The following is a 56,139-nucleotide window of genomic DNA, read 5'->3' as shown; positions in this document are numbered from 1 at the left end:
GCTTCGAGTCGTTCGACGAAGTGCTGCGGCGCACCGAAATGCCGACCGTGCTGCTGTCTCCTCACGGTGTCGTGTTTGCGTCCACACGGCCCGAATGGCTGTTCGCCGTGGCGCCGCCGCTCACCCAGGCGCGCATTGACGCGATCCGCGCCTCGCGCCAGTTCGGCAATCATTTCGACAAGGGCCTGGCGTCCGCCCTGCCTTTTGCGCCGGATGCGGGCGAGGTCGTCCTCGACGGAATGACCTATGCGGTGGAGCGCCGCCGCGTTGACTGGGGCGACCCGGGCGGCCAGTGGCAGCTGGCGATGCTGGACGATGTGAGCGCGCTCATGCCCGCCACCGAGCGCCTGCAGGTGGGGGGCGGGGCGTTCGTGCTGCTGTGCCTGCTGGGCCTGCTGCTGCTGGATCTGCTGCGCAGCCGCGCGCGGATGGCCGCCGCGCTCGAGCGTTTCAGCGTGCTGGGGGCCGCGCTCGAAAGCAGCCCCGCCTCGGTGGTGATCACGGACGGGGATGGCCGCATCGACTGGGTCAACCCGCAGTACGAGCGCAACACCGGGTACACGCTGGAAGAGGTCCGGGGCAAGAAGCCATCGATGGTCGCCAGCGGCCAGACCCCCGCACGGACCTACCAGGACATGTGGTCCACGTTGCTGTCGGGCCGTTCCTGGCGGGGCCAGTTCGTGAATCGCCGCAAGGACGGAACCATCTACCACGACGAGGCCACGCTGTCTCCGGTGTTCGATGAACGCGGCAAGCGCATCGCCATCGTCGGCCTGCACGCCGATGTGTCCGAGCGCATCCAGGCCCAGCAGGAGCTGGAGCGGCGCGAGCGCCTGCTCAATGAGCTGCTGGAGCAGCAGACCGCGATCTTCGACAACGCGCCTCCCATCGTCTTGCTGTGCGATGGGCAGGTCCGCCAGTTCAACCCGGCGTTCATGGAGCTGATGGGGGGTACCGCGTCCCAGTTGCTGGGGCAGGGCGTGTCGGCGCTGTTCGGCGGCGCGGCCGGCTCGGACCGGTTCAACGCGCGCGTGGGGGGGGACCTGGCGGCTGGCGAGGCCGTGCGCGAGACCACGTCCCTGTGCCGCCTGGACGGCAGCCGGTTCGAGGCGCGGCTGGCGGGCCGAAGCCTGCAGATGGACGGCTGCAGGACCGCCTCCATCTGGGTGATCGAGGATGTCAGCGAACAGCGGCGCGCCGAGATCGCGATGCAGCAGGCCAAGGAGCGGCTGGAACTGGCGCAGGAGGCCGGCAAGATCGGTGTGTTCGACATCGACCTGGCCACCGGCCAGGTGTTGTGGAGCGAAAAGCTCCTGGCCATGTTCGGCCTGCCGCCCGGCACCGGGGAGCGTACGCAGCAGGACTGGATGGAGCGCCTGCACCCCGAGGACCGCGACCGGGCCGCCGCCGCGTTTGCCGGTGCGCTGGCGGGGGGCGAGATGCATCTGCGTGATTCGTGGCGCATCGTGCGGCCGCAGGGCGAGGAGCGCTGGTTCCTGTCGGCCGCCCGCATCTTTCGCGACGGCAGGGGCAAGGCGGTGCGCGTGGTGGGCGTCAACGTGGACGTCCACGACCAGAAGCTGCTCGAGGCCCGCGTGGCCGAGCAGCTGGACTTTCAGCAGGCGCTGATCGACGCCATTCCCGTGCCCCTGTTCTACAAGGGAGCGGATGGCCGCTACATCGGCTTCAACCGCGCCTACGAGCAGGCCTTTGGCGTGCAGCGCGAGGCGCTGATCGGCAAGACGGTGCTGGACCTGGCCTTCCTGCCCGAGGCCGAGCGGGAGCGCTTCGACGCGGATGCCGAGGAAGCCCTGAACGGGGTCCAGTCGGTGCACAAGGAGGTGGACCTGCCGTATGCCGACGGAATGGTCCACCACACCCTGTTCTGGCTGCACGGATTCTCGCGGCCCGACGGCTCGCCCGGGGGCGCCATCGGCACGTTTGTGGACATCACCGACCGGCAGCGCGCCGAGCAGGACCTGCGCCGCGCCAAGGAGCTGGCCGAGGAGTCCACCGCGCTCAAGTCGAACTTCCTGGCCAACATGAGCCACGAGATCCGCACGCCCATGAACGCGATCATCGGCATGTCGCACCTGGCGCTCAAGTCGGGCCTTTCGACGCGCCAGCACGACTACGTGAGCAAGATCCAGCAGGCGGGCCAGCACCTGCTGGGCGTGATCAACGACATCCTCGATTTTTCCAAGATCGAGGCGGGCAAGCTCACGGTCGAGAAGCAGCCCTTCGTGCTCGACCGCATGCTGGAGAGCGTGTCCGACGTGGTGGGCTACAAGGCCGGTGCCAAGGGGCTGGAGCTGGTCTGCGACGTGGGGGCCGACGTGCCCCCGAACCTGGTGGGGGACTCGCTGCGGCTGGGGCAGATCCTCATCAACTTCGCCAACAACGCCATCAAGTTCACCGACACCGGCGAGATCAGCATTGCCGTGCGGCTGGTGGAGGAGGCGGGCAACCGCGTGCTGCTGCGCTTCGAGGTGCGCGACACGGGCATCGGGCTCACCGTGGACCAGATGGGGCGGCTGTTCCAGAGCTTCCAGCAGGCGGACACGTCCACCACGCGCCGCTACGGCGGCACGGGGCTGGGGCTGGCCATCTGCAAGAGCCTGGCGGAACTGATGGGCGGCGAGGTCGGCGTGCAGAGCATCCATGGCCAAGGCTCCACCTTCTGGGTCGCCGTGCCGCTCGAGCGCGGGGCACCCGCGCGGATGCTGCTGCCGCCGCCGGACCTGCGGGGGCGCAGGGTGCTGGTGGTGGACGACAACCACACGGCGGCCACGGTGCTCTCCGACATGCTGCACGCCATGGGCTTCGAGGTGGAACAGGCCTATTCCGGGCTGGAAGCGCTCGACAGGCTGCGCGAATCCATGGCGCGGCACCAGCCTTTCGGCCTGCTGCTGCTCGACTGGCACATGCCGGGCATGGATGGCATCCAGCTGGCGGGCCACATCCGGGGGCTCGGGATGGCGCAGGTGCCCAAGATGCTCATGGTCACGGCCTACGGGCGAGAGGATGTGATGCGCGCCGCGCGCGCGCAGGGCATCGACACGGTGCTGATCAAGCCCGTCAACGCGTCGCTGCTGTTCGACACGCTGATGCAGCCGCTGGAACACTCCACCTACAGCCCGCGCCGCGTGGTCACCCCGGCGCCTGCGGCGGACGAGCTGCCGCTCGCGATCCGGGGCGCGTCCGTGCTGCTGGTGGAAGACAACGAACTCAACCAGATGGTGGCGGTCGAGCTGTTGCGGGAAGCCGGTTTTTCCGTCGATGTGGCCGAAAACGGCCAGATTGCGATCGAGCGCATCGAGCGCAAGCCCTATGACGTGGTGCTGATGGACATGCAGATGCCCGTCATGGACGGAGAAACCGCCACGCGGCGGCTGCGCGGCGACCCGCGGTATGCCCAGCTGCCCATCGTGGCCATGACGGCCAACGCGATGGAGGCCGACCGCCAGCGCTGCTTTGCCGCGGGCATGAACGACCATGTGGCCAAGCCCATCGAGCCCGCGGCGCTCTGGAGCGCCTTGGGCCGCTGGATCCGGCCCCGGCCAGGCCTGGGCAAGCCGCCCGCGCCGGGCCTGCCCGCCACGGCTCCGCCGGATGGCGAGGCGGCGCCCGGCCTGTCCTTGCCCACGGTGGCGGGGCTGGACACGGCCCTGGGCCTGCAGCGCGCGCTGGGCAAGCCGGCCCTGTACGCCGAGATGCTGCGCCGGTTCGTGCAGGGACAGTCACGGGTGCTTGCCGACATGGAGCAGGCCAGCGCCGGCGGCGACACGGTGCTCGCAGAGCGCCTGGCGCACACGCTGCGTTCCGTGGCGGCCAACATCGGGGCCGAGGAGGTGTCCTCCCATGCCCAGGCGCTGGAGCACGCCCTGCGCAGCGGGCAGGAGGCGGGTGCCGCCGCGGCCCTTCTGGGGGCCGTGGACTCTGCGCTGCAGCCCCTCCTGGACGGCCTGCAGGCGTGGATGCAGCGGCACCGGCCGGCGGCGCCGGACAGCGTGGCTGGCGCGGGTGCGGGCCACGAGGGGCTGGACGGCGCAGGTGCCCTGCAGCACCTGCGCGGCCTGCTGGAGCAGGACGATCCTGCAGCGCCGGAGTTTTTCCAACACAATGCCCCTGTGCTGAAGCCCGTGCTGGGGAGCGCCTTCACGGTGGTCGAGATGCACACCCTGAATTTTGATTTCGAGCAGGCCCTGGGGGCCATGGCCGATGCGCCAGGCTCCGAACACCCTGCCGCCCACACCCCCTGAGCGGCACAACACGCAGGAAATTCCATGGACAACGCGCCCTTTGCCTCCCCGCAGGCCGTTCTCGTTGAAAAACCGATCGCCACGGTGCTGGTGGTGGATGACACGCCCGACAACCTCACCCTGATGGGCAGCCTGCTGCGCGAGCATTTCCTGGTGAAAGTGGCCAACCATGGGGAAAAGGCCCTGAAGATCGCGCAGTCGGGCACGCCGCCCGACCTGATCCTGCTGGACATCATGATGCCCGAGATGGACGGCTACGAGGTCTGCCGGCGCCTGAAGGCCGCGTCCGCCACGCGCGACATCCCGGTGATCTTCCTCACCGCGCGCTCCGACCCCGATGACGAACGCATGGGCCTGGCGCTGGGCGCGGTGGACTACATCACCAAGCCCATCAGTCCGCCCATCCTGCTCGCGCGCGTGAACACCCATCTGGCGCTCAAGGCCACGGCGGATTTCCTGCGCGACAAGAGCTCCTACCTGGAGCGCGAGGTCGCCATGCGCACGCTGGAGGTGCAGGCCATCCAGGACGTGACCATCATGGCCATGACCTCGCTGGCCGAGACGCGCGACAACGAAACCGGCAACCACATCCGCCGCACCCAGCTGTACGTGAAGACGCTGGCCGAGCGGCTGCGCCACCACCCGCGGTTCGAGCCGGTGCTCAACGACCGGATGATCGAGCTGCTCTACAAGTCGGCGCCGCTGCACGACATCGGCAAGATCGGCATCCCCGACAGCATCCTCCTGAAGCCGGGCAAGCTCACCGTGGAAGAGTTCGAGATCATGAAGACCCACACCACGCTGGGCCGCAACGCGATTGAGGAGGCCGAGCGGCGCCTGGGCATGCGGGTGGCTTTTCTGAGCGTGTCCAAGGAGATCGCCTACTGCCACCAGGAAAAGTGGGATGGCTCGGGCTACCCGCAGGGGCTGGCGGGGGATGCCATTCCGGTGTCGGCGCGCCTCATGGCCGTGGCCGACGTGTACGACGCGCTCATCAGCAAACGGGTCTACAAGCCCGCGTTCTCGCACGACCAGGCGTGCAACACCATCGTGCGGGGCAAGGGCACGCATTTCGACCCCGACATGGTGGATGCGTTCGTGGACATTGCGGAAGATTTCCGCAGCATTGCCCAGAAATACCCCGACCCGAACTGAGCACAGTCCCGATAGGGGACGGTGCTCAGGCATACATCAGAACGGCGCGTCTTCGCTCTTGGGGGCGTCGGCCTGTGGGGCGGTACCCGCGGTGTCGGACTCCACATCGGCTGCAGTCTCGGCTTCAGCGCTGGCGGGTGCGTCTGCCGCAGCCGCCTGGCGCACGGCCGCCTTGTCGCCCGCGCTCGCAAACTTGCTGTACTTGCCCAGGATGGGCACCAGCTGGCCGTAGATGCGGGGGTTGCCGGCCAGGCATTCGCGTTGCTCCAGGAAGTCGGCTTCGCCCGTGAAGTTGCCCACCAGGCCGCCGGCCTCGGTCACCAGCAGCGAGCCGGCGGCCACGTCCCAGATCGACAGGCCGGTCTCGAAGAAGCCATCCGTGAAGCCCGCGGCCACGTAGGCCAGGTCCAGGGCGGCGGCGCCGGGGCGGCGCAGGCCGGCGGTGCGCTGCATCACGTCGGCCATCATGTTCAGGTAGCTCTTGAAGTTGTCGCCCGGGCGGAAGGGGAAGCCCGTGGAGATCAGGCAGTCCTTGAGCTGGGTGCGCTTGGAGACGCGGATGCGGCGCTCGTTCAGGTAGGCGCCGCGGCCCTTGGTGGCCGTGAACAGGTCGTTGCGCGAGGGGTCGTAGATGACCGCCTGCTCGACCTTGCCGCGCACAGCCAGCGCGATGCTGACGCAGTACACGGGAAAGCCGTGGATGAAGTTGGTGGTGCCGTCCAGCGGGTCGATGATCCAGACGAATTCCGAATCCTTGGCGCCGTATTCGCTGCCCGACTCTTCGGCCAGGATGCCGTGACCGGGGTAGGCCGTGAGCAGCGTCTCGATGATGATCTTCTCGGACGCATGGTCCACTTCGGTCACGAAGTCGTTGATCTGCTTTTGCGAGATCCGCACCGATTCCACGTCCAGGGCCGCGCGGTTGATGATGGCGCCGGCGGCGCGTGCGGCCTTGATGGCCACGTTGAGCATGGGGTGCAGATTGGACGACATAGATTGTGGTGGTGGGCAGGGCGCCCGCCGAAGGGGCAACCTGCGAATCAGGAGCGGTGCGATCCGTCCCGGCGATGCGGGCGGCGACAATGAGGGCGGGATTTTACCCGCAGTGCCATTTTTTGCCTAACCCGCGGGCCTTTGTCCGCACCGCTTCCACGCTTCGCCTGTCCTGTTCGTGCCCCGCACACCCTCCTTTTCCGCTGCCATGAAGACCCGTTTTGTCCTGATCAACACCAGCCACGCCGGCAATGTGGGCGCCGCCGCCCGCGCCATGAAAACCATGGGTTTTGACGACCTGGTGCTGGTGGCCCCGCGCTGGGCCAACGTGCTGCGGCGCGAGGAGACCATACAGCGCGCCAGCGGCGCCCTGGACGTGCTGGAGAACGCCCGCATCGTCGCCACGCTGGACGAGGCCCTGGACGGCATGAGCCACCTGTGCGCCACGGCCATGACCCCGCGCGACTTCGGGCCGCCCACGGCAGCACCCCGTGCGCATTTCGATTTGCTATTAAAAAATGAGCTATCAGCGCTTGAAGGACAGGCGCTGGAGGCCAAAAACACCCACAACATTGAGGAATCGGCACCCACCGCATCGGTGGCGGGCCGCCAGGCAGGCGTGGCCTTTCTGTTTGGCTCCGAGCGTTTTGGCATGGCCAACGAAGACGTCTACCGCTGCCACGTGGCGCTGTCCATCCCCACCAATCCCGGCTTTGGCTCGCTCAATCTGGGCGCGGCCATTCAGGTGATTGCCTACGAATGGCGCATGGCGCTGGGCGGGTTCCCGGTGCAGGATGCCACGCCCGCCCGCGCCCTGGCCGACGCCACCCAGGTGGCGGGCATGCTGGGCCATTGGGAGCAGGCGCTCACCACCATCGGCTTCCTGGACCCCGCCGCGCCCAAGAAGCTCATGCCCCGCCTTAACCAGCTTTTCAACCGCGCGCAGCTCAGCCCCGAGGAAATCCACATCCTGCGAGGTGTCGCCAAGGCCATGATCGAGGCGAGCCAGTCAAAACGATAGACTGTGCAGCCCATAAACACATAACGAAAAGAACCGATGCTCGCCCGCCTGCGCTCCGATATCCAGTGCATCCTCGACCGCGATCCTGCCGCGCGCAGCACGTGGGAGGTGATCACCTGTTATCCGGGCCTGCACGCGATCTGGCTGCACCGGCCGGCGCACTGGTGCTGGCACCACGGCCTGAAATGGTTCGGGCGCTTCATCTCGCACTTCGCGCGCTGGTTCACCGGCATCGAGATCCACCCCGGGGCCAGGATCGGCGAGCGCGTGTTCTTCGACCACGCCATGGGCGTGGTGGTGGGCGAGACCGCCGAGATCGGCGACGGCTGCACCATCTACCAGGGCGTCACGCTGGGCGGCACCTCGCTCTACAAGGGCGCCAAGCGCCATCCCACGCTGGGCAAGGACGTGGTGGTGAGCGCGGGGGCCAAGGTGCTCGGCGGCTTCGAGGTGGGTGACGGCGCCAAGATCGGCAGCAACGCCGTGGTCATCAAGCCGGTGCCCCCGGGCGCCACGGCGGTGGGCATCCCGGCGCGCATCATTCCGTCCAAGGCGGGCGAAAGCGCCGACGTGACCGAACCCCAGCAGGCCCGCAAGTTCACGGCCTATGGCATCACGCAGGAGGACGACCCCCTCTCGCAGGCCATGCGCGGGTTGATCGACAACGCCTCGTCGCAGGAGCACCAGATCGCGCTGCTGTGGCAGGCCATCGAGAAACTGTCCGCCAACCCGCAGAACAAGGACTGCGTGCCGTGTGATGCGGCGCTCAAGGAGCAGTTCGAGGCGGGCAAGCTCAACGAGCTGGTGGGCAAGTAGCGGCTTGCCTGCGCTGCATGCAAGAATCAGAATGCTATAAAAATTATAGCTGCCAGCGCTTGTTGGATAAGCGCTGGCAGCTATTTTTGCTTTGAGCCGTGAGAAATCAGGCCGGGCGAGGCGCTCGCACCGCGTTCTTGGGCCGGAACGCCTTGCAGACTTCGTCGCGCGTTTCCAGATACGGGCCGCCAATCAGGTCCACGCAGTACGGCACGGCGGCAAAGATGCCGGGCACGATCTGCTTGCCGTCGGCGTCCTTCAGGCCTTCCAGCGTCTCGGCAATCGCCTTGGGCTGGCCGGGCAGGTTGATGATGAGGCTCTGGTCGCGCACCACGGCCACCTGGCGCGACAGGATGGCGGTGGGCACGAACTTCAGGCTGATCTGGCGCATCTGCTCGCCAAAGCCCGGCATCTCCTTGTGCGCCACGGCCAGCGTGGCCTCGGGCGTCACGTCGCGCGGGGCGGGGCCGGTGCCGCCGGTGGTCAGCACCAGGCAACAGCCTGCGTTGACCAGCTCGATCAGCGCGGCGCTGATGCCGTCCTGCTCGTCGGGGATCAGGCGCGATTCAAAGGCGATGGGGTTGAGCAGGGCGCGCGCGAGCCAGTCCTGCAGCGCGGGCAGGCCCTTGTCTTCATAGACCCCGGAGCTGGCGCGGTCGCTGATGGAGACGATGCCGACCTTCACCGGGTCGTGTCGGGCCTCACTCATCGCCGTCGTCCTCGTCGATGCCGCTGGCATCATCCGTGCCCGTGCCGCCCAGGTGCTCGCGCACCAGCTGGAACAGTTCGCGGTAGGCGCGGCCCTTGCGTGGGGCCAGGCCTTGCGACACGGCGGCCTTGTCGGCGGGGGGCGCATCCTTGCGCGCCTGGCGGATCAGCGCGCGCAGCTGCTGGGTGTCGGTGCCGGGGTGTTCGGCCATCCAGGGGGCCAGCGCCTCGTCGTCGGCGATCAGGCGGTCGCGCCAGTGTTCGGCCAGGTGCAGCTGCATCTTTTCGGTGGCCGAGCCCTTGTGCTGCTCCTGCAGCGCCTGGCGGGCCGCCTGCACCAGCTCGGGTTCGAGCTTGCGCATGATCTTGCCCACGTACTGCATCTGGCGGCGCTTGCCCTCGAAATTGGTGATGCGCTTGGCCTCGGCCAGTGCGTCCACCAGCTTGTCGGGCAGGCCCACGGCGTCGAACAGGTCGGCGCGCAGCGTCAGCAGTTCCTTGCCCAGCTCCTGCAGTTCGTCGCTTTCGCGCTTGAGGTCGGTGCGGCTGGCATCGGGCGTGCCTTTGAGTTCGGCCTTGAGCTGAATGTCCATTTCGCTGCCTTCGGCAACGAACTGGCCTCGCACAAAGTAGCCTTTTTTGGGTTTGCGTGACATGGGTGGGGGCAAAAAGAGAAGCGGCGCAGAGCGCGCCACAGCGGCAAGTATCATAGCTTCCGCTATGAATAAACCCTCCACCCGCGCCGCGCGCCTCCAAAGCGCCCCGCCCGCCGCGCAAGCCCCTGCCACTTCCCGCGCCACCCCCGACAGCGGTTTCAGCTACAGCCGCCCCTTCTTCGAGGAACTGGTCGACCGCGCCCTGGCCCATGCCAAAAAGCTCGGCGCCACCGACGCGGGCGCCGAGGCGTCCGAGGGCTGCGGCCTGTCGGTCAGCGTGCGCAAGGGCGAACTGGAGAACGTGGAGCGCAACCGCGATAAATCCCTGGGCGTGACCGTGTACCTTGGCAACCGCCGCGGCAACGCCAGCACATCCGATTTCTCCAGCAGGGCGATCGAGCAGACCGTGCAGGCCGCGTATGACATCGCCCGCTTCACGGCCGAAGACCCCGTGGCGGGTTTGCCCGATGCCGACGACATCGCCCCCGCGGACACACACCGCGACCTGGACCTGTTCCACCCCTGGGCCCTCACGAGCGAAGAGGCCGCTGAAATCGCCAAGGCCTGCGAGGCCGCCGCGCTCAAGACCCACCGCCGCATCACCAACAGCGAAGGCGCGGGCGTGTCGGCGCAGCAAAGCCATTTCTTCAGCGCCCACACACGCGGCTTTCGCGGCGGCTATGCCAGCTCGCGCCACAGCTTCTCGGTGGCGCCCATCGCCTCGCTGCCCGGCCGCAACGCAGAGATGCAGCGCGACGCCTGGTACAGCTCCATGCGCGACGCCACCGAACTGGCCTCGCCCGAGGCCGTGGGCCGGTACGCCGCGCAGCGCGCGTTGAGCCGTCTCGGGTCACGCAAGATCCCCACCACCCAATGCCCCGTGCTGTTCGAATCCACCCTGGCCGCCGGCCTGCTGGGCGGCTTCGTGCAGGCCGTGAGCGGCGGCTCGCTGTACCGCAAGAGCAGCTTCCTGCTCGACTCGCTGGGCAAGATGGTGTTTCCCAAGCACATCGACATTCTGGAAGATCCCTTCATCCTGCGCGGCAAGGGCAGCTCGCCGTTCGACGAGGAGGGCGTGCGCGTGGCGCCGCGCAAGGTGGTGCAGGGCGGGCGCGTGCAGGGCTATTTCCTGTCCAGCTACTCGGCGCGCAAGCTGGGCATGAAGACCACGGGCAACGCGGGCGGCTCGCACAACCTGGTGATGACATCGCGCCTCACCCAGGCCAGCGACAACCTGGACGCCATGCTGCAGAAGCTGGGCACGGGCCTCTTCGTGGTCGAGCTCATGGGCCAGGGCGTGAACTACGTGACGGGCGACTACTCGCGCGGTGCGAGCGGTTTCTGGGTCGAGAACGGCAAGATTGCCTACCCCGTGCACGAGATCACCATCGCGGGCAACCTCAAGGACATGCTCAAGGGCATCGAGGCCGTGGGCGCCGATGCCTACAACTATGGCGCCAAGACCGTGGGCTCCATCCTCGTGAACCGCATGAAGGTCGCAGGCAGCTGAGCGGACGGCGGACGGGCCCGTTCAGGGCAACTTCCGGCAAACAAGGGCCCTCGCCATGGCGAGGGCCTTTTTGCATTCGGCCCCTGAACACCGGGCCGCACCGGGCCGCGCGGCCGTGCGCCTCCATCGACGGGACACACGCCGGCATCATTGCATGTTGACATGATACAGACCTGTATGTAGTATTAAGAACATACAGGTCTGTATCTATCTTTTGAAAGGTCACCATGCATTCCCCTCTCCAGTCCATCGCCGTCTATGGCGCCACGGGCCACACCGGCCAGTTTGTCGTTCGCGAGGCCCGGCTGCGCGGCCTGCCCGTGGTGGCGGTGGGGCGCAGTGCCGCCCGGCTTGGCGCGTTGTTTCCCTCCGGCGTCGCCTGCCGCGTGGCGGGCCTGGACGACCCCGGCGCGCTCGGGCAGGCCTTCGCGGGCTGCGCGGTGGTCATCAACTGCGCGGGTCCTTTCCTCGACACCGCGCCCCCGGTGGCGCGGGCCGCGCTGCGGGCCGGCTGCCACTACATCGACGTCACGGCGGAGCAGCCCAGCGCGCAGACGAGCTTTGCCGACCTGGATGCGCCAGCGCGGGCCGCCGGGCGGGTGGTGATGCCGGCCGCCGGCTTCTATGGAGGGCTGGCCGATCTGCTGGCCAGCGCGCTGGCCTCGGCGGGGCGCATTGACGAGATCACGGTGGCCATGGGGCTGGACCGCTGGTGGCCCACCGCGGGCACCCGCGAGACGGGCGAGCGCAACAAGGCGCCGCGCCAGGTGGTCCAGGGCGGTGCCCTGGTGCCCCTGGTCCCGTCGTCCGATGTGCCGGACTGGACCTTCGCACCGCCGCTCGGGACGTATCCGATGGTGGAGCTGCCGTTCAGCGAAACGATCACGCTCGCGCACCATCTGCGGGCCGACACGATCCGTTCGTTCCTGAACCGCTCGGCGCTCGCGGACATCCGCGATGCGGCGACGCCGCCGCCCACGGCGGTGGACGGCAGCGGCCGGTCGGCGCAGCGCTTCGAGCTGGCGGTGCGGCTTGTGCAGAACGGGCAGGCCCGCACGGCGGGCGTGCGCGGGCAGGACATCTATGCCGTGACGGCGCCCCTGGTGATCGAGGCGGCGCAGCGCCTGATGGCACCGTCGTTCCAGCGCAGTGGGGCACTGGCCCTGGGGCAGGCCGTGGACCCTGCGGACACGCTGCGCTCGCTGCACGGCCGGGCCCTGGAGGTCTTCGGCGACGCGCTGCCGCGCTGAGGCGAAGACAGGCCGGGCTCAATAGGCGGCGGGCTCAATAGGCGGCCGCCGCGCCGCCGCCGGGCGGCGCCTTCGGCCCGCTGCCGCCGAAGTGGGCCCGCAGCCTGCGTGCCGCGTTGGCGAACATCAGCACATCCACGCCCACGGCCACGAAGGTGCAGCCCAGGTCGAGGTAGCGCTGCGCCAGCGTGGGGTCGGAGGTGAGGGTGCCCGCGGCCTTGCCGCTGGCGATGATGGTCCGCATGGCGCCTTCGATGGCCGCCTGCACCTCGGGGTGGCCGGGGTTGCCCCGGTGGCCCATGGAGGCGGCGAGGTCGGCCGGGCCGATGAACACGCCATGCACGCCGTCCACGGCGCAGATGGCGCCGAGGTTGGCCAGCGCCGTGGTGGTCTCGGCCTGCACCAGCAGGCACACCTCGTCGTCCGCGATGTTCAGGTAGTCGGTGCGGGCGCTCCACTGCGACGCGCGGCCCACGGCGCTGCCCACGCCCCGGATGCCCAGCGGCGGGTAGCGCGTGGCCGCCACGATGCTCCGTGCCTGTTCGGCGGTGTCCACCATGGGCACGAGCAGGGTCGTGGCGCCGATGTCCAGCATCTGCTTGATCAGGGCCGTGCTGCCTTCCACCACGCGCACCACCGGCTGCGACGCGTGGGCGGCCACCGACTGCAGCGCGGCCAGGGTGCTGCGCACGTCATTGGGCGCGTGCTCGCCGTCGATCAAGAGCCAGTCGTAGCCACAGGTGGCGGCGGTTTCCGCCAGGTACGGGTCGGCCATGGAAAGCCACAGGCCGATTTGCGGGCGGCGGCCGGCGAGCGCGGCCTTGAAGGGGTTGTGTGCGGGCATGGGATTCCTTGTGGGAGGGGAGCTGGGCGCCGCATGCGGCGCCGCGCGAAAGCTGCGGGTCAATCGAGCCCGCCCTGGCAGACGTACTTGGTGTGCAGGTAGTCGTCGAGGCCGTGCGTGGAGCCCTCGCGGCCGTAGCCCGACTCCTTCACGCCGCCAAACGGCGCGGCCTCCGCCGCCAGCGCCCCTTCGTTGACGCCCACGATGCCCGTCTCCAGCGCATCGGCCACGCGCCAGATGCGGCGCACGTCCTGGCTGTAGAAGTACGCGGCCAGCCCGAAGGGCGTGTCGTTGGCGGCGGCGATCACTTCCTCTTCGGTGTCGAACACGGTCAGCGGCGCCACGGGGCCGAAGGTCTCTTCGCAGGCGCAGGCCATGGTGGCGTCGGCGCCGGCGAGCACGGTGGGCGCGTAGTAGGTGGCGCCCAGCTCGGCCAGGCGCCTGCCGCCCGTGAGCACCTTCGCCCCCTTGGCCACCGCGTCATTCACGTGGCGCTCGATCTTCTGCACGGCGCGGCCGTTGATCATGGGGCCGATCTGCGAGGCCGGGTCGCTGGCCGGGCCGACCTGCAGCGCCGCCACGCGCGCCGCGAGCTGGTGGGCGAACGCCTCGAACACGCGGCGCTGCACGAACACGCGGTTGGGGCACACGCAGGTCTGGCCGCCGTTCCTGAACTTGGCGGCCATGAAGCCGTCCACGGCGGCGCCGACGTCGGCGTCCTCGAACACGATGAAGGGCGCGTTGCCGCCGAGTTCGAGAGAGAGTTTCTTGAGCGTCTCCGCGCTGCGCCGCGCCAGGTGCTTGCCCACGGGGGTGGAGCCCGTGAAGGTGATCTTGCGCACGCGGCTGTCGTCGAGCCACACGTCCACCACCTCGGGCGTCTTCTCGCGCGAGGCGGTGACGATGTTGAGCACCCCCGGCGGCACGCCGGCCTCGTGCGCGAGCAGCACCAGGGCCAGAGAGGTCAGCGGCGTGTCCTCGGCGGGCTTGCAGACCACGGTGCAGCCGGCGGCCAGGGCCGGGGCGATCTTGCGCGCGATCATCGCGGCCGGGAAGTTCCACGGCGTGATGGCGGCCACCACGCCCACGGGCTCGCGCAGGGCGAACATGCGCCGGCCCGGCACAGGCGCGGGGATGACCTCGCCGTTCATGCGCGTGGCCTCTTCGGCGAACCATTCGATGTAGCTGGCGGCGTAGGCCACTTCGCCCTTGCCCTCGGCCAGGGGCTTGCCCTGCTCGCGCGAGATGAGCTTGCCCAGGTCGTCCTGGTGGGCCAGCACGAGGTCGTTCCAGCGCTTGATGATGGCGGCGCGCTGCTTGGCGGGCACCTTGCGCCAGGCGGGAAATGCGGCGTGGGCCGCGTCCAGGGCCGCCAGCGCATCGCCAGCGCCGGAGTCCGGCACGCAAGCGATGGTGTCGCCGGTGGCGGGGTCGGTCACGTCAAGCCGGGCGCCGGTGGCCACGGTCCATTCGCCACCGATGAAGTTGGCGCTGCGGATCAGCGCGGGGCGGGTGAGGGTCAGGGGCATGGTTTTCAATGAAATAGGCCGAAAGCGCTTGTTCAACAAGCGCAGGATGCTATGTTTTTGGGAGCAAATTCTCAGGACACGATTCCCAGGTGCCAGGGCACGAACTCGTGGTCGCCCAGGCCCAGGGCCTCGCTCTTGGTGGCCTCGCCGCTCGCGTGGCGCAGGATCTGCTCGAAGATCTTCCGGCCCATCTCGGGCACGCTGCATTCGCCGTCCACGATCACGCCGCAGTTGATGTCCATGTCCTCTTCGAGGCGCTGGTACATGGGCGTGTTGCTGGCCAGCTTGATGGTGGGCGCGGGCTTGCTGCCGAACATGGAGCCGCGCCCCGTGGTGAAGCAGATGAGCTGCGCGCCGCTGGCGATCTGGCCGGTGGAGGCCACGGGGTCGTAGCCGGGCGAGTCCATGAACACGAAGCCATGCTCGGTGATGGGTTCGGCGTATTCGTACACCGCGCGCAGCGGCGTGGTGCCGCCCTTCATGGCCGAGCCCAGCGACTTCTCGAAGATGTTGGCCAGGCCGCCGGCCTGGTTGCCATGGCCCACCACGCCGTTGAACTGGGCGTTCTGGCCCGCGGTGTAGCGTTCCCACCAGGCCAGGCGGTCCAGCAGCTTCTGGCCCACGGCGGGGCTGATGGCGCGGCGCGTGAGCATGAACTCCACGCCGTGGATCTCGGGCGTTTCCGACAGGATGGCCGTGCCGCCGTGGCGCACCAGGATGTCCATGGCCGCGCCCAGCGCGGGGTTGGCGGTGATGCCCGAGAAACCGTCCGAGCCGCCGCATTCCAGTCCGATCTTGAGGTGGCTCGCGCTCACGGTGCTGCGCCGCGCCTGGTTGGCGATGGGCAGCATCTCCTCGATGGCGGCGATGCCCGCCGCGATGGTGGCGCGCGTTCCGCCCACGTCCTGCATCACCAGCGTGCGCATGAGCTTGCCTTCCTGCAGCCCTTGCGACTCCACCAGGGAGGCGACCTGGTTGCGCTCGCAGCCCAGGCCCACGATGAGCACGCCCGCCAGGTTGGGGTGGCGCGCATAGCCCGCCAGCGTGCGGCGCAGCACGTCGAAGTGCTCGCTGGGCGAGGACATGCCGCAGCCGCTGGTCTGCGCGAAGGCGGCCACGCCGTCCACGTGTGGAAAGTCGGCCAGGCGCTCGGGCGTGAAGTGCGCGGCGATGTTCTTGATCACGGTGGCCGAGCAGTTCACCGACGACAGGATGCCGATGAAGTTGCGCGTTCCCACGCCGCCGTCCGCGCGCACGAAGCCCTGGAAGGTGGCGCGCTCGCCCTCGGGCACGTACGCCACGGGCCGCACGTCGGCGCCAAACGCCGGGTCGCGGTAGTGCTCCACCAGCCGCAGGTTGTGGCTGTGCACGTAGTCGCCGGGCTCCAGGTCGCGCGTGGCGACGCCGATCACGGTGTCGTACTTCTTGACCTGCTCGCCCTCGGCGATGCGGCGCGCGGCGATCTTGTGGCCCGCGGGCACCTGGGCGCGCGTGCGCACGCCGAGTTCGGGAATTTCCTGCCCCAGCGCCAGCGCCGTCTTGGCGACGAGCACGTTGTCGTGGGGGTGCAAGTGCAGCAGCGGGCTGGCGAGCAGGCCGGGGGCCGTGGGGGCGTTCATCGTGGGCCTTGTGGTGGGGGTGTGATTCTGGTGGCTGCGGGGCTCAACTGCGCATCAGCTCTCGCAGCTTGAGTTTTTCGATGAGCACGGTCTCCTTGGCGTAGACCGTGTTCACGTACTTTTCGTAGTCAGGGCCGTCCAGGTACAGCAGCGGCGCGTCGAGCTTGTCGGCCACGGCCTTGAATTCGGGGCTGGCCACGGCCTGCTTGAAGGCTTCACGCAGCCGGGCGGCGATGGCGGGGTCCAGGCCCCGGGGCGCGCCGATGCCGTTGGGAGCGTCCACCACCACGTCATAGCCGGATTCGCGCAGCGTCGGGACCTCCTTGAAGCGGGCCGTGCGCTGCTCGCCCCAGGTGGCCAGCAGGCGCAGCTTGCCGGCCTCCACATGCGGCGCCCACGAGCTGGAGTCGGCGAGCGCGTCCACGTGGCCGCCCAGCACGCCCTGCAGCGCCTCGGCGCCGCCCTTGTAGGGCACGTGGTTGAGCTGGATGCCCGCGGCGCCCGCGAACTCCTCCATGCCCACATGCGTGGCGCCGCCCACGCCGGCATGGGCATAGGTCACCTTGCCGGGGTGGGCCTTGGCGTGCTGCACGAAGTCCTTGAGCGTCTTGAACGGCGAGCTGGCGGGCACGGCGATGCCGAAGGTCTGGCCCGAGGTGCGCGCGAGGTAGGTGAAGTCCTTGCGCGGGTCGGCCTGCAGCGTGCCCAGCTGCGAGAAGCGCGTGACCGAGATCGGGATCTGGCCGACGGTGTAGCCGTCGGGCCTGGCCGAGGCCAGCGCCTTGGCGCCGATCATGCCGGACGCGCCCACCTTGTTTTCCACCGCGATGCTCTGGCCCAGCACCCGGCCCGCCACCGCGCACAGCGCGCGCATCGACTGGTCGGCCGTGCCGCCCGCGGGCCAGGGGCAGATGAAGGTGAGGGGGCGCTCGGGCCAGGCCTGGGCGAAGAGGCTGCCGGACGGGGTGGCCGTCAGTGCGCTGGCGCTCAATGCGCCCAGCACGAACTGGCGCCTTGCGATGCGGGGGGTGTTGTGCATGCCTGTCTCCTGTTGTTTGTGGGGTCGGGAGCCGCCATTGTTCAGAACCGGTGCATAACAATCCAATGAAGATATGGACTGGCTTCATTGCCTTGAAGTAATGTATCGAGCCCGCCAGAAAGAAGACCACGATGGCCAAGATCGACCGCGTACTGCGCTCCAACCTCAAGCTGCGCCACCTGCAGATGCTCGTGGCGCTCGACCAGTTCCGCCACCTGGGCCGCGCGGCGGAGTTCCTGTCGGTCACGCAGCCGGCGGTCTCCAAGACGCTGGCCGAGATCGAGCGCATGTTCGGCCTGCCGCTGTTCGAGCGCTCCACGCGCGGCACCGAGCCCACGGCCGCGGGCGCGAGCGTGGTGCGCTTCGCCCGTTCGGTGCTGGCGGGGTATGACCGCACGCGCGACGAAATCGCCGCCGAGGCCAGTGGTGCCGTGGGCCGCACCAGCGTGGGGGCCATGGTGGCGGCCACGCCGGTGCTGCTGGCGCAGGCGGTGGAGCTGCTCAAGGCGCGGTCCCGCCGCACCACGGTGCTGATCGACGAAGGGGACCTCACGCGCCTGCTGCCCAAGCTGCGCCTGGGCGAGCTGGACCTGTTCGTGGGCCGCCTGGAGCCCGGCTATGCCTCGCCCGACCTGGAGACCGAGGCCCTGTATGGCGACCCCATGGTGGCCGTGGCGCACCCCACGCACCCCCTGGCCCGCAAGCGCAAGGTCGGGTGGGCCGAGGTGGCCGCGCAGCCGTGCGTGCTGCCCCCGCCCTGGGCGTCGCTGCGGGTGAAGCTGGAACAGCAGTTCTTCGCGCACGGCCTGCACCCGCCGCAGGACATCATCGAATCGGCGTCCTTCCTGTCGCAGATCAGCTTCGTCCAGCAGCGCGGCGCCGTGGCCTTCATGGCGCGCACGGTGGGCCGGCATTACGCCGCGCAGGGGCTGGTGGCCGTGCTTGCGCTGCCCGTGCCGGTGGACCTGCCTCCCGTGGGGCTGATCACGCTGCGCGGGCAAAGGCCCACACCCACCACGGGATTGCTGGTGGAATGCTTGCGGGAGGTGGCCGCGGGCATCCAGGGAAAGGGAACGCGGCGGCCGCGGTGAAGGCGATATGCTGTCCTCATGCCGCCCGTGACTCCGGATCTCATTCCCCCGCGCGAAGACCCCGCCGACCTGCCGTCCAGGCCGGACGGGACCGGCGCGCAGCAGGACCCGGCCCTGCTGCGCCGCCTGCTGCGGGCGAAGGACCACATGGACGCCGCCTCGCACGAAGCGTGGCCGGTGAAGCGGCTGGCCCGGGTCAGCGGCGTCTCCGACGCCCATTTCGCGCGCTCGTTCCGGCAGGCCTTCGGCATTCCGCCGCACCGCTATTTGCTCACCCGGCGCATCGAGCAGGCGACCACGCTGCTGCGGGACACGGACCTTCCCATCACCGAGATCGCCTATGCCACCGGCTGGGAAAGCCTGGGCACTTTCGGCCGCACGTTCCGGGACGTCACCGGAAAAAGCCCGAGCACCCTGCGCATCGACGCCCGGCGCGAGGCGCAGCAGCTGGGCAGCGTGCCCGCCTGTTTTCTGAAGGCCGCGCAGCGCCCGGACCTTGCCACCGCAGTTTCGGAGAAGCGCCGCCGCCTGGCGGAGGGTACAAACCGGCCCTCAACCAAGGAGATGTGATGAGCCAAGGTATCGGTGTGGTGGGTGTGTATGTCAACGACCAGGACGAAGCCCTGGCGTTCTATGTCGACAAGCTCGGATTCCGCGTCCACACGGACGTGCGCAATGGTGCCTACCGGTGGCTGACGGTGCAGCACCCCGAGCAGCCGGCGTTTCAGCTCGGGCTGTTCACGCCGGGGCCGCCGATGCACGACGAGGCCACGGCCCAGGCGTTGCGCGCCATGGTGGCCAAGGGGGCGATGCCGCCGCTGGTCCTGCATGTGCGCGACTGCCGCGCCGCATACGCGCACATGCGCGCCCAGGGCGTGGAGTTCACCCAGGAGCCGGTGGACCGGTTCGGCCAGGTGGATGCGGGGTTCCGCGACCCGGCGGGCAACGGCTGGAAGATGATCCAGGCCGCGGGAGGCCCGCAATGAGCCGGGGCCAGGGCGTGCGGCGGTTTCACCGCTGGGTGTCGATGGCCTTCACGCTGGCCGTCGTCGCGAATTTCGCGGCGATGGCCCTGCGGGAGGGCAGCCCGCCGCCCTGGGTGACCTATGCGCCGCTGCCCCCTCTGGGCCTGCTGCTGCTGACAGGGCTGTACCTGCTGGCGCAGCCCGGCCTCCAGCGGTTCGGGGCGTGGTGGTCTTCTTCTGCAGGGGCACGGCAGGCTCCGCCGCCCGTGTGAACCCACGCCGGCACTGCGCGCGGCCCGGCGCAAATGCCGTGCGAGGGCACGCGCCCCGGGGGCGCGGGGCGAGGGCCTACCCCTTGGAAACCAGCGCCGCGATGGCCGCGCCCACCTGCGTGGTGTCGGCCGAGCCGCCCAGGTCCGGCGTGCGCGGCCCGCTGCGCAGGACCTCCTCGATGGCCGCCACGATCGCATCGTGCGCCTGCCGCCCCGCGCCCTGGCCCTGGGTGAGGAAGTCCAGCATCAGCGCGCCCGACCAGATCATCGCGATGGGGTTGGCGATGTTCTTGCCGTAGATGTCCGGCGCCGAGCCGTGCACGGGCTCGAACAGGCTGGGGAACGTGCGCTCGGGGTTCAGGTTGGCCGAGGGCGCCAGGCCGATGGTGCCCGTGGTGGCGGGGCCCAGGTCGGAGAGGATGTCGCCGAACAGGTTGGTGGCGGCCACCACGTCGAAGCGCCCGGGCTGCAGCACGAAGCGCGCGGTGAGGATGTCGATGTGCTGCTTGTCCAGCGTGATCTCGGGGTAGGCCTTGGCGACTTCCTCGGCGCGCTGGTCCCACCAGGGCATGCTGATGGCGATGCCGTTGCTCTTGGTGGCCAGGGTCACGTGCTTGCGCGGGCGGCTCTGGGCCAGGTCGAACGCGAACTTCAGCAGGCGGTTGGCGCCATGGCGCGAGTAGACCGATTCCTGGATCACGATCTCGCGGTCGGTGCCTTCGTACATGATGCCGCCGAGCGAGGTGTACTCGCCCTCGGTGTTCTCGCGCACCACGTAGTAGTCGATGTCGCCGGGCTTCCTGCCCGCCAGCGGGCACGGCACGCCCTCGAACAGGCGCACGGGGCGCAGGTTGATGTACTGGTCGAATTCGCGGCGGAACTTGAGCAGCGACCCCCACAGCGAGACGTGGTCGGGCACGGTGGCGGGCCAGCCGACGGCGCCGAAGAAGATGGCGTCCATGCCCGAGAGCTGGGCTTTCCAGTCGTCGGGCATCATTTTTCCGTGGGCGGCGTAGTAGTCGCAGCTGGCCCAGTCGATGGTGGTGGTCTCCAGCGGGATGCCGAAGCGCTGGGCGGCGGCCTGCACCGCGCGCAGGCCTTCGGGCATGACTTCCTTGCCAATGCCGTCGCCGGGGATGACGGCGATCTTGTAGGGGGTGTTGGTGCTCATTCGGGGTCCTTGGTGCCTGGGGAAGAGAAAGAAGGGAAAAGAAAGCCAGGGGGAATCAGCACGGATTGTTTGGCAGTGCGGCAAAAAATACAATCCGGCAACTGTGCTCATATTCTTCACACATCGTGCATAAAAATCCGGCCACCGACGACCTGCGCGTGTTCACCGTGGTGGTGCGCAAATCGAGTTTTGGCGACGCGGCGGCGGAGCTGGGCACCTCGCCCGCGTACGTGAGCAAGCGCATCCGCCTGCTGGAGCAGGAACTGGCCGTGAAGCTCCTGCACCGCACCACGCGGCGCGTGGCCGTGACGGAGGAGGGCGAGCGTGTCTTCCACTGGGCGCAGCGCATCCTGGACGACATGGATCAGTTGCTGCAGGAGGTGGCCATCACCCGGCGCGAGCCGCGTGGTCAGCTGCGGGTGAGCAGCAGCTTTGGCTTTGGCCGCCAGATCGTGGCGCCCGCGCTGTCGCGGCTGGTGGAGCAGCACCCCGGCCTGCAGGTGCGGCTGGAAGTGTTCGACCGGCTGGTGGACGTGGCCGGCGAAGGGTTCGACCTGGACGTGCGCGTGGGCGACGAGATCGCTCCGCACCTGATCGCCCGCCGTCTGGCGGACAACCACCGCGTGCTGTGCGCGGCGCCCGCCTACCTGGCGAGCCACGGCACGCCGCGCGCGCTGGCGGAGCTGTCCAGCCACGACTGCCTGGTGATCAAGGAGCGCGACCACCCGTTCGGCGTGTGGCGGCTGCGCAGCGGCGCGGTGGACGAGACGGTGAAGGTGCGCGGCCCGCTGTCGGCCAACAACGGCGAGATGGCGGTGCAGTGGGCGGTGGACGGGCGCGGCATCGTGCTGCGTTCGCTGTGGGACGTGGGGGCGCACCTGCGTGCGGGAAGGCTGGTGCAGGTGCTGCCCGACTGGCGGCAGGAGGCCAACGTCTGGGCCGTGTACCCCACGCGGCTGGACCGCTCGGCCAAGGTGCGGGTGTGCGTGGAGTTCCTGGAGGTGTACTTCCGCCAGGAAGCGGGGCGCCTGCAGGGCATGCCCGGGACGGCCTGAGGCCGGCCGGGGCTGCCATGGGCCGGCGCGGCGCGGGCGCCGCTGCCGGTGCCGCCCCACGGCGGCCCGCGCCCGCCGTTCAGCGGGTCCCGAGCAGCGCGGGCAGCTGCGCGGCCAGCGCGTCGATGACGACGCGCGTGCGCCGTGGCAGGGCGCGCGCCTGGGGCCAGACGGCGTGCAGCTCGTAGCCGAAGGGGCGCGCCTCGTCGAACACCTTCACCAGCGTGCCGGCCGCCACCGGCTCGGCCGCCAGCCACTTGGGCAGCCGCGCGATGCCCAGCCCCGCCGCCGCCGTGGCGGCCACCACTTCCAGGCTGTCGCAGCGCACGCGCGCGGGCACCGCGAACGTGCGCGGCTCGCCCGTGGCGTCATCGCGGTAGTGCCAGGGCTTGAGCCCGTCGTCGCGTCCGTAGCTGGCGAAGGCGTGGCGGGGCGCCTCGGCCTGCAGCGCCGCCCAGCTTGCCGGCCGGCCGTGCCGCGCCAGGTAGTCCGGCGCGGCATACAGGCCCATCCATTGATGCCCGAGCGGGCGGGCCGCGAGCGTGCTGCTGTCGTCCAGCACCCCGCTGCGGATGGCCAGATCGATCCGCTCTTCCACCAGGTCCACCCGCCGGTCGCTGAAGTGCAGGTCCAGCCGCAGGCCGGTGTGCTCGCGCGCCAGGCCCAGCAGCACGGGCGCGACGCAGGCGCGGCCGAACAGCGCCGGCATGCTCATGCGCAGGGTGCCCACGGGCTCGTGGCGGCCGGCCTCCACGGCGGCATCGGCCGCGTCGAGTTCGGCCAGCGCGCGGCGGCAGCGTTCGTAGTAGGCCTGTCCGTCGTCGGTCAGGCTCTGGCTGCGCGTGGTGCGGTGGAACAGCCGCACCCCGAGCCGCTGTTCCAGCCGCGCGATGCCCTTGCCCACCGCCGAGCGGGTGCGGTGCAGCCGCGCCGCCGCCAGCGCGAAGCTGCCGGCCTCCACGGCCGCCACGAAGGCCTCGATTCCCTGCAAACGTTCGTTCATTGGAGAATTTTGCTATCCAGCCATGGGAAAAATAAGAACCACTGGCATCCATGAAGCGCCAATAGCATCGAAATCCCTTTCTTTCCCTGGAACTCGACGATGCACGACACACCCGCCACCCTCCAGCGCTGGCAACTGCCCCGCTTCGGCCTCGCCCACCTGGAGCGCACCGAGGTGCCCATGCCCGCGCCCGGGCCGAGCCAGATCCTGGTGCGCACCGAGGCCGTGGCCCTCAACTACCGCGACCTGCTGATGGCGCAGGACGGCATGGGCATGCCGCTGGAATTTCCGTTCACCCCCGCCTCGGACCTGGCCGGCACGGTGTTGGCCGTGGGCGCGGGCATCACCCGCTGGCGCCCCGGCGACCGGGTGCTGAGCACCTTCTGGGGCGGCTGGCTGGAGGGCGAGCGCCCTGCCGCTGCCGTGGCCCTGGGCGCGCCGGGGCCGGGCGTGCTGGCCTCGCACGTGCTGCTGGAGGCGGACTGGGCGGTGGCCGCGCCGGCCACGCTGGGCGCCGCCGCCGCGAGCACCCTGCCCATCGCCGGGCTCACGGCCTGGTTCGCGCTGGTGGAGACCGGCCACGTGCGCGCCGGGCAGGCCGTGCTCATCCATGGCACCGGCGGCGTGGCACTGTTCGGCGTGCAGATCGCCCGCCAGCACGGGGCCGTGCCCATCGTGGTCTCGGGCGATGCGGGCAAGCGCGAACAGGTGCTCGCCCTGGGCGCCGCCCATGCGCTGGCGCGCGAGGCCGACTGGCCCGCGCAGGTGCGGGCGCTGACCGGGGGGCAGGGCGCCGACCATGTGCTGGAGACGGTGGGCGGCCCCAACCTGGGCCGGTCGATGCAGGCGCTGCGCCACGGCGGGCGCGTGTCGGTCATCGGCACCCTGGCCGGCGACACGGTGAGTGCGTCGGTCTACAGCTTCCTGCTGGGGCGGGCCACCGTGCAGGGCATTGGTGTGGGCCACCGCCGCGCGCTGGAGGACCTGGTGCGCGCGGTGGATGCCACCGGGCTGCAGCCGGTGATCGCGGGCGAGTATGGCGCCGACGAAGCGCCGGCTGCTTTCGCGCACCTGCAGCGCGGCGCGTTCGGCAAGGTGGTGGTGCGCTTCTGAGCGGGTGCGCCAAGGAGCGCGTGGATGCGATATTTCAAGTAAAAATAGCCACCGGCGCTTGTCGATCAAGCGCTGGCAGCTATTGAATTGATAGTAAATCGCCGGGTGGCGAGGCGGGCGGTCAGCCGGCGAGCGCGGCCTTGACGGCGGCGGACACCTGGCCCATGTCGGCCTTGCCGGCCAGGCGGGTCTTGACCACGCCCATGACCTTGCCCATGTCGCCCGGGCCCGCGGCGCCCAGCTCGGCCACGATGGCCTTGACGGCGGCCAGGGTCTCGTCGGCCGACATGCGCTCGGGCAGGTAGGCCTGCAGCACGGCCATCTCTGCCTTCTCCTTGTCGGCCAGGTCCTGGCGGCCCGCGCCCTCGAAGGCGGTGATCGAGTCCTTGCGCTGCTTGATGAGCTTGTCCACGATGGCGACCACGGCCGCATCGTCCAGCACGATGCGCTCGTCCACTTCCCTTTGCTTCATCGCGGCCTGCAACAGGCGGATGGTGCCCAGGCGCTCGCTGTCCTTGGCGCGCATGGCGGTCTTCATGTCTTCGGTGATCTGGTCCTTGAGGCTCATGATGGCTTCCTTTTTATGGGGTTTCAGACAGGGACGGAGGGTTTGCACAAAGCCCCTCTGGCCAGGCGCAGCGCCGCAGACAGTAGTCTTCTTGCTACGGCAAGGCGCTGCAACGACGCCAGAGGGGCTTTGTGCAAGCCCAAAAAAGCAAAAACCCGCGCTTGGCGTCCCTAGCGCGGGTTCTGGGACCCAAGCAAGAAGGCTTGGGGCCGAAGATCCATCAGTACATCTTCTTGGGCAGTTGCATGCTGCGAACGCGCTTGTAGTGGCGCTTCACGGCGGCTGCCTTCTTGCGCTTGCGCTCGGCGGTGGGCTTCTCGTAGAACTCACGGGCGCGCAGGTCGGTCAGCAGGCCGAGCTTTTCAATGGTGCGCTTGAAGCGGCGCAGGGCGACGTCAAAGGGTTCGTTTTCTTTTACGCGGATCGTAGTCATTAGCTAATGGTTTCCAAAATGTTGCCCGCAGAGGGTCTTGGGGAGATCGGGCCTCAAGACCGTGCGTGGCGGTTTCCCCGTCTGTAACTAGTATTTGGCCGACGGGGCATTGCCAGCAAAGCCGGAGATTATAGCTGAAGCGGGTTCCGCCTTGGGGTGCTTCGTGCTTCCCCCCTCTCGCGGCACGGGCGGCGGGGCTCCGCCAATCGCCCGGCACGGGCTCCCTGGCAGGGTCGCGCCGACTCTCCGGGGGGCGCGGCGTCGGCGAATCGGGCGCATCGCAGGCGGATCGGCGAAATGGCGTGGAAATTGCTTCATGTTGTAACACTCATCTTCCACCGTCGGTGGGCTGCCCGGGTCATCCGCCCGGGCGGGCCTTCGCCGCAGACACCATGGCATTCATGCACCGCGTATCGGGCTGGCTGGGCCGCCTCAGTGTGGGCCGCAAGCTCATGCTCATCTATCTGCTCGACCTGTCGGCGGTGATCTATGTCTCCAGCATCCTGATCCACGAAAAGTACGTGGCCATCGATTTCACGCGCAAGGAAATCGTGGGCACCACCTATGCGGCGGTGCTGCGCGACGGGCTCATGGGGCAGTTCCTCGATGCATCCCAGCAGCCGCCGCTCGTGGCGGACGTTCTTGAGCGGCTGGCGGGCGTGCGTGCGGCCCACGACGAGCAGCTGCATACCGAGGAGCAGGGCGAGCGCTTCAGCGGGGTGCTGCAGCAGCTGGCCGCCCACCCGCTGGCGGCCACCGATGCGCCGTCCCTCACCCGGCTGCGCAGCCAGCTGCTGCGCGACGGCCGAGAACTGCTCACCACCGTGGGCAACCAGTCCAACCTGATCCTGGACCCGGACCTGGACAGCTACTACGGCATGTCGCTGGTGGTGCTGCGCTTCCCCGAGCTGCTGCAGGCGGTGCACGACACCGTGGTGTTTCTCCATGCCGCGCCCGCGGGGCGCGGGCCGCAGTGGTCCTCCGAACTGCTCACGCTGGTGGGCCGGCTCGACGCGGTGATGCAGGGCATCGAGTCGGACTACAACCAGGCCTTCATCGCGGGCTCTCCCGAGATGCGCACGGCCCTGATGGGCCAGCGCGAGGCGCTCAAGGCCTCGCTGGAGAGCTTCCAGGCGCTGCTGCAGGGCGTGGCGGCGGGCGAATCGCGCCTGACCCTGGCCCAGGTGGGGGCGCAGCAGGCGCAGGTGCTGGGCGCCCTGCGCGATGCCTGGGCGGTGGGCATCGTCGACCTGGAGCGGTTGCTCAACCGCCGGGTGGACGGGCTGTACGCGCGCATGTGGCTGCACCTGGGCACCGCGCTCGTGCTGCTGGGCTGCATCCTCTCTCTGGTGACGCTGGTGGCCCGGCAGATCGCCAAGCCGCTGCAGCAACTGGCGCGCGTGGCCGATGAGGTGCGCAAGAGCGGCGACCACACCCTGCGGGCCCACTGGAGCAGCAGCGACGAGATCGGCCGGCTGGTCACGGCCTTCAACGACATGCTGGCCCAGCTGGACCGCGAACGCCTGCTGCAGCAGGAGCTGGCGGCCAGCGCCCGCGCGGCCGAGGCCCAGCGCGAGCTGGTGGAGGCCTTCCCCATCCCCATGGTCGTCACCTCCATCCCCGAGCACGAGGTGCTGCATTCCAACGCCCCCGCCGCCCACTGGCTCAATGACCGCAAGACCGACCCCTGGGCCGCCGGGCTGGAGCCGGGCGTGCGCGCGCGCTTCTTCCAGCGCCTGGCGGACCAGGGCTCGGTGGACGAGTTCGAGGTGCGCTGGAAGGGCAGCCCCGAGCCCTCCTGGGCGGTGCTGTCGGCGCGGCGGCTGCAGTTCCAGGGGCGCGACTCGGTGCTCACGGCCTTCACGCCCATCAACGTGCTCAAGGTCATGGAGCAGCGCCTGGAGCTGTGGGCCAAGGTGTTCGAGGCGTCGTCCGAGGGCATCATCATCATGAATGCCGACCAGCAGATCATCAGCGTGAACAAGGCGTTCTGCCGCAGCACGCACTACGACTTCTACGAGGTGCTGGGCGAAGACCTGGGCTTCCTGCTGGAGGAGTCCGGCGGCGAGCCCCTGTCCACCCAGATCCGCCGCACCATGCTCGACAAGGAGTCCTGGCAGGGCGAGGTGCGGTTTCGCCGCCGTTCGGGCGAAACCTACCCGGCCTGGCTCATGGTGTCGGCCGTGCGCGAGGGCAAGGGCGGCGGCGCCGTGGCCAACCACATCGGCATCGCCATCGACATCACGGACCGCAAGCGCAGCGAGGAACGCATCCAGTTCCTTGCGCACCACGACGTGCTCACCGAGCTGCCCAACCGCTCGCTGTGCGTGCAGCGCCTGCAGCTGGCGCTGGCGCAGTCCAGCGTCACCGGCGAGAAGGTCGCCGTGTTGTTCATCGACCTGGACCGCTTCAAGGCCATCAACGACACGCTGGGCCACCACATCGGCGACGGGCTGCTGCGCTCGGTGGCCGGGCGCCTCACGCAGGCCGTGCGCAGCCGCGACACCGTCAGCCGCCTGGGCGGCGACGAGTTCGTGGTGGTGATGCGCGACGTGGCCGGGCGCGAGGACGTGCAGCAGCTCGTGGAGCGGCGCCTCATCCCCCTCATCCGCCAGAGCCACCCGGTGGAGGGGCATGAACTCAATGTGTCATGCAGCGTGGGCATCGCCGTGTACCCCGAGGACGGCGGCGACATCGACGAGCTGATGCGCCGCGCCGATGCGGCGATGTACGAGGCCAAGACCACGGGCCGCGACATGGCGCTGTTCTATTCGGCCGAAACGGACCAGCGCGCGCTGGCCCGCCAGTCCATGGAACAGCACCTGCGCCGCGCGCTGGAGCGCCATGAGCTGAGCCTGCACTACCAGCCCCGGGTGAGCGCCAAGAGCGGCGGCCTGCTGGGGGTGGAGGCCCTGCTGCGCTGGAACAGCCCCACGCTGGGCGCCATCCCGCCCAGCGAGTTCATCCCCATCGCCGAGGAGACCGGCATGATCCGCGCGATGGGCGGCTGGGTGCTGCAGCAGGCCTGCGAGCAGTGGGCGCGCTGGCAGGCACCGCCCGCCGGCCATCCCGCCGGGCGTGCGCCGGCCCACCCGCTGTCGGACGTCTCCATCTCGGTCAACCTCTCGGCCGCGCAACTGGCGGACCCGCAACTGGTGGCCGACATCGAGGCGCTGCTGGCCCGCACCGGCATGCCCGCCCACCGGCTCGAACTGGAAATCACCGAGTCGCAGCTCATGGACAACGCCCACGCGGCCGAGCAGCAGCTGGCCGCGCTCAAGTCGCTGGGCGTGCAGCTGTCCATCGACGATTTCGGAACCGGCTACTCCAGCCTGGCCTATCTGAAGCGCTTTGACATCGACCGGCTCAAGGTCGACAAGTCCTTCGTGCACGACATGCTGAGCAACCCCGCCGACATGGCGATCACGCGGGCCATCATCGCCCTGGGCCACACGCTGGGGCTGCGCATCGTGGCCGAGGGCGTGGAAGACCTGGCCACGGCCCAGGTGCTGAGTGCGCTGGACTGCGAGGAGCTGCAGGGCTACCACTTCAGCCGCCCGCTGCCGCCCGAGGCCCTGCTCGCCTGGGCATTGCAGCACTGCGTGCTCCATGGCGCGCCAGTGCGCGGGCTGGCTTCCGAGTGCATTCAGCCAGCCTCGCTGGCCGGATGATGTCTCCTCAATGCCGCCGTGGTCCCCATCATGCGAGCCGGATGTGCAGCGCAACAGCGAGCCCGACCAGGAGGACGCCTGGCGAGAAATTGCCCAGACACAGGGAGAGGCGAGAGGTCGAACGGCCCGAAATGCGCGAGTCGGCCCGCAGGTAGGCGTCACCTTCTTCGGTGAGCAGCCACCGCACCATCACCGCGCCCCCGGCCAGCGACCCCATGCCCAGTGCCGCAAGGATCGCGATGAAGATATTCCCGGCCATGCTTGCGGCCGGTACAAGGGCGATCAGCGCGCCCGTGGCCGTGGCAGCCGCTTGCCACCTCTCCGCGCGTTCGAATCCGTCCATGCCGAGGCTCCCCATGGCTGGTAAAGCGTTTGTTTGTGTGTCTGACCGGAGTGCAGGAGCCATCCCCGGGGAGCCACCTGCACAGGCGTCCTCCGCCGCCTCAATGCGCCGCCAGCGGCAGCGCCTGCGCGCAGGCATGGGCGCTGGCCCAGGCCCACTGGAAGTTGTAGCCGCCCAGCCAGCCCGTCACGTCCACCACTTCGCCAATGAAGTACAGGCCCGGCTGCGTCTTGCACTCCATGGTCTGCTGCGACAGCACGCGCGTGTCCACGCCGCCGAGCGTGACCTCGGCTTTCTTGTAGCCCTCGGTGCCGGTGGGCGTGAGCTCCCAGCGCGCCAGCTGTTCGGCCAGCCGCGCCAGGGCCTTGTCGCTGGCCTCGTTGATGGGGCGCTGCCAGTCGGCCTCGCGCTGGGCCCAGGCGTCCGCCAGGCGGCCCGGGACGAGGGCGGCCAGCTCGTTGGCAATCAGCTTGCGCGAACGGGCCTTGCCCTGCGCCAGCGCGGCGGGCAGATCCACCGTGGGCGCGAGGTCGATGGCCAGCGGCGTGCCCTCCTGCCAGTAGCTGGAGATCTGCAGCACGGCCGGGCCTGAGAGGCCGCGGTGGGTGAACAGCAGGTCTTCGTCGAAGGCCATACGGGCTTTCTTGGCACCGGTGCTGATTTGCACCGGAAGCGCCAAGCCCGCGAGTTGCGCATACGGCGCCCAGCCCGCGCCATCAAAGGTCAGCGGCACCAGACCCGGGCGGCGTTCGATGAGCGGGATGTTGAACTGCTGCGCCAGCCGGTAGCCGAAGTCGGTCGCGCCGATCTTGGGAATGGACAGCCCGCCCGTGGCGATCACCAGCGAGCGCGCCCGCACCGGGCCCCGGTCGGTATCAATTTGATAGCTGCCAGCGCTTGATGGATCAGCGCCAGGGGCTGAAAACACTATATTCTTGACCGCACAAGGCTGCCAGTGCGTCACCTGGCCCGCCGCGCACTCGGCCAGCAGCATGGCGATGATGTCCTCGGCCGAGCGGTCGGCGAACAGCTGGCCCTTGTGTTTTTCGTGGAACGCGATGCCGTGTTTTTGTACCAGCGCGATGAAGTCGGCGGGGGTGTAGCGCGAGAGCGCCGAGCGGCAAAATTGCGGGTTCTGCCCCACGAAGTGTTTGTGGGGCGCGGCGGGATCGAGGTCGCGGTTGGTGAAGTTGCAGCGCCCGCCGCCCGAGATGCGGATCTTCTCGGCCACCTTCTCGGCATGGTCGATCAGCAGCACCTTCAGGCCCCGCTGGCCCGCCTGGGCGGCGCAGAACAGGCCGGCGGCGCCGGCGCCGATGATGACTACGTCGAATGGAGGGGAGGAAGCGTGGGGCACGGTGGGGCGAAGGCGGCGTTGGCGGGCCGCCATTGTCGCCGCAGCGTTCGCACGGGGCGGGTAGGCCCCTCGAACCGGTGCCTATTGCCGGTACACGCCACCCGAGCCCACCACCGCGATGTCCACGAAGTTCGAGCCGTGGTGGTTCTGTGCGCTGAACTGGTAGCCGTAGCCGCCCAGGTCCAGGTTGCCCAGCCCCTGCATGGCCTGCACCAGACTCGCGCGCGTCACGCCGGGCCCCGCTGCGCGCAGGCCCTCGATGAGCACGCGCGCATCCATGTAGCCGGTGTAGCGGTCGTAGTCCACGGGCTTGTCGTGGCGCTTCATCGACGCCTGGAAGTCCCGCGTGAGCGCGATGGTCGGCCGGCTGGGCGAGGGGCCCGTGCGTGCCACGGCCAGGCCGCGCGCGTCTTCGCCCAGCGCCCGCAGCACCGCCGAGCCCGCGCCCAGCGACAAGGTATACACCGGCACGCCCAGGTGTGCGCGGTTGGCGCGCACGTACGCCACCACCGGAGGGCCCGCCGCCACCAGCAGCACGGCCTGTGGCTTGTGCGCGGCCAGCGCCTTGGCGGCATCGGCGGCGTCCTGGCCTTTGGGGTCCAGCGCGTGCGAGCCCGCCATGGTGGCGCCTTCGGCCGCGATCGTTTTTTCAACCAGCGGCAGCAGCAGCTTGCCGAAATCGTTGTTCTCGTAGGCGACGGCAATGCGCAGGGTCTGCACCGCCACCAGGTTGCGCACGATCCTGACCAGCTCATCGGCATAGCTGGCGCGCGTGGTGAACAGGTACGGGTGCTGCTGCGCGCGCACCGCCGGGCTGCCGGTGTACACGGAGATCAGCGGCAGCCTGGCCTGCGCGAGGTAGGGCAGCAGCCCGATGACCTGCGAGGTGCCCGACACGCCGAACAGGGCCACCACGCCTTCTTTTTCACTCAGCTGCACGGCGTTTTCCAGCGTGCGGCGCGGGTCGAAGCCATCGTCCATGGTCACCAGGCGGATCTTGCGTCCCCCGATGCCGCCCTTGGCGTTGGCGTCCTCGATGGCGGCATCCTGGCCTTCATGGATGGGCTGCAGAAACGGTGCCATGCCGCCCGACAGCGCGGTGGACCTGCCGATCAGGATGTCGCCCCTCACGTCTGCGCGGGGCTGCGCCTGGGCCATGGCCGGCAGTGGCGACAGCGCGGCGGCGGCCCAGCACAGCAGGGTGCGGCGGCGTGGGCCGAAGGGGGCGCGGGCGGCGCTGGCGGCAAGGGCGAGGCGGGCGTCGGAGGGCGGCACAACGGGCATGGGGTCTCCAGGGGCGGCAGGGGGAGCCCATGGTAGGAAGGTTGCCGCGCGGGCGGCCACGGGGTTTCCCCGCAAGCACCGTCGCCCGGGGGACTGGCCGCGCGGGGCGTTAGCATGCGCCATCCATCCGCCAAGGACTGTTCCATGAATCCGATCCGCTATGCCGCCTGCGCCCTGCTGCTGCTGGGCTTTCTGGCCCCGGCCTGGGCCATCAACAAATGCACGGACGCCGATGGCAAGGTGTCGTTCCAGGACGGGCCCTGCCCGGGCCAGGGCGAGAAGGTCGAGGTGCGGCCCGCCATGCAGGGCGCCACCCCCGTGCAGCCTGCCCCTTCCACCGCGAAGGAAGGCGCTTTCGGCGCGACCTGGCAGCGCAAGCACTATCTGCAGAACCAGGGCGTGCCCCAGGCGCGCGCGGCCGTCGAGCGCAGCCAGCAGGAATGTGCGGCCACGGCGCCGGATACCGCCGTGGCCCACGCCGGCCCGCTGCGGCGCAGCACCCTGGCCTCAGGCTCCCAGTTCGCGCAGGAGCGCGCCGCCGGTGCCGACAAGGACAAGGCCGCGTGCGAGGCGCGAACCAACGAGCTGCGCAACCAGCTGAAGTCGCTCGAAGCCGAGCTCGGCAAGCCGTAGTGCGTCGGACGAACCCGCCTCACCCTTTCCAGGTGAACGGGAACTTGAACTGCTTGACGAACCCGTTGGGCACGTAGTCGCCCAGCACGCCATAGTGCTCGGGCCAGAGCTTGGTGCTTTTCACGGCGGTGCCGAACAGGTAGTCGAGAAAAGCAAAGTGCGCCGCGTAGTTCTTGTCCAGCGCCTCCTGGTCCTGGCTGTGGTGCCAGTGGTGGAAGTTGGGCGTGACCAGCACGTAGCGCAGCGGCCCCAGGCGCACGCTCACGTTGGCGTGGTTGAACACCGCCTGGAAGCCGACGACCACGATATAGGCGTCGATCACTTCCTTGGAAAAGCCCAGCACGTAGATGGGCGCGAGCACCAGGGTGCGCGTGATCAGCAGCTCCAGGATGTGCTGGCGCGAGCCGGCCATCCAGTCCATGCTTTTCACGCTGTGGTGCACGGCGTGCAGGCGCCACAGCAGCGGCACCTCGTGGTAGGCGCGGTGTGTCCAGTACTGCACGAGATCGGCCACGAGCACGATGAGGAACAGCGCCACCCAGAAGTTCAGGCCCTGCACCCAGCCGCGGATGCCGTCGTTGGCGGCCCAGCCGAAGAACTTGTGCACCAGCAGGTTGGTGGCCAGCAGCACGAAGCCCACCACCATGTGGTTCACGATGAAGTGGTGGAAATCGGTCTGCCACTCGGCGCGGAAGATGGGCTGGTCCTTGCGCAGCGCGAACAGCTTCTCGATGAAGATGAAGATCAGCGAGCTGCCCAGCAGGTCGAGGATGAACCAGTCCAGGCCGATGTAGGGCGTGTTGTCGGGAAAGTTCGGGTCCACCTCCACCTTGTGGCCGCCCAGGAAGGCGGCCAGCGCCACCATGGCGAAGGCAAACGTGGCCAGCCAGCGCGAGCGGTTGAACAGGATGTTGACCAGCGAGATGCCGCCCGCGATCGCCATGGCCGCCAGCATGATGGTGCGGATCACCGTCACGTCGTAGCTCTTGCGCAGCTGTGGCGTGGTCAGGTATTCGGGGAAGTGGAAGGCCAGCACGCCCAGGAAGCACAGGATCGCGAGCGTGAGCGCGATCACGCCCGACACCAGTCCGCGCCCCGTGCGCAGCGCGCCGTGGCTTTCGGTGAATTCATTGAGCTTGTCGATTTCGAGCATGTTTTCCCTCCGGCACCAGGTGCCTTGAACTGGCTTGTGTGGCGGGAGTGTAGCGGCCGTGGCGTTGTGCCGCCGAGACGGTGCGGCCCCTAGAATCGCGGCATGAACATCCCTTCCCACCAACTCAGCATGACCGTGCTCATGTCGCCCGACATGGCCAATTTCTCGGGCAATGTGCACGGTGGCGCCATTCTCAAGCTGCTGGACCAGGTGGCCTATTCGTGCGCCAGCCGGTATTCGGCGTGTTACGTGGTCACGCTCAGCGTGGACCAGGTGATGTTCCTGCAGCCCATCCATGTCGGTGAGCTGGTGACCTTCCTGGCCAGCGTGAACTACACGGGGTCATCGTCCATGGAGATCGGCATCAAGGTGGTGGCCGAGGACATCCGCTCGCAGGTGGTGCGCCATGTGAACAGCTGCTTCTTCACCATGGTGGCGGTGGATGAATCGCGCAAGCCGGTGACGGTGCCGGCGCTGTCGCCGTCCACGGCCGACGAACGCCGCCGCTGGGAAGCGGCCCTGCTGCGCAAGGCGCTGCGCAAAGAGCTGGCGCAACGCTTCCAGCAGGTGCGCGAGTCGGCGGGCACCTGACGGCTTGATGGACGGGCTGGCTGGCGGTATGCGCGCCGCCGCGCGACGGCGGCGCGGGGTGATGATCAGCGGACGGCGCAGAAGCCGAATTCGGCCGCCGCTCCGGGAGAGAGCGTCTTGTTCCAGTCCACGCCAGAGGCGTTGAGGTTGCTGCCCGCCTGGGACCAGGTGGCGTTCCACAGGTTGTTGACGGTGCCGCTCACCGGGACGGTGATGGCCCAGTTGCCCTGGGTGGTGCCCGTGTTCACGATCTGGACCCGCTGGCAATAGCCGGAACCCCAGTCGCTGTCCGTCGTCTGCAGGACGGAGAAGTTCGCGGCCGGGGTGGGCGTTGGCGTCGGGGTGGGGGTCGGAGTCGGCGTAGGGGTTGGTGTGGGCGCCGGGGTGGTTGCATCGCCCCACAGCCGTTGCAGCAACTGGACCTTGTCGGCGCGCACGGTGGTCCAGTCGTCATCGAGAATGCCGCCGGTGTCGCCACTGTTGGGGTTCCACGACCAGTAGAAGCCGCTGCGCATGCCCTTGCCGACCATGTAGTCCACCAGCGCGTTCTGCCACAGCACGTCGCGCGCATCGCCACGGCCCAACTTGCCGCCGAACTCGCCCAGCATCACGGCATAGCCCGCCTGCACGAATTGGCCGAAATGCTGGTCCCAGATGGCCGGCATGTTGCTCGGGAAGTTGGAGGCGTTGAAGTAGGGCTGCACGTAGACATCCGGCCCGTAGGTGTGCGGCGCCAGCAGCAGGCGGTTGGCCGGGATGTTCAGCGGCGTGCAGGCCAGGGGTTCCAGATTGCCGCCCCAGAAGTGCGCGTTGCCACCCGAGCAGCTGGGGTTTTCGCCGATGCCTTCCACCGCGATCAGCCACTGGGGCGCCACCTGCAGCACGGCCGCCGCGGCGCGCTCGGCCGCGCGGTTCCAGTCGGTGGCGTTGTTGCCGGTGCCCCAGGTGGCCGCGCCGTGGGGTTCGTTCTTGATGTCGATGCCGATCACGCCGGGCACGCCCGCATAGCGCTGCGCCACAAAGGTCAGGTCGCTGATCCACTGCTGCTCGCTGTAGCCCGGGGTGTACCAGAGCTCGCTGATGGTCTGGCAATCGGGGGTGTGGTGGTCCAGCAGCACATACATGCCGCGGTTGCTCAGCTCGCCGACGACCTTGTCCATCACCTGGATGGCCGACAGGCCCTGCAGGTCGGCATTGCGGCCGTAGTCGATGCTGCTGGGCGTGGCGGAGCCATGCAAGGTGGCGGGGCAGAAGGGCAGGCGCACGGCGTTGAAGCCCTGCGCCTGCATCTGCGTGATCATGTCGGTCCAGTTGCGTGCCCACAGGCCGTGCACCACATGGTTGTTGGTCTCGAAGCCAAACCAGTTCACGCCGCGCAGCTGGATGGCCTTGCCCGCACCGTCCAGCACCTTGCCGGCGTTGATTTCGTAGCTCCAGGCCGCGCTGGCGCTGGCCAGCAGGCAGCCGGCCAACGCCAGGCTCTTGCACAGGGTGGTGATCTTCATGGCTCGCGCATCTCCCGAAAATGGTGTTGTGTCTGGCAGTCAGCGGGAAGGCCCCTGGCGGGCGGGCCTGCGCTCTCGCAGTGTGGGCGCCCCGCGCACCGGCGGCGTTTCCATGGATGCCAATTGTAAGAGGCTGTTCGCGGTCTTCCGGGACGTTCGCGCCATCTTTGCGGAATGGGGGTCAGGCCGCGTTGCGGGTGCGGCCTGCCAGCGACACGGCCTGCAGCGAAAGGCCGTCGATTTCATGGGTGATGCCCGAAAGCACGTTCGCCACCACGGCAAATTCCCGCCCGTGCTGGCCCGCGCGCGCCGCCATGACCTGCGCATTGAAACTGACCACCTTGGCCTCGCGGGCCACCGTCTGGATGGACTCCACGATGCCCGCCAGTTCCTTCATGAGGGTTTCGGACTGGGCCTTGCCCACCTGGTCGAACACCGTGGTGGCGGTGTTGAGTGCCTCCAGCACGCCGTCGGTGGCCTCCACCAGCCGCGCGAGCACTTCCTCGACGCGTGGGCTGCGGCGCTCCGTCAGGTCCAGCGCGGTGGCGACCTGCTGGGCAAAGGCATCGATGACGGTGCCCACGCCTCCGGGCTGCCCATACACCTTGCGGATGCGGTCGGCGTCGGGAGCGTTGAAATGGCGGGGCGTGTCCACCAGCCGGGCCTGGCTGGCGGTGAACAGGGCCAGGGTGCCGCGCGCGGCCTTCAGGTGCAGGTCGCTGCCGCCGGCGGCCAGCACGGTTTGCAGCACCATGCGCTGGGACAGCATGCGCTGGCGGGCGGCGAGGTTGACCAGCGACATCTCGGCATCGCGTGCCGCCGGTGGCGAAGGCATGGGCAGGGTGGAAGGCGGTGCGGACGTGCCCGGGCGTGGGGAGAGGGAATAGGCTGCCATGGTGGTCCTTGTGCTCATTGCATTCAGATACATACTTCAAGCAATAGCCGGGCCAGCGCGTGGCCGCCGGATGGCCGCCGTGCGGGGGAACGATGGGACCGCCAGCGGTGTGCCGTTGGCCGTGGGGCGCACGGTGCGGCGGCCCCGGCCGGGACCGTGGGGAGGCGGCGTGGCGTCCTCGGCCTACACGGCGCGGCGCGCCAGGGGAGCGTCCTGCGATGCCAGGGCCACGCCGCGCACCACATCGCCCACCACGATCACCGACGGGCTGGCCAGCCCTTCGTGGGTGATGGTGGCATGCAGCGCTCCCAGCGTGGTGACGGCCTGCCGCTGGTGCGGCAGGCTGGCGTGCTGGATGATGGCCACGGGGGTGTCGGCCGGCAGGCCGGTGAGCAGCTCCTGCTCGATGGTGGCAGCGCCACTCACGCCCATGTAGATCACCAGCGTGAGCCTGGCGTCGCGGGCCGTGGCGGCCAGCTGGCGCCAGTCGGTGCCCGCGTCGCCGGGCTTGGCGTGGCCGGTGACAAACACCACGCCGTGGGCATGCTCACGGTGGGTGAGCGGTGCGCCCAGCGAGGTCAGGCCCGCCAGGCCCGCCGTGATGCCGTTGACCACGGTGACGGGCACACCGGCGGCGCGCAGGTGCTCCACTTCTTCACCACCACGGCCAAAGATGAACGGATCGCCACCCTTGAGGCGCACCACGTTCTCGCCTTCGTTCACCGCCATCAGCATCAGCTTTTCAATGAAGGCCTGGGGGGTGCTCTTGCAGCCGCCGCGCTTGCCCACGTAGATGATGCGTGCCGTGGGAGATGCGTGGGCCACGATGGCATCGCTCACCAGGTCGTCCACCAGCAGCACGGTGGCTGCCTGGATCGCCTTGAGGGCCTTGATCGTCAGCAGCTCCGGGTCGCCCGGGCCCGCGCCGACCAGCGTGCAGCTGCCGCCGGTGCCCAGGTGGGGCTTGGAGGGGGGCAGGGTGGCGGGGGGTGTGGGGCGGCTCATGGGGATGTCTCCGAAACTGTTTGATCGGCAAGTTGCAAGATATGTTCCACCTGGCGCGCAATCGCGGGTGGAACCGGCAACTCACCCGCCAGCACGCGGCGCGTGTAGGTGGCGGTCGTGGCGACGTCGATCTCGGCCGGCAGGCCCGGCACCTCGCTGGCCGTGCCGGGCTGCTGCGCTTCCAGCACCTTGTGCACGCCGTTCACGAAACCGTCGTAGCGGGGCGTGCGGCGGGGGTCGGTGGCGACCTCGCCTTCCAGGCCGCGCGAGAGCAGCGCGCTCATGCCCAGCGTGTGGAAGGTGGTCTGCAGCATCTCGAAGTATTCAGGATGGGTGTAGGCCGTGACCACCACCGAGGGCCCCGCGCACGGGCTCATCAGCTTGACCACGCTGTGCCCGGGGTTGCGCAGGCCCACCACCTCGCGCACGGCCAGCAGGCGCGCCAGGCCCGCGTGCAGGTGCTGGGTATGGATGTGGCGCACGCTGCCGTTTGCTATTTTTTCAGGAGCTGTCAGCGCATGTACATCCAGCGCCAGCAGCACATCCGATGCCAGAATGCGGCGCGCCTCGGTGCGCATGCCATGCAGCAGCACGGGCAGGCCCTCGCGCGCCAGCAGCAGGGCCAGCAGCGGCGTCAGCACGGGCAGCTTGCGCGCACCGTTGTAGCTGGGCAGCACGATGAGCGGTCGGTCGGTGGCGGGCAGCAGGGCCAGGCGCTGGTGCGTGGCATCGAGAAAGCCGCACATCTCCTCGGACGTCTCGCCCTTGATGCGCATGGCCAGGCAAAAGGCGCCGATCTCCAGGTCGCTCACCTGCCCATCCAGCACCTGGCCGAACAGATCCGTGGCCTGCGCGCGCGTGAGCGGCTTGGCGCCGCGCGCGCCGCGCCCGATCTCCTTGATGTACTGACTGATGCCCATGGTATTTTTTTGCGGGACTTGTACTTGTGAAACAGGGCTCCAGCGTCGTTATTTCGGCTTGCCGTACAGGCGTACTGTCTGCGCCGAAAATGCCTAGCTGGAGCCCTGTTGCACAAGTCCTTGTGGGGGTTCTAGGGGGAACTGAGCCGCTATTTTCCTGCAACCCAGAGAACTTTTGGTTATATGGTGGCCTGCGCCAGGGGCTTGGCCGCCAATGGGCCGGTGGCGCGCACCATGCGCTTGAGTTCGGGCAGGCACGAGCCGCAGTTGGTGCCGCAGAGCAGCTTGCCTTGCAGCTGGGCCAGGCGGTCGTCGTCGGTGCCGTGGCAGCGCGCCAGCTCGGCGGTGATGGCGGTGTCCGTCACGTTGAAGCAGGTGCACACCGATTTGCCGCGCGACTGCACGGCCACGGGGGCCTTGGCGCCGGGCACCAGCAGCAGGCGGCCGTAGGTCTGCGCGGGCAGTTCTTCCTGCAGCAGGGTCTTGAGCCAGCCCTCGGCGCTGGTGTCGCCCGCCAGCACGATGCCTTCGAGCGTGGTGGTGTCACCGTGGCGTGCCAGCCGCGCGGCGCGGCGCTGGCCGCGTTTCTTGTCGGCGTAGCGCAGCGTGTCGGTGGTGGCCAGGCCCATCAGGGCTTCGATGTGTTCCACCGTGGCGTCCGGCGGGGCTTCGTGCGCGGCGGCGCGCAGCAGCACACCCACGCGCTCGCGCCCGGGTTCGCCCAGCGGCGTGTTGTTGCTGAAGGGCACGCAGCTGGCAAACGGAAACTGCGCCATCAGCGCGGACAGCGCCTCGCGCGTGGCCTGGGCGCTGCTGGCGGGCAGCCAGGCCATGGCCAGCAGCGTCCAGGGCAGCTCGGCCTTGAGCACCTTCACGGCCGCGTGCTTGAGCTCAGGCTGCTTGGACGTGGGGCAGTAGGCCGAGGTGGTGAGTGCGTTCACGCCCGCCAGCCGCTCGCCGGTGGACGAGCAGCCGCTCAAGAACTCGCTGCCCCAGTGCATCGCCATGAAGGCCTGCGACAGGCCCACCGTGGTGTCGGCCTGCGCGGGCACCACGATGGTGCCGCGCTTGCTTGTCACATAGACCAGGTCGCCGTTCTTCAGGCCGCGCCGCTCCATGTCCTGCGGGTGCAGCTGCACGCTGGGCTCGGCCACGTGGCCGAAGAGGCGTCCGAGCGTGCCGGTGCGTGTCATGCCGTGCCACTGGTCGCGCAGGCGGCCCGTGGTCAGGCTGAAGGGGTAGCGCGATTCGCGTTGTTCGGCCGTGGGCAACCAGGCGTGCGGGGCAAAACGTGCGCGGCCGTCGGCGGTGGGGAACACGCCGTCTTCGTACAGGCGCGCCTTGCCGGTGGTGGCGCCCTCGGGCAGCGGCCACTGTTGTGGCCCTTGGGATTCGAGCATCTCCCACGACAGGCCGGTGATGTCCAGGTCGCGCCCTCGCGTGCTTTCGCGGTGCTCGTTCCACACGGTTTCGGCGCCCTGGTCGGCGTCGCCAGTGGCGTAGGGGAACAGCGTGGGCTGGCCGGGGCGCAGGCGGGCCTCCAGCTGGTGCGCGAACTGCACCGCTATGGCCCAGTCGTGGCGTGTTTCGCCGGGGGCGGGCACGGCAGAGCGCACGCGCGAGATGCGGCGCTCGCTGTTGGTCACGGTGCCGGTTTTTTCACCCCAGGTGGTGGCGGGCAGCAACAGGTCGGCGTACTGCGCGGTGGCGGCGGTGGCAAAGGCCTCCTGCACCACCACGAACTCGGCGCGCTGCAGCGCGCGGCGCACGGTGGCCTGGTCGGGCATGCTCTGCGCGGGGTTGGTGCAGGCGATCCACAGGGCCTTGATCTCGCCGTCGGCAGCGGCCTGGAACATCTCCACGGCCGTCTTGCCCGGCTTGCTGGGCACATCGGCCACGCCCCACAGCGCGGCCACTTCGGCGCGGTGCTGCGGGTTGGTCAGGTCGCGGTGGGCGCTGAGCAGATTGGCCAGGCCGCCCACCTCGCGCCCGCCCATGGCGTTGGGCTGGCCGGTCAGGCTGAACGGGCCCGCGCCGGGCTTGCCGATCTGCGCGGTGGCCAGGTGCAGGTTGATGAGCGCTGCGTTCTTGGCCGTGCCGCTGCTGCTCTGGTTCAGGCCCTGGCAGTACAGGCTGAGCGTGGCTTTGGACTGCGCAAACCACTTGGCGGCGGTGGTCAGGTCGGCCACCGAAATGCCACAGGTCTGCGCCACGCGTTCGGGTGTGTAGTCGCGCACCAGGGCCTTGAGTTCGTCGAAGCCCGTGGTGTGCGCGCCGATGAAGGCGGCGTCGATCCAGCCTTCCCACAGCATGATGTGCAGCATGCCGTTGAACAGCATCACGTCGCTGCCGGGCTGGATGGGCAGGAACAGGTCGGCCATGCCGGCCGTGTCGGTGCGGCGCGGGTCGGCCACGATGACCTTCATGCCGGGGTTGGCGGCGCGCGCGTCCTCGATGCGGCGGAACAGGATGGGGTGCGCCCAGGCCGCATTGCTGCCCACGATGAACAGGCACTGCGCGTGTTTCACGTCGTCGTAGCAGGCGGGTGGTGCGTCGGCGCCCAGCGTCTGCTTGTAGCCCGCCACGGCGCTGCTCATGCACAGGCGCGAGTTGGTGTCGATGTTGTTGGTGCCGATCAGGCCTTTGGCGAGTTTGTTGAAGACGTAGTAGTCCTCGGTCAGCAACTGGCCGCTCACGTAGAAGCCCACGGCGTCGGGGCCGTGCTGCTGGATGGTGTGGGCAAACTTCTCGGTGGCCAGGCCCAGGGCCGTGTCCCATGAGATGGCGCGTGGAGCATCGCTGCGCTGCAGACGTTGCTGCGGCTGCAGCAACCGGGTCTGCAGCGTGATGGGGCTGCTGGCGGTGAGGTGCAGGGTCGAGCCCTTGGTGCACAGGCGGCCAAAGTTGGCGGGGTGGTCCGGGTCGCCCCGCACGCCGGTGATCTGGGGGCCGTCGCTTTCGATGATCACGCCGCAGCCTACGCCACAGTAGGGGCAGGTGGATTTGGTTTCTTGCATGGCGTGGATTCCGGTGTTTTTGTGCTCCAGCGCTTGTGTGGTAAGCGCTGAAAGCTATGAATTTGTTAGCGTTTTCGGGCGACAGGCCTTCTGGCGCGGAGCTGGCTCCGGGGCTTCTTCTTCACGCCGCCACGCCGCGCCGCGCGGGCCCGGCCAGCGGCCGTGCCAGGTCCAGCGCGTGCGAGGCCAGTTCCGTGGCGTCCAGGTACACGCTGCCGTCTTCCACCTTCACGGCGAAACGCGGCGTGCAGCCTTCGTCGGGCGCCGAGGCCTGGCCGTCGCACAGGCCGATGGTCCAGTTGTGCAGCGGGCACGCCACGTGGGTGCCAAACACGATGCCCTGCGACAGCGGGCCGCCCTTGTGCGGGCAGCGGTCCAGCAGCGCGAACACGCCGCCGGCATCGTTGCGGAACACGGCCACGTCCAGGCCCTGGGGGCGCGCCACGCGGCGCGAGCCCAGCTCGGGGATGTCGTCCACGCGGCAGATCAGCTTCCAGTCGGCGGGGGTGGTCGTGGTCATGGTCATGGCGATGATTCCTTCGATTTTTTTTGTGTTGCGGGGGCGTGGGGCCGTGGGACGGGGTACCGGACGAACAGCCGGGCTCAGGCGGAAAGCGCGGCGTACAGGCCGGTCACGCGGTCCATGCTGGAGAGCAGGTTCTCGCTGGCCACGAACACCTCGGCCACCTGGCGGTTCACGTTGCCGCCGCCCTGCATGCGCTGCAGCGCGGCGTCGAAAAAAACCCACTGCCCGTCGGCCAGCTGCAGCTCCTGGCGGATGCGGCTGGTGGCCTGGGGGGCGTTGCGCAGCAGCTCGGTGGCGGCGATGAATTCGCCGCGCGCCTTGGCGATCTCGGTGGTGGCGGTGGCCGCGTCCACGGGCAGCATGGCGGCCAGGTAGAACTTGGCCATGCGCTGGCTCAGCATGCGCTGGCGGCCCGCAACGTTGACCAATTGGCCCACGGGCTTGCCCAGCGCGGCTTCGTACTGCGTGGTGCCCTGATGGGCCAGGGCCAGCACCTTGGCATCGGCCTGCAGCATGGCGCTGGCGTTGTCGGCGGACGAGGTTTCGGCCGCCAGCGTGACCTTGTGGGCGGCCCAGGCGGTTTCCAGCTTCACATAGGTCTCGCGGATGGCGGGCGAGGGCGCAAAGGCCTTGAGCTCCGCCAGCTGGCGCTCGAACAGCGCGATGGACTGGCCCAGCACCTGGCGCGCCGTGGGCGTGTCGGCCTTGTGGGACAGGGCCAGCCAGGCCTTGCCCACGCGCTGGCTCAGCATGCGCTGGCGCCCGGCCTTGTTGATGGCGTCGTTGAGGTCGGTGACCTGGGCGTGGGCGTTGCCCAGCGGGGCCAGGGCGCCGCAGGCCGCGGCGGTCAGGAGGGTTCTGCGTTGCATGGGATGTGCTCCGTGGGGACTCAGGCGCCCAGGGGGGCGAATTGGCGGGTGTCCACCGCCGCCTTGTCGAACTCGAACCAGGGGTCGGGCTCGCCGTCGAGCGCGAACTGCAGCTGCTCCCACAGGGCCTTGCGGCCTTCGTGGTCTTCGAGGATGCGTTTTTTGACGTAGTCCAGGCCCACGCGGTCCACGTAGTGCACGGTGCGTTCCAGGTACCAGCCCTCCTGGCGGTACAGCTCGCAGAACGCGCCCGTGTACTCCAGCACTTCCTCGGCGGTCTTGAGCTTGGTGAAGAAGTGCGCCACCTCGGTCTTGATGCCGCCGTTGCCGGCCACGTACATCTCCCAGCCCGAGTCCACACCGATGATGCCCACGTCCTTGATGCCGGCCTCGGCGCAATTGCGCGGGCAGCCGCTCACGGCGAACTTGACCTTGTGCGGGGCGTACATGCGCCACATGGCGCGCTCCAGGTCCTTGCCCATCTGCGTGCTGTCCTGGGTACCCATTCGGCACCACTCGCTGCCCACGCAGGTCTTCACGGTGCGCAGGGCCTTGGCGTAGGCGTGGCCGCTGGGCATGCCGATGTCCTTCCACACATTGACCAGGTCTTCCTTCTTCACGCCCAGCAAATCGATGCGCTGGCCTCCCGTGACCTTGACGGTGGGGATCTTGTACTTGTCCACCGCGTCGGCGATGCGGCGCAGTTCGTCGGCCGTGGTCTCCCCCCCCCACATGCGCGGGATGACGCTGTAGGTGCCGTCTTTCTGGATGTTGGCGTGGCTGCGTTCGTTGATGAAGCGGCTTTGCGGGTCGTCCTTGGCCTCCTTGGGCCAGGTGCTGATGAGGTAGTAGTTGACCGCAGGGCGGCAGCTGGCGCAGCCGTTGGGTGTCTTCCATTCCATGAACTTGAACACGTCGGCGATGGTCACCAGCTTGGCTGTGCGGATCGCATCGCGCACGGCCTGGTGGCCGTGGTCGGTGCAGCCGCACATGGCCTTGGTCTTGGGCGTGGCGCTGTAGTCGCCGCCCGCTGTGAACATGATGATCTGCTCCACCAGCCCGGTGCATGAGCCGCAGGAGGCGCTGGCCTTGGTGTGCTTGCGCACTTCATCCAGCGTGAACAGGCCTTTTTCCTTGATGGCCTTGCAGATGGAGCCCTTGGTCACGCCGTTGCAGCCGCAGACCTCATCGCTGTCCTGCATGGCGGCAGCCTTGCTCTGGCCCTGGTGGCCGGTGTCGCCCAGATGCGATTCGCCGAACATGAGCTTGTCGCGCAGGTCGGTCACGCTGCGGCCGTCGCGCAGCAGCTTGAAGTACCAGCTGCCGTCCACCGTGTCGCCATACAGGCAGGCGCCCACCAGCTTGTCGTCCTTGATGACGAGTTTCTTGTACACACCGCCGAAGGGGTCGCTCATCACGATTTCCTCGGTGCCTTCACCGCCCTGGAAGTCGCCGGCCGAGAACAAGTCGATACCGGTGACCTTGAGCTTGGTGGAGGTCAGCGAGCCCTGGTAGCGGCCGATGCCGAACTCGGCCAGGTGGTTGGCCAGCACCTTGCCCTGCTCGAACAGCGGGGCCACCAGGCCATAGGCAATGCCCCGGTGCGCGGCGCATTCGCCCACGGCGTAGATGCGTGCGTCGGTGGTGGTCTGCAGCGTGTCGCTCACCACAATGCCGCGGTTCACGTGCAGACGCATCTTTTCAGCCAGCGCGGTGTTGGGACGGATGCCCACGGCCATCACCACGAGGTCGGCGGGCACCTCGGTGCCGTCCTTGAATTTCACACTGGCCACGCGGCCATCGGCGTTGCCCACGAGTTCCTGCGTCTGCGCACCGATCAGGAACTGCATGCCGCGCTGCTGCAGCGAATCCTGCAGCATCTTGCCCGCCACGTCGTCCAGCTGGCGCTCCATGAGCCAGCCCGCCACGTGCACCACGGTGACCTGCATGCCGCGCTTCATGAGGCCGTTGGCGGCCTCCAGGCCCAGCAGGCCGCCGCCGATGACCACGGCGTGTTTGTAGGTGGCGGCGGCGTCGATCATCGCCTGGGTGTCGGCGATGTCGCGGTAGGCCAGCACACCCTTCAAGTCCTTGCCCGGCACGGGCAGGATGAACGGGTTCGAGCCGGTGGCCATGATCAGGCGGTCGTATTCGGCGGTGATCACATCGCCTGCGGCACTGGTCGCGCTGACCACGCGGCGCACGCGGTCCACGTCGGTCACCGTGAAGCCGGTGTGCAGCGTGATGTGGTTGTCGGCATACCAGGACCAGTCGTTCAGAATGATCTCGTCGATGGTCTGCTCGCCGGCCAGCACGGGCGAGAGCAGGATGCGGTTGTAGTTGGGGTGCGGCTCGGCGCCGAACACCGTGATCTCGTACAGATCGGGGGCAATCTTGAGCAGCTCTTCCAGCGTGCGCACACCGGCCATGCCGTTCCCCACCATCACCAGCTTGAGCTTTTTCATCGTGACTCCGTCCGTTGCGCCGCCGGGGCGGCGCGAAAAACAAAAAAGGCGTCCACACGATGCTGCTTCGAATGCGATTCGAAACGGCATGTGGGGACGCCTTTGTCCGTACAACTCCTCGGTGCGCCATTGCACGGCTGAATTGCGGGACCCCGCAGGGTCGTTGCCTACGTTAAGCAATGCTTGTGCCAGTCGCCCTGCACGCATCTGGGGCGCGGGCTGGCGCCGGGCCCGGAGAATGGGGCAGGCCGGGGCCGGACCCGTGCCGCCCCGCGCACCCGGCGGGCGCGGCATGCACCACCTTGGGCATGAAACCTGCATGGAGCTGGTGCATGAGTTTTGAACTGGACTTTGGCTACACCTCGCAGGCCGGGCGCAAGGCGTTGAACGAGGACTTCGCCGCGCTGGTGTCCGGGCAGGGGCGCGAGCGCGAGCGGGGTGCCATCGCCGCCATCGCCGATGGCGTGAGCACGGGCGGCAACGGCCGCGAGGCCGCCCAGACCACGGTCAACACGCTGGTGAACGACTACTTCGCCACGCCCGACACCTGGGACACCACGGTGGCGCTGGACCGCATCCTGTCCGCCCACAACGGCTGGCTCGCGTCCATGAACCGGCGCCGCCAGCCCGCGGTGGGGCTGACCACCGTGACCGCGCTGGTGCTGCGCGGCCAGTCGTACACGCTGGCCCATGTGGGCGACACGCGGGCCTACCTGCTGCGCGGCGGCCGGCTGCAGCAGCTGACCGCCGACCACGTGATGTCGCAGCACGACTTCGCCCACCAGCTCACCCGCGCCATGGGCCTGGATGACCATGTGGTGGTGGACTACAGCCAGGGCGAACTGCACAGCGGCGACCTGTTCGTGCTGCTCTCCGATGGCGTGCACGGCAGCCTTCCCGTGCGCGAACTGCGCCAGCTGCTGCGCCAGGGCGGGCCGGCGCAGGCCCTGAGCGACGGGCTGGTGCAGGCCGCGCTGCGCCGAGGCAGCAGCGACAACGTGACCGCGCTGATCGTGCAGGTGCAGGGCGTTCTGGAGGCCACGCTGCAGGATGAATCCCGCCGTGCGCAGGACCTGCCCGTGCTGCCCCTGCTCAAGGTGGGCGACACCGTGGATGGCCTCACGGTGACGGCCCTGGTGGCCGACAGTGGCATCCACCGCATCTACCAGGTGCGCGACGGGGCCACGCAGCGGCTGTATGCCCTCAAGACCCTGCTGCCCGCGCGCGCCCACGACGCGCAGGAGCGGGCCACGCTGGCGCACGAGGCCTGGGTGGCGCGGCGCATGCAGTCGGGCCAGGCCGCAGCCCATCTGGCGCGGCTCAACGACTGGCCATTGGGTGCCACCGGCACGGGCGACGGCGCGGGGGCCAGCGCGTTTTACCTGCTGTACGACTGGCATTCCGGCGACACGCTGGGGCAGCGCCTGCGCCACCGCCAGCACCTGGCCGTGGGGCAGGCCGTGACGGTGACCGTGCAGGCCGCGCGCGTGCTGGGCTGGCTGCACCGCCAGGGCGTGGTGCACCGCGACATCAAGCCCGACAACCTGCACCTGGGCGACGACGGCGTGCTGCGCGTGCTGGACCTGGGCGTGGCCCTCTCGGGCCGCGAGCCCGAGGCCACGCGCCGCCTGCACGCGGGCACCCCCAGCTACATGAACCCCGAGCAGTGGCCGGGCTACGAACGCAACGGCGATCCCGCCGGCCAGCTGCCCGACGCGGGCAGCGACCTGTTCGCGCTGGGCGTCACGCTGTACCAGCTGCTCAGCCACGGGCGCCTGCCCTATGGCGAGGTGGTGCAGTACCAGCTGGGCCGCTACCACCGCGACCCCGTGGCCCCCAGCCGCCACAACCCGGGCGTGCCCATCTGGCTCGACCAGATCGCCCTGAAGGCCGTGGCGCGCCACCGCGCGCAGCGCTTCGAGACGGCGGAGGAGCTGCTGCTGGCCCTGGAGCGCGGCGCGTCGCGGCCCCTGTCGGCCCCCGGCCCCCAGCCCCTGATGCAGCGCGATGCCACGGCCCTGTGGAAGATCGCGCTCGCGGTGAGCGTGCTGGTGAACCTGCTGCTGATCTACTGGCTGCTGTTCCTGCCCCGGTAGGGGGCGGCAATGGTGGTTGCTTGCTATTGAAAACATAGCTGCTGGCGCTGATGGAGAAAGCGCCAGGGCCTGTTTCTCCTTCAAGATAACATCGAGGTGGTGCGCGGCCACTGAAGTCGCCCCGGCCCCTGCGGGGATGCCGGGCAGGGGCTTTTCCTTTCGGGCGGCCCGTGCCCGCACCCCCGGGGGCAGGCACAAGGCAAGGCCGCAACGCCTCAGGAGGAAGTCCTGGCCCGTCCGCCGCGTTCGGCCCAGGTCCGCGTCCAGCGGATCTGCATCACGCGCAGCAGCAGCAGCATGGCCAGCGCACACACTGCGATGCCCACGAAACCCCACAGGTAAGTGCCCGTGTACTGGCGCGAGATGCCCATGCCATTGGGGATGAGGCCGCCGCCCAGCGCGCCGATTTCACCGATCATCGAGCCCGCCACCGCCGTGGTCAGCGGCCAGCGCAGCGGCACCAGCTGGAACAGTGCGCCATTGCCCGCGCCCAGCGCCGCAAAACACACCAGGAACAGCAGCATGGTGATGGGCAGCGAGTTCTCTGCCAGGCCGCACAGCACCATGCTCACGGCCGTGATGGCCAGCACGCCCGTCAGTGTGTTGACGCCGCCCCAGTGGTCCGACAGCCAGCCGCCGAATATGCGCAGGGCCGCGCCCAGAAAGGCCGCCATCATCGTGAGCTGGCCCGCCTGTACCTTGCTCACGCTGAACTGGTCGTAGAAGTAGCTGGGCAAAAAGGCGGTCAGGCCGATGAAGCCGCCAAACGTCACGGCGTAGATCAGACTGAAGGCCCAGCCGTCCTTCTCGAACAGGCAGGCAATGTGTTCACGAAAGCTGCTGTGGGCCGCGAGGTCCGGGGGTTCCTTCGCGTAGACGGCCATCACCAGCGCGGGGATGGCCACGCTCACGGCGGCAAAGCCATACACGGCCTGCCAGCCGAACTTCTGCGCCAGCGCGGGGGCGAGCAGGGCGGCCACCGCCGTACCCACGTTGCCGGCGCCCACGATGCCCATGGCCAGGCCCTTGTAGCGCGGCGGAAACGAGCCCGAGCCCAGCGACAGCGCCACGCCAAAGCTGGCGCCCGCCACGCCCAGCAGGATGCCCATGGCCAGCAGGTCGTTGTAGGTGTGCACGAACATGTAGCCAAAGCCCATGGCCAGGAAGATGCCGGCCATCTCGACCAGCGTGGCGTTCTTGCGGCCGATGTACTGCGCCAGGATGCCCAGCGGAAAACGCATGAGCGCGCCCGCGAAGATGGGGATGGACAGCATCATGCCCATCTGCGTGGGGGTGAGCTGGAAGGCTTCGCGGATGAACGGCGCCATGGCACCGTTGATCACCCAGATTGCGCACGAGAAACCGAAATACAGAAAGGACGACCACAGCGTGGGGGCGTGGCCGGACTTGAGGAACTCGCGAAATTGAAGCATGGCGATCTTGCGCAAAAGGGCCGTGGTGCCTGCCGCAAGCACACCCCAGCCGGGCAGAAAAACAAAAAGGCGCCTGCATGGACTGCTCGGGCTGTGTCCCAGCCTGTGCCTGCCCATGAAGACGCCAACGTCCTGTTCGCCCAATCCGCCGTTGCACCGGGCTGACACGCGGCCCGCATTGGCCGCAGGCTTCCTCAAGCAATGGCTGTGCCAAGCCGGTGCATTGCCAAAGCGCAAAAGGAACCCAGCCCGGGCGCCGTCATGCGCCAGCGTTCGCTGCGGCCGGGATGGGTGCCCGGCCGGCGGGGTGCCTGGAATGGTGCAGCGCAACGCACCAACCCGGTGTGGGCGCGATGCACCTGTTTGGGGAATTTTGGCGCGGCACGGCCCGAATTTGTTTCAGGATTGCAAGTTCCTGGATTAGCATGGTTTGCATCCGTGCCTGGCGTGTCTTGTGGTGCCAGGGGGCGGTGGACCGAGCAACGGCCTATTCCCATTCTTTGATGAGGGACCCACCATGCGCGTCAATCTGCCCGTCAGCACCCAGGAATATGCGTTTCCCGCCGGCCAGACCCTGGTGTCCACCACCGATCTCAAGGGGCGCATCCTGTACTGCAACCCGATGTTCATCGAGGTCAGCGGGTACGAAAAGGAAGAACTCCTGGGCCAGCCGCACAACATGATCCGGCACCCGGACATGCCCGAGGAGGCGTTTCGTGACATGTGGGACACCATCGCCAGCGGCGCACCCTGGTCGGCGGCGGTCAAGAACCGGCGCAAGGACGGCTCTTTCTACTGGGTGATGGCCAACGTGACGCCGCTGATGCAGGGCGACCAGCCCACGGGCTACATGTCGGTGCGCACCGAGGCCACGCGCGAAGAGATCCAGGCGGCCGACCGGCTGTACCGGCAGATGCAGGCCGAGAAGCAGGCCGGCACGTCCGTGCACGTGCTGCGCGCGGGCCAGCTGGTGAAGAACACGTCCTGGGGGCGCGTCGCCGGCTGGGTGCGCCTGGGGCCCCTGGGCAAGATGATGCTCTGCACGCTGCTGCTGGTGCTCGCCTCGTTCGGGGCCGCATGGCTGGGCGGGCATGCGGTGACGCTCGCGTCCGGGGTGGCGTGGGTGGCCGTGGCGCTGCTGGCGCTGGCCATGGCGGCCTACCTGCACAAGGTCACGGTCGCGCCGCTGGCGCAGATGCTGCGCTGGGCCAACCGCATGGCGGCAGGCGACCTGACGCAGAAGATCAGCGCCACGCGCAGCGACACGGTGGGCGACCTGCAGAAGGCGCTGGCGCAGCTCAACGTGAACCTGCTGTCCATCGTGCGCGACGCGCGCCAGGAGAGCGAGCACATGCAGGTCTCCACCCGCGAGATCGCGCAGGGCAACCAGGACCTGTCGGCGCGCACCGAGGCGCAGGCCGGCAACCTGCAGCAGACGGCCGCGTCGATGGAGGAGATCACCGGCACCGTCAAGCAAACCGCCGAGTCGGCGCGCCAGGCCACGGTGCTGGCCACCCAGGCCACCGGGGTGGCCGAGCGCAGCAGCGAGGCCGTGGATGGCGTGGCCAGCACGATGAAGCAGATCCAGGCCGCGTCGGGCCGCATCAGCGAGATCACGCAGCTCATCGACTCCATCGCGTTCCAGACCAACATCCTGGCGCTCAACGCGGCCGTGGAGGCCGCGCGCGCGGGCGAGCAGGGGCGGGGGTTCGCGGTGGTGGCGTCGGAGGTGCGCAGCCTGTCGCACCGAACGCAGTCCGCCGCCAAGGAAATCCGCCAGCTGATCGACGACTCCGCCACCAAGGTGAGCGAGGGCCATGAAAAAACCGACGCCGCGCAGAAGACCATGGCCGAATCGCTGGAGCTGGTGCGCAGGGTGAACACGCTGATCGGCGAGATCCACAGCGCGTCCAACGAACAGCTCAGCGGCATCTCGCAGGTGAACTCGGCGGTGGCCCAGCTCGACACCATCACGCAGCAGAACGCCGCGCTGGTGGAGGAGAACGCCGCGTCGGCCATGCAGCTCAACGGCCAAGCCCAGACCATGACCGAGACGGTGCAGGTGTTCCGCATCGATGCCTCGGCGCCCGCGCAGACGCGCGATGCGGTGGCGCTGCGCAAGGAGATGAAGGGCGGCCAGGCGGCAAAGTCTTCCAGCCGCGCGCTGGCGCCCGTCTGACAGGCGCCGGGCGGCCGGTTGCGTGGGCGGCGGCCCACGGCCTCGCGGGACATGGGTTCTTGCACGCCCGCCCCCCGCCGGTAGGGTGGCCGCGGCCGGCGGTGTGCGGTAGCCTTCGCGGCCAGGGCAGGGCGCGGGTGCCTGCCTGCTGATGGAGACCATGGCACTTTCAACCACCGAACGATTCATCGCGACCTGCCTGCATGGCTGCGTGCGCGCCTGCTGCAAGAGAACGCAGGCACCGTTGTGCGGCGCAGGGCTGGTGCCTGGTGCAGCCGTACCTCCATCGGCCCGTGGCCGGGGGCTGGAGTGCGTCGGCAAGCTGGGCAGCCGTCCTGTGCGGGCCGGTGCGCTGAAGGCGTGGCCAAGCGGCACGCCGCTGTTGCCGTACCAGGACGCGCGGTGTCCGTGGCACGCCACGCCGGTGCATAGTGCGCACATCACAGGAGTCGATCCCTATGGCATACACCTGCGCGAGCTGCGGCAAGGACCACGATGAACTCTCGCCCTACATGATGTGGCGGCTGCCGGACCCTGCCCTCGAGCGTGAGCATGAACTCGTGTTCGACGACGACTTCACCTGCCGCATCGGCGACGAGCAGTACTTCATCAGCTGTGAGCTGGAAGTCCCGTTCAAGGCCGATGACCTCAAGCCGCTGGGTTTCATCTGCTGGGCCCGGGTGGACCGCGAAACATACGACCGCTACCGCGGCTATCGCGAGCACGAGGACACGCTGGCGGAATACGCCGAACTGGTGCCGGGCACGTTGGCCAATCCCATCCCCTGCGTGCCCGGCTCCTCTGGCACGGCCGTGGGCCTCAAGGTGCTGGCCGGCGACCCCACGCCCTACATTCGCTGGGTGGCTCCTGGCTCGGCCGTGGCGCACCTTCTGGCCCGGGGCGCAACGGTCGGGTATTGGCACGAGGCCATGGGCGCGGGCTGAGGATGTGGGCTGGGCGCGGCGGGGGTCTTGGTGAAATCAAAAACCATAGCGGCTAGCGCTTTATGCATGAGGGCTGGAGGCCAAAAAGGCTAAAAATCCAGGGTTTCCGGCCCCTGTGCTGCTCCTCCCTTCAGGTGCTCCCCCGCACGGTCAACTCAAAGCCCAGGTCGACCGAGTTCCGCTCGGGCGCCTCGCCGCGCATCAGCGCGAGCAGCATGCGCGCACTGGCCTCGCCGACGGCCGAGCGTGGCGTGCGTACCGTGGTCAGCGGCGGCAGCATCTGGTCGCTGCCGGCCAGGTCGTTGAAGCCCGCGATGGCGACCTGGCCGGGCACCTGCAGGCCCAGCCGCTGCGCTGCCAGCAGGCCGCCCTGCGCCAGGTCGTCGTTGCAGAAGAACACGGCATCGACGCCCGGGCGGGTGCGCAGCAGTTCCTCCAGCAGTTCTCCGCCCAGCCGCATGGACGAGGGCTGGGGGCTGAGCAGTTCCAGCTTCGGGTCATACAGGCCCGCTTCCTTCAGGCAGCGGCGGTAGCCTTCGGCGCGCTGCATGGTGCGGGGGTCGAGCTGGGCCGCGACAAACGCCACGCGGCGACGGCCCCGGGCCAGCAGATGGGCCGTCATGCCGTGGCCCCCGTCCTGCTGCGAAAAGCCCACGCAGTACACGCCGGGCGCGGAGGTCATCTCCATCAGGTGCACGCACGGCACGCCACTGGCGGCGATCATCTGGCGCGATGCCTCGGTGCGGTCGAAGCCGGTGACCAGCAGCCCCGCCGGGCGGTGGGCCAGGTAGGTGCGCAGCAGCTGCTCTTCTTCCTGCGGGTCGTAGTGGGTCACGCCGATCAGCGCCTGGTAGCCGTGGGGGAACAGCGCGCGGTGCACGGCCTCCAGCACGTCGACGAACAGGGCGTTGGACAGCAGGGGCACGAGCACGGGCACCTGCACGCTGCGCTGGGAGGCGAGGGCCCTGGCGGCGGGGTCGGGCACGTAGCCCAGCCGCTGGGCGGCGTCTTTCACGCGCTGCACCAGTTCCTGCGCCACGCCGCGCTCGCCGCGCAGCGCGCGGGAGGCGGTGATGGGGCTGACCTCGGCGGCCTGGGCCACGTCGCTCAGTGTCATGCGGCCGCTGGAGCGGCGCCTTGTCTCGGGTTTGTTCAAGGGTTAACCCTCATTGGGGTGCGGATCGATGTGGTTAGGATAGCGCTGTCCAAACGATGGGACAAGGCATTGACGCCCATTTTGGACGAAGTTGCAAAAGTTGCCACGGTTATTGCGGCATCCAGCCAGGGTGCCTTTTTTATGGATCAATTGGATAGCGCTACCAATATGAGTGTCTTGCCGTCAACGGTTTTTCTGGTGGTCATGGGCGTGGCGGGGTGCGGCAAGTCGAGCCTGGGCTCGGCCCTGGCGCAAGCCGAGGGCCTGCCGCTGATCGAGGGAGACGACCACCACAGCCCGGCGAGCCGTGAAAAGATGCGCCAGGGCATCGCGCTGACCGATGCAGACCGCGAGGGGTGGCTCGCCACGCTCGGGCAGCTGCTGCAGGCGCAGCCCCATGGCGCGGTCCTGACGTGCTCCGCGCTCAAGAAGTCCTACCGGGACCGCCTGCGCGATGCCTGCCCGGGGCTGCGGTTCGTTTTCCTGGAGATCGACCGTGCCAGCGCGGGCCAGCGCGTGGCCGACCGTGCCGGGACCCATTTCTTTTCCAGCGCGCTGGTGGACAGCCAGTTCGCCACGCTCGAGTCGCCCGTGGGCGAGGCGGGCGTGCTGCGGCTGGATGCACTGGCCGCCCTGGCCGTTCTTCAACAGCAGGCCTCGGCCTGGATCGCCGCCACGGAGGCCGCATGACCACCCCGGAAGACTCCACCCCCGTGCGGCCCAGCCGGTACGTCGCCGCCTCCCAGGTGCTCATGGCCGCCTGCCTGGCCGTGATGGCCGTGGCCGTGTTCGTGAATGTGGTGCTGCGCTACGGCTTTGGCAGTGGCGTCGTGGCGAGCGAAGAACTCTCGCGCCTGCTTTTCGTGTGGATGGTTTTCATTGGCGCCGCGGCGGCCTACCCCGCCGGCGAGCACATGGCCTTCACCAGCCTGGCGGGCCTGCTCGCCAAGCGTCCCCTGGCATTTGGAGCGCTCACGGCGTTGATCCGGCTGCTGGTGATTGCGGCCTGCGCGATGCTGGCCTGGGGCGCCTGGCACCAGGTGATCGTCGGCATGGACAGCCATTCCGTGGTGCTGGGCTACCCGGCGGCCCTGTTGCCGCTGCCCGCCTTCCTGTGCGCTGTCGCCATCGGCGTCATGGCGCTGATCGAATTGATTCAACGCAAGCCGCTGGACCTGGGTCACGGCGCCGAGGTGGAGTAACCGATGATGTCCCTGGGACCCGAAGCGCAGGCTTTTGTTGTTTTCTCCGTGGGCATGCTGGTGCTCATGGGCACAGGCATGAACATGGGCCTGGCCCTCGTGCTCACGGGCGCGGGCATGGCGTGGGTGCTCGACTTCTGGGATGCGCAGCTGCTGGCCCAGAACCTGGTGGCGGGGGTGGACAGCTTTCCGCTGCTGGCCGTGCCGTTCTTCATCCTGGCTGGCGAGCTGATGAACTCGGGCGGCATCAGCCGCCGCATCATCGACATGGCGCAGGCCTGGGTCGGGCACATCCGGGGCGGCCTGGGCTACGTGGCCATCGGCGCGGCGGTGCTCATGGCCAGCATGAGCGGCTCCGCGCTGGCCGATACGGCCGCGCTGGCCACCATCCTCTTGCCCATGATGCGCCAGCAGGGCTACCCGATGAACACGTCGGCCGGGCTGATCGCCTCGGGCGGCATCATCGCGCCCATCATCCCGCCCTCCATGCCGTTCGTCATCTACGGCGTGACGACCAACACCTCGATCTCTGCGCTGTTCGTCTCCGGCATCGTGCCGGGCCTGATGATGGGCGCGGGCCTCATCTTCGCCTGGCGCTGGGTGCTGCGCGGCATGGACCTGCCGCAGGGCGAACCCTTGCCCGTCAAGGACCGCCTGCGCGCCACGGTGCGTGCCTTCTGGGCCATGCTGATGCCCCTGATCATCATCGGCGGCATGAAGTCGGGCGTCTTCACGCCCACCGAGGCCGCCGTGGTGGCCGCGTTCTACGCGCTGGTGGTGGCGTTGTTCGTCCACCGCGAAATGAAGATCGCGGAAATCTACGGCGTGCTGGTGCGTGCGGCCAAGACCACCTCCATCGTGATGTTCCTCTGCGCGGGCGCCCAGGTGGCCAGCTACATGATCACGCTGGCCGACCTGCCCAATGTGCTGACCAGCTGGCTGGGTCCGCTGGTGGAGAACCCCCGCCTCCTGATGGCGGTGATGATGATCGTGCTGGTGCTGATCGGCACGGCGCTCGACCTCACGCCCACCATCCTGATCTTCGCGCCCGTGATGCTGCCCATCGCCGTGAAGGCGGGCATCGACCCGGTGTATTTCGGCCTGATGTTCGTGCTCAACGGCGCGATCGGCCTCATCACGCCGCCGGTGGGCACGGTGCTCAACGTGGTGGCCGGGGTGGGGCGGATATCAATGCACAGCGTGATCAAGGGCGTGAACCCGTTCCTCTTCACCTACGTGCTGATCCTGGCCTTGCTGGTCGCCTTTCCACAGATCGTCACCGCCCCCGTGGTGTGGCTGCGCTGACCGCCCGTTTCCTCCTCTCTTTTTTCCTTTCCCCCCCGCTAATGGAGACAACCATGAAAACTTTCCGCCGCACCCTTCTGGCCGCCTTGTCGGTGGCCGCCCTTGCCTGCTCGTTCCAGGCCGCCGCGCAGGACTTCAAGCCACGCATCATCCGGTTTGGCTACGGCCTCAACGAAGTGTCCAACCAGGGGCGTGCCACCAAGCTGTTCGCCGAAGAGGTCGAAAAGGCCTCGGGCGGCAAGATGAAGGTGCGCGCCATCGGCGCCGCCGCCCTGGGCTCGGACGTGCAGATGCAGCAGGCGCTGGTCGGCGGTGCGCAGGAGATGATGGTGGGCTCCACCGCCACGCTGGTGGGCATCACCAAGGAAATGGCGATCTGGGATACCCCCTTCCTGTTCAACAACGCGAAGGAGGCCGACGTGGTGCTGGACGGCCCCGTGGGCCAGAAGGTGATGGACAAGCTGCAGGAAAAGGGCCTCGTGGGCCTCGTGTACTGGGAGAACGGCTTTCGCAACCT

The 56,139-nt window shown here is 68.8% G+C and carries 47 protein-coding genes (2 of these 47 running past the window's edge); 22 read left to right on the top strand and 25 right to left on the bottom strand.

The annotated features are described in order from the left end of the window. A protein-coding gene (locus AC07PV_RS07635; protein WP_494629854.1) for a PAS domain S-box protein crosses the window boundary here: on the top strand, window positions 1-4,262 show its 3' portion. It extends 595 nt beyond the left edge of the window; only the last 4,262 of its 4,857 coding nucleotides appear in the window; the start codon falls outside the window, past its left edge; it ends in the stop codon at window positions 4,260-4,262. A gap of 24 nt (window positions 4,263-4,286) precedes the next feature. Further along, window positions 4,287-5,417 (top strand): response regulator, encoded by a 1,131-nt coding sequence (locus AC07PV_RS07630; protein WP_218293835.1) that lies wholly within the window; start codon window positions 4,287-4,289, stop codon window positions 5,415-5,417. A gap of 36 nt (window positions 5,418-5,453) precedes the next feature. On the opposite strand, the gene AC07PV_RS07625 is transcribed toward AC07PV_RS07630, so the two are convergent. Further along, window positions 5,454-6,410: an inositol monophosphatase family protein gene (locus tag AC07PV_RS07625; protein ID WP_494629853.1), complete on the bottom strand. Its 957-nt coding sequence runs from the start codon at window positions 6,408-6,410 to the stop codon at window positions 5,454-5,456. Between the two features lie 208 nt (window positions 6,411-6,618). Here AC07PV_RS07625 and AC07PV_RS07620 point away from each other — a divergent pair, with 208 nt between their 5' ends. Both AC07PV_RS07620 and cysE read left to right on the top strand, forming a co-directional pair. Further along, entirely contained in the window at window positions 6,619-7,431 is an 813-nt protein-coding gene (locus AC07PV_RS07620; RefSeq protein ID WP_218341903.1) for an RNA methyltransferase, read from the top strand. 36 nt (window positions 7,432-7,467) lie between these two features. Further along, window positions 7,468-8,247, top strand: a complete 780-nt coding sequence (gene cysE, locus AC07PV_RS07615; RefSeq protein ID WP_369641871.1) for a serine O-acetyltransferase — start codon at window positions 7,468-7,470, stop codon at window positions 8,245-8,247. Window positions 8,248-8,353: 106 nt separating this feature from the next. On the opposite strand, the gene mog is transcribed toward cysE, so the two are convergent. Beyond that, the gene (gene mog, locus AC07PV_RS07610; RefSeq protein WP_218293839.1) at window positions 8,354-8,956 is read right to left on the bottom strand and encodes a molybdopterin adenylyltransferase; all 603 of its coding nucleotides are present in this window, start codon (window positions 8,954-8,956) and stop codon (window positions 8,354-8,356) included. Continuing rightward, window positions 8,949-9,611: a ribosome biogenesis factor YjgA gene (gene yjgA, locus AC07PV_RS07605; protein WP_218293840.1), complete on the bottom strand. Its 663-nt coding sequence runs from the start codon at window positions 9,609-9,611 to the stop codon at window positions 8,949-8,951. The genes mog and yjgA overlap by 8 nt, the downstream gene beginning before the upstream one ends. Window positions 9,612-9,675: 64 nt before the next feature. Between yjgA and pmbA the strand changes: the two genes are divergently transcribed. Beyond that, window positions 9,676-11,121: a metalloprotease PmbA gene (pmbA, locus tag AC07PV_RS07600; RefSeq protein ID WP_494629852.1), complete on the top strand. Its 1,446-nt coding sequence runs from the start codon at window positions 9,676-9,678 to the stop codon at window positions 11,119-11,121. Between the two features lie 227 nt (window positions 11,122-11,348). Continuing rightward, window positions 11,349-12,371, top strand: coding sequence for a saccharopine dehydrogenase NADP-binding domain-containing protein (locus AC07PV_RS07595; protein ID WP_494629850.1), 1,023 nt, complete (start codon window positions 11,349-11,351; stop codon window positions 12,369-12,371). A 34-nt stretch (window positions 12,372-12,405) separates the two neighbouring features. Here AC07PV_RS07595 and hpaI read toward each other — a convergent pair whose 3' ends face one another. The 4 genes from hpaI to AC07PV_RS07575 all read right to left on the bottom strand — a co-directional run bounded on the left by hpaI (window position 12,406) and on the right by AC07PV_RS07575 (window position 17,402). Continuing rightward, entirely contained in the window at window positions 12,406-13,215 is an 810-nt protein-coding gene (gene hpaI / locus AC07PV_RS07590; protein WP_218293843.1) for a 4-hydroxy-2-oxoheptanedioate aldolase, read from the bottom strand. A 59-nt stretch (window positions 13,216-13,274) separates the two neighbouring features. Then, entirely contained in the window at window positions 13,275-14,744 is a 1,470-nt protein-coding gene (locus AC07PV_RS07585; protein WP_494629849.1) for an NAD-dependent succinate-semialdehyde dehydrogenase, read from the bottom strand. Window positions 14,745-14,815: 71 nt separating this feature from the next. After that, window positions 14,816-16,363: a UxaA family hydrolase gene (locus tag AC07PV_RS07580; RefSeq protein ID WP_255591975.1), complete on the bottom strand. Its 1,548-nt coding sequence runs from the start codon at window positions 16,361-16,363 to the stop codon at window positions 14,816-14,818. A gap of 43 nt (window positions 16,364-16,406) precedes the next feature. Then, on the bottom strand, window positions 16,407-17,402 hold the full coding sequence (locus AC07PV_RS07575; RefSeq protein WP_218341911.1) for a Bug family tripartite tricarboxylate transporter substrate binding protein: 996 nt from the start codon (window positions 17,400-17,402) through the stop codon (window positions 16,407-16,409). A gap of 131 nt (window positions 17,403-17,533) precedes the next feature. On the opposite strand from AC07PV_RS07575, the gene AC07PV_RS07570 reads away from it, so the two are divergent. Genes AC07PV_RS07570 through AC07PV_RS07555 form a run of 4 tightly spaced genes read left to right on the top strand, consistent with a single transcriptional unit; the run spans window position 17,534 to window position 19,730 of the window. Further along, window positions 17,534-18,493, top strand: a complete 960-nt coding sequence (locus tag AC07PV_RS07570; RefSeq protein WP_369641877.1) for a LysR substrate-binding domain-containing protein — start codon at window positions 17,534-17,536, stop codon at window positions 18,491-18,493. 18 nt (window positions 18,494-18,511) lie between these two features. Beyond that, entirely contained in the window at window positions 18,512-19,063 is a 552-nt protein-coding gene (locus tag AC07PV_RS07565) for a helix-turn-helix transcriptional regulator (protein WP_492254853.1), read from the top strand. Then, window positions 19,063-19,479 (top strand): VOC family protein, encoded by a 417-nt coding sequence (locus AC07PV_RS07560; protein WP_218341908.1) that lies wholly within the window; start codon window positions 19,063-19,065, stop codon window positions 19,477-19,479. The genes AC07PV_RS07565 and AC07PV_RS07560 overlap by 1 nt, the downstream gene beginning before the upstream one ends. Beyond that, window positions 19,476-19,730, top strand: a complete 255-nt coding sequence (locus tag AC07PV_RS07555; RefSeq protein ID WP_492254854.1) for a hypothetical protein — start codon at window positions 19,476-19,478, stop codon at window positions 19,728-19,730. The genes AC07PV_RS07560 and AC07PV_RS07555 overlap by 4 nt, the downstream gene beginning before the upstream one ends. A gap of 76 nt (window positions 19,731-19,806) precedes the next feature. On the opposite strand, the gene AC07PV_RS07550 is transcribed toward AC07PV_RS07555, so the two are convergent. Beyond that, window positions 19,807-20,901, bottom strand: coding sequence for a tartrate dehydrogenase (locus tag AC07PV_RS07550; protein ID WP_492245528.1), 1,095 nt, complete (start codon window positions 20,899-20,901; stop codon window positions 19,807-19,809). Between the two features lie 125 nt (window positions 20,902-21,026). Between AC07PV_RS07550 and AC07PV_RS07545 the strand changes: the two genes are divergently transcribed. Then, on the top strand, window positions 21,027-21,956 hold the full coding sequence (locus AC07PV_RS07545) for a LysR substrate-binding domain-containing protein (protein WP_492245529.1): 930 nt from the start codon (window positions 21,027-21,029) through the stop codon (window positions 21,954-21,956). Window positions 21,957-22,035: 79 nt separating this feature from the next. Here the strand turns inward: AC07PV_RS07545 and AC07PV_RS07540 are convergent, their stop codons facing one another. Further along, window positions 22,036-22,959, bottom strand: a complete 924-nt coding sequence (locus tag AC07PV_RS07540; RefSeq protein WP_369641880.1) for a LysR substrate-binding domain-containing protein — start codon at window positions 22,957-22,959, stop codon at window positions 22,036-22,038. 99 nt (window positions 22,960-23,058) lie between these two features. Between AC07PV_RS07540 and AC07PV_RS07535 the strand changes: the two genes are divergently transcribed. Continuing rightward, complete coding sequence (locus AC07PV_RS07535; protein WP_494629847.1) at window positions 23,059-24,072, top strand: zinc-dependent alcohol dehydrogenase family protein; 1,014 nt, start codon at window positions 23,059-23,061, stop codon at window positions 24,070-24,072. 121 nt (window positions 24,073-24,193) lie between these two features. Here the strand turns inward: AC07PV_RS07535 and AC07PV_RS07530 are convergent, their stop codons facing one another. Then, window positions 24,194-24,640, bottom strand: a complete 447-nt coding sequence (locus AC07PV_RS07530) for a GatB/YqeY domain-containing protein (protein ID WP_218293854.1) — start codon at window positions 24,638-24,640, stop codon at window positions 24,194-24,196. Between the two features lie 220 nt (window positions 24,641-24,860). Continuing rightward, on the bottom strand, window positions 24,861-25,073 hold the full coding sequence (gene rpsU / locus AC07PV_RS07525; RefSeq protein WP_005799779.1) for a 30S ribosomal protein S21: 213 nt from the start codon (window positions 25,071-25,073) through the stop codon (window positions 24,861-24,863). Window positions 25,074-25,465: 392 nt separating this feature from the next. Between rpsU and AC07PV_RS07520 the strand changes: the two genes are divergently transcribed. Further along, window positions 25,466-28,744 (top strand): EAL domain-containing protein, encoded by a 3,279-nt coding sequence (locus AC07PV_RS07520; protein WP_494629846.1) that lies wholly within the window; start codon window positions 25,466-25,468, stop codon window positions 28,742-28,744. Window positions 28,745-28,772: 28 nt separating this feature from the next. Here AC07PV_RS07520 and AC07PV_RS07515 read toward each other — a convergent pair whose 3' ends face one another. From AC07PV_RS07515 to AC07PV_RS07505, 3 genes are all read right to left on the bottom strand, one after another. Then, window positions 28,773-29,087 carry a hypothetical protein gene (locus AC07PV_RS07515; protein ID WP_494594490.1) on the bottom strand — a complete coding sequence of 105 codons (315 nt, stop codon included), beginning with the start codon at window positions 29,085-29,087 and terminating at the stop codon, window positions 28,773-28,775. A 100-nt stretch (window positions 29,088-29,187) separates the two neighbouring features. After that, window positions 29,188-30,477, bottom strand: coding sequence for a BaiN/RdsA family NAD(P)/FAD-dependent oxidoreductase (locus tag AC07PV_RS07510; protein WP_494610381.1), 1,290 nt, complete (start codon window positions 30,475-30,477; stop codon window positions 29,188-29,190). A gap of 48 nt (window positions 30,478-30,525) precedes the next feature. Beyond that, window positions 30,526-31,728 carry an ABC transporter substrate-binding protein gene (locus AC07PV_RS07505; RefSeq protein ID WP_494629845.1) on the bottom strand — a complete coding sequence of 401 codons (1,203 nt, stop codon included), beginning with the start codon at window positions 31,726-31,728 and terminating at the stop codon, window positions 30,526-30,528. A gap of 144 nt (window positions 31,729-31,872) precedes the next feature. Here AC07PV_RS07505 and AC07PV_RS07500 point away from each other — a divergent pair, with 144 nt between their 5' ends. After that, complete coding sequence (locus AC07PV_RS07500) at window positions 31,873-32,361, top strand: DUF4124 domain-containing protein (protein ID WP_218340621.1); 489 nt, start codon at window positions 31,873-31,875, stop codon at window positions 32,359-32,361. 19 nt (window positions 32,362-32,380) lie between these two features. On the opposite strand, the gene AC07PV_RS07495 is transcribed toward AC07PV_RS07500, so the two are convergent. Continuing rightward, window positions 32,381-33,514 (bottom strand): sterol desaturase family protein, encoded by a 1,134-nt coding sequence (locus AC07PV_RS07495; RefSeq protein WP_218293860.1) that lies wholly within the window; start codon window positions 33,512-33,514, stop codon window positions 32,381-32,383. Between the two features lie 102 nt (window positions 33,515-33,616). Here AC07PV_RS07495 and AC07PV_RS07490 point away from each other — a divergent pair, with 102 nt between their 5' ends. Next, window positions 33,617-34,105, top strand: a complete 489-nt coding sequence (locus tag AC07PV_RS07490; RefSeq protein ID WP_218293861.1) for an acyl-CoA thioesterase — start codon at window positions 33,617-33,619, stop codon at window positions 34,103-34,105. A 65-nt stretch (window positions 34,106-34,170) separates the two neighbouring features. On the opposite strand, the gene AC07PV_RS07485 is transcribed toward AC07PV_RS07490, so the two are convergent. The 8 genes from AC07PV_RS07485 to nirB all read right to left on the bottom strand — a co-directional run bounded on the left by AC07PV_RS07485 (window position 34,171) and on the right by nirB (window position 45,307). Continuing rightward, window positions 34,171-35,610 (bottom strand): cellulase family glycosylhydrolase, encoded by a 1,440-nt coding sequence (locus tag AC07PV_RS07485; RefSeq protein ID WP_218340622.1) that lies wholly within the window; start codon window positions 35,608-35,610, stop codon window positions 34,171-34,173. 181 nt (window positions 35,611-35,791) lie between these two features. Next, window positions 35,792-36,505: a methyl-accepting chemotaxis protein gene (locus AC07PV_RS07480; RefSeq protein WP_494629844.1), complete on the bottom strand. Its 714-nt coding sequence runs from the start codon at window positions 36,503-36,505 to the stop codon at window positions 35,792-35,794. Window positions 36,506-36,688: 183 nt separating this feature from the next. Beyond that, window positions 36,689-37,510, bottom strand: coding sequence for a uroporphyrinogen-III C-methyltransferase (cobA, locus tag AC07PV_RS07475; protein ID WP_218293864.1), 822 nt, complete (start codon window positions 37,508-37,510; stop codon window positions 36,689-36,691). Continuing rightward, window positions 37,507-38,430 (bottom strand): DNA-binding protein YbiB, encoded by a 924-nt coding sequence (ybiB, locus tag AC07PV_RS07470; protein WP_494629842.1) that lies wholly within the window; start codon window positions 38,428-38,430, stop codon window positions 37,507-37,509. Before ybiB ends, cobA begins: the two co-directional genes overlap by 4 nt. Before the next feature lie 179 nt (window positions 38,431-38,609). Beyond that, window positions 38,610-41,447 (bottom strand): nitrate reductase, encoded by a 2,838-nt coding sequence (locus tag AC07PV_RS07465; protein WP_494629841.1) that lies wholly within the window; start codon window positions 41,445-41,447, stop codon window positions 38,610-38,612. Window positions 41,448-41,568: 121 nt separating this feature from the next. Next, the gene (gene nirD / locus AC07PV_RS07460; protein ID WP_218294442.1) at window positions 41,569-41,967 is read right to left on the bottom strand and encodes a nitrite reductase small subunit NirD; all 399 of its coding nucleotides are present in this window, start codon (window positions 41,965-41,967) and stop codon (window positions 41,569-41,571) included. Window positions 41,968-42,050: 83 nt separating this feature from the next. Continuing rightward, complete coding sequence (locus tag AC07PV_RS07455; RefSeq protein WP_218293867.1) at window positions 42,051-42,842, bottom strand: type IV pili methyl-accepting chemotaxis transducer N-terminal domain-containing protein; 792 nt, start codon at window positions 42,840-42,842, stop codon at window positions 42,051-42,053. Window positions 42,843-42,862: 20 nt separating this feature from the next. Further along, window positions 42,863-45,307 (bottom strand): nitrite reductase large subunit NirB, encoded by a 2,445-nt coding sequence (gene nirB / locus AC07PV_RS07450; protein ID WP_494629840.1) that lies wholly within the window; start codon window positions 45,305-45,307, stop codon window positions 42,863-42,865. Between the two features lie 332 nt (window positions 45,308-45,639). On the opposite strand from nirB, the gene AC07PV_RS07445 reads away from it, so the two are divergent. Beyond that, the gene (locus AC07PV_RS07445; RefSeq protein WP_492254864.1) at window positions 45,640-47,403 is read left to right on the top strand and encodes a bifunctional protein-serine/threonine kinase/phosphatase; all 1,764 of its coding nucleotides are present in this window, start codon (window positions 45,640-45,642) and stop codon (window positions 47,401-47,403) included. Window positions 47,404-47,618: 215 nt separating this feature from the next. Here the strand turns inward: AC07PV_RS07445 and AC07PV_RS07440 are convergent, their stop codons facing one another. Continuing rightward, a complete protein-coding gene (locus tag AC07PV_RS07440) occupies window positions 47,619-48,836 on the bottom strand; it encodes an MFS transporter (protein ID WP_218293870.1) in 1,218 nt (405 codons plus the stop codon). A 517-nt stretch (window positions 48,837-49,353) separates the two neighbouring features. Here AC07PV_RS07440 and AC07PV_RS07435 point away from each other — a divergent pair. Together AC07PV_RS07435 and AC07PV_RS07430 are read left to right on the top strand one after the other, a co-directional pair. Continuing rightward, complete coding sequence (locus AC07PV_RS07435) at window positions 49,354-51,015, top strand: methyl-accepting chemotaxis protein (protein WP_218293871.1); 1,662 nt, start codon at window positions 49,354-49,356, stop codon at window positions 51,013-51,015. 458 nt (window positions 51,016-51,473) lie between these two features. After that, the gene (locus AC07PV_RS07430) at window positions 51,474-51,959 is read left to right on the top strand and encodes a DUF2199 domain-containing protein (protein ID WP_494600465.1); all 486 of its coding nucleotides are present in this window, start codon (window positions 51,474-51,476) and stop codon (window positions 51,957-51,959) included. Window positions 51,960-52,089: 130 nt separating this feature from the next. Here AC07PV_RS07430 and gntR read toward each other — a convergent pair whose 3' ends face one another. Next, window positions 52,090-53,115, bottom strand: coding sequence for an HTH-type transcriptional regulator GntR (gene gntR, locus AC07PV_RS07425; protein WP_494629838.1), 1,026 nt, complete (start codon window positions 53,113-53,115; stop codon window positions 52,090-52,092). A 204-nt stretch (window positions 53,116-53,319) separates the two neighbouring features. Here gntR and AC07PV_RS07420 point away from each other — a divergent pair, with 204 nt between their 5' ends. The 4 genes in view from AC07PV_RS07420 to AC07PV_RS07405 are tightly spaced (at most 53 nt apart) and all read left to right on the top strand, a layout consistent with a single transcriptional unit that may run on beyond the window. After that, entirely contained in the window at window positions 53,320-53,805 is a 486-nt protein-coding gene (locus tag AC07PV_RS07420; RefSeq protein WP_218294444.1) for a gluconokinase, read from the top strand. Beyond that, complete coding sequence (locus AC07PV_RS07415) at window positions 53,802-54,317, top strand: TRAP transporter small permease subunit (protein ID WP_218293873.1); 516 nt, start codon at window positions 53,802-53,804, stop codon at window positions 54,315-54,317. Before AC07PV_RS07420 ends, AC07PV_RS07415 begins: the two co-directional genes overlap by 4 nt. 6 nt (window positions 54,318-54,323) lie before the next feature. Next, window positions 54,324-55,622: a TRAP transporter large permease gene (locus tag AC07PV_RS07410; RefSeq protein ID WP_494629837.1), complete on the top strand. Its 1,299-nt coding sequence runs from the start codon at window positions 54,324-54,326 to the stop codon at window positions 55,620-55,622. A gap of 53 nt (window positions 55,623-55,675) precedes the next feature. Further along, window positions 55,676-56,139, top strand: partial view of a TRAP transporter substrate-binding protein gene (locus tag AC07PV_RS07405; protein ID WP_492806012.1) — the 5' portion only. The gene runs 556 nt beyond the window's last position; the window shows 464 of its 1,020 coding nt (coding positions 1-464); it begins with the start codon at window positions 55,676-55,678; the stop codon falls past the right edge of the window.

It is taken from the genome of Acidovorax sp. GW821-FHT09A11 (assembly GCF_059418365.1).
Note: the sequence above shows the minus strand (reverse complement) of the source record. Positions and strands in the feature narration are given on the sequence as shown.

What these genes read in the sequence shown, in the direction of transcription:
- cobA (WP_218293864.1), bottom strand. Translation starts at nt 37,510, where the DNA reads ATGAGCCGCCCCACACCCCCCGCCACCCTGCCCCCCTCCAAGCCCCAC.
- yjgA (WP_218293840.1), bottom strand. Translation starts at nt 9,611, where the DNA reads ATGTCACGCAAACCCAAAAAAGGCTACTTTGTGCGAGGCCAGTTCGTT.
- AC07PV_RS07625 (WP_494629853.1), bottom strand. Translation starts at nt 6,410, where the DNA reads ATGTCGTCCAATCTGCACCCCATGCTCAACGTGGCCATCAAGGCCGCA.
- AC07PV_RS07550 (WP_492245528.1), bottom strand. Translation starts at nt 20,901, where the DNA reads ATGAGCACCAACACCCCCTACAAGATCGCCGTCATCCCCGGCGACGGC.
- AC07PV_RS07535 (WP_494629847.1), top strand. Translation starts at nt 23,059, where the DNA reads ATGCACGACACACCCGCCACCCTCCAGCGCTGGCAACTGCCCCGCTTC.
- AC07PV_RS07485 (WP_218340622.1), bottom strand. Translation starts at nt 35,610, where the DNA reads ATGAAGATCACCACCCTGTGCAAGAGCCTGGCGTTGGCCGGCTGCCTG.
- AC07PV_RS07565 (WP_492254853.1), top strand. Translation starts at nt 18,512, where the DNA reads ATGCCGCCCGTGACTCCGGATCTCATTCCCCCGCGCGAAGACCCCGCC.
- ybiB (WP_494629842.1), bottom strand. Translation starts at nt 38,430, where the DNA reads ATGGGCATCAGTCAGTACATCAAGGAGATCGGGCGCGGCGCGCGCGGC.
- AC07PV_RS07515 (WP_494594490.1), bottom strand. Translation starts at nt 29,087, where the DNA reads ATGGACGGATTCGAACGCGCGGAGAGGTGGCAAGCGGCTGCCACGGCC.
- AC07PV_RS07415 (WP_218293873.1), top strand. Translation starts at nt 53,802, where the DNA reads ATGACCACCCCGGAAGACTCCACCCCCGTGCGGCCCAGCCGGTACGTC.
- AC07PV_RS07580 (WP_255591975.1), bottom strand. Translation starts at nt 16,363, where the DNA reads ATGAACGCCCCCACGGCCCCCGGCCTGCTCGCCAGCCCGCTGCTGCAC.
- AC07PV_RS07530 (WP_218293854.1), bottom strand. Translation starts at nt 24,640, where the DNA reads ATGAGCCTCAAGGACCAGATCACCGAAGACATGAAGACCGCCATGCGC.
- AC07PV_RS07440 (WP_218293870.1), bottom strand. Translation starts at nt 48,836, where the DNA reads ATGCTTCAATTTCGCGAGTTCCTCAAGTCCGGCCACGCCCCCACGCTG.
- AC07PV_RS07570 (WP_369641877.1), top strand. Translation starts at nt 17,534, where the DNA reads ATGGCCAAGATCGACCGCGTACTGCGCTCCAACCTCAAGCTGCGCCAC.
- pmbA (WP_494629852.1), top strand. Translation starts at nt 9,676, where the DNA reads ATGAATAAACCCTCCACCCGCGCCGCGCGCCTCCAAAGCGCCCCGCCC.
- AC07PV_RS07555 (WP_492254854.1), top strand. Translation starts at nt 19,476, where the DNA reads ATGAGCCGGGGCCAGGGCGTGCGGCGGTTTCACCGCTGGGTGTCGATG.
- AC07PV_RS07510 (WP_494610381.1), bottom strand. Translation starts at nt 30,477, where the DNA reads ATGGCGGCCCGCCAACGCCGCCTTCGCCCCACCGTGCCCCACGCTTCC.
- nirB (WP_494629840.1), bottom strand. Translation starts at nt 45,307, where the DNA reads ATGAAAAAGCTCAAGCTGGTGATGGTGGGGAACGGCATGGCCGGTGTG.
- AC07PV_RS07520 (WP_494629846.1), top strand. Translation starts at nt 25,466, where the DNA reads ATGGCATTCATGCACCGCGTATCGGGCTGGCTGGGCCGCCTCAGTGTG.
- AC07PV_RS07575 (WP_218341911.1), bottom strand. Translation starts at nt 17,402, where the DNA reads ATGCACAACACCCCCCGCATCGCAAGGCGCCAGTTCGTGCTGGGCGCA.
- AC07PV_RS07505 (WP_494629845.1), bottom strand. Translation starts at nt 31,728, where the DNA reads ATGCCCGTTGTGCCGCCCTCCGACGCCCGCCTCGCCCTTGCCGCCAGC.
- AC07PV_RS07500 (WP_218340621.1), top strand. Translation starts at nt 31,873, where the DNA reads ATGAATCCGATCCGCTATGCCGCCTGCGCCCTGCTGCTGCTGGGCTTT.
- AC07PV_RS07410 (WP_494629837.1), top strand. Translation starts at nt 54,324, where the DNA reads ATGTCCCTGGGACCCGAAGCGCAGGCTTTTGTTGTTTTCTCCGTGGGC.
- AC07PV_RS07585 (WP_494629849.1), bottom strand. Translation starts at nt 14,744, where the DNA reads ATGCCCCTGACCCTCACCCGCCCCGCGCTGATCCGCAGCGCCAACTTC.
- AC07PV_RS07465 (WP_494629841.1), bottom strand. Translation starts at nt 41,447, where the DNA reads ATGCAAGAAACCAAATCCACCTGCCCCTACTGTGGCGTAGGCTGCGGC.
- rpsU (WP_005799779.1), bottom strand. Translation starts at nt 25,073, where the DNA reads ATGACTACGATCCGCGTAAAAGAAAACGAACCCTTTGACGTCGCCCTG.
- nirD (WP_218294442.1), bottom strand. Translation starts at nt 41,967, where the DNA reads ATGACCACGACCACCCCCGCCGACTGGAAGCTGATCTGCCGCGTGGAC.
- AC07PV_RS07430 (WP_494600465.1), top strand. Translation starts at nt 51,474, where the DNA reads ATGGCATACACCTGCGCGAGCTGCGGCAAGGACCACGATGAACTCTCG.
- AC07PV_RS07595 (WP_494629850.1), top strand. Translation starts at nt 11,349, where the DNA reads ATGCATTCCCCTCTCCAGTCCATCGCCGTCTATGGCGCCACGGGCCAC.
- AC07PV_RS07620 (WP_218341903.1), top strand. Translation starts at nt 6,619, where the DNA reads ATGAAGACCCGTTTTGTCCTGATCAACACCAGCCACGCCGGCAATGTG.
- AC07PV_RS07630 (WP_218293835.1), top strand. Translation starts at nt 4,287, where the DNA reads ATGGACAACGCGCCCTTTGCCTCCCCGCAGGCCGTTCTCGTTGAAAAA.
- hpaI (WP_218293843.1), bottom strand. Translation starts at nt 13,215, where the DNA reads ATGCCCGCACACAACCCCTTCAAGGCCGCGCTCGCCGGCCGCCGCCCG.
- AC07PV_RS07495 (WP_218293860.1), bottom strand. Translation starts at nt 33,514, where the DNA reads ATGCTCGAAATCGACAAGCTCAATGAATTCACCGAAAGCCACGGCGCG.
- AC07PV_RS07455 (WP_218293867.1), bottom strand. Translation starts at nt 42,842, where the DNA reads ATGCAACGCAGAACCCTCCTGACCGCCGCGGCCTGCGGCGCCCTGGCC.
- AC07PV_RS07490 (WP_218293861.1), top strand. Translation starts at nt 33,617, where the DNA reads ATGAACATCCCTTCCCACCAACTCAGCATGACCGTGCTCATGTCGCCC.
- AC07PV_RS07560 (WP_218341908.1), top strand. Translation starts at nt 19,063, where the DNA reads ATGAGCCAAGGTATCGGTGTGGTGGGTGTGTATGTCAACGACCAGGAC.
- AC07PV_RS07445 (WP_492254864.1), top strand. Translation starts at nt 45,640, where the DNA reads ATGAGTTTTGAACTGGACTTTGGCTACACCTCGCAGGCCGGGCGCAAG.
- AC07PV_RS07540 (WP_369641880.1), bottom strand. Translation starts at nt 22,959, where the DNA reads ATGAACGAACGTTTGCAGGGAATCGAGGCCTTCGTGGCGGCCGTGGAG.
- mog (WP_218293839.1), bottom strand. Translation starts at nt 8,956, where the DNA reads ATGAGTGAGGCCCGACACGACCCGGTGAAGGTCGGCATCGTCTCCATC.
- AC07PV_RS07480 (WP_494629844.1), bottom strand. Translation starts at nt 36,505, where the DNA reads ATGGCAGCCTATTCCCTCTCCCCACGCCCGGGCACGTCCGCACCGCCT.
- AC07PV_RS07420 (WP_218294444.1), top strand. Translation starts at nt 53,320, where the DNA reads ATGGGCGTGGCGGGGTGCGGCAAGTCGAGCCTGGGCTCGGCCCTGGCG.
- AC07PV_RS07435 (WP_218293871.1), top strand. Translation starts at nt 49,354, where the DNA reads ATGCGCGTCAATCTGCCCGTCAGCACCCAGGAATATGCGTTTCCCGCC.
- cysE (WP_369641871.1), top strand. Translation starts at nt 7,468, where the DNA reads ATGCTCGCCCGCCTGCGCTCCGATATCCAGTGCATCCTCGACCGCGAT.